Here is a 54,911-nt window from a genome sequence, read left to right as displayed (position 1 = left end):
TGCCCGCGCCTGTGGCTGGCGGGCCATGCTCTATCGCGGCCCCGAAAGCCTCAAACAGGCTTTGGCGGGCTGGGGCTGATCATCGATTCCATGCTAGAGGCTTGGTCATGCTGATGTTCGACATACCCTTCGGCACGACCGAATGGGACGGTGTGGAGCGTACGGAACACCCCGGCGAAACCGGCAAGGCGTTCTGGCGCACGCGAAACTTCAACAACATCCGTGTGCGCATGGTCGAGTACACGCCCGGCTATCTCGCTGACCATTGGTGCCAGAAGGGCCATGTCCTGCTGGTGCTCGAGGGCGAACTGTCGACCGAACTGGCCGATGGCCGCACCGTCGTGCTGAAATCCGGCCAGAGCTACCAGGTGGCCGATGGCACGCTCGCCCACCGTTCGCGCACCGACAAGGGCGCCAAACTTTTCATAGTGGACTGACATGACGGACATGATCGGCTTTATCGGCGTCGGCACCATGGGAGAGCCGATGTGCCGCAACCTGGCACGCAAGAGCGGCATGACGGTCCTGGCGGCCGATCGCGACGAGGCGCCTCTGAAGCGGCTGGCTGCCGACGGCGTGAAGGCTGCGTCGGTCGACGAGATCGCCGAGAGCTGCCGCACGATCTTCCTGTCGCTGCCGGGCGGCAAGGAAGTGGAGGAGATTTGCCTCGGCCCGAACGGGCTCACCAGCAAGGCGAAGCTCGGCTGGACCGTTGTCGACCTCAGTACGGCGCCGCCGCGTTTGGCACGCCGGCTCTACGCCGAGTTCGAGGGCAGGGCTACGGCCTTCGCCGATGCGCCCGTGGCCCGCACGCGCCAGGCCGCGATCGATGGCACGTTGTCGATCATGGTGGGCGCAACGTCGCCGACCTTTGAACGCATCGAGCCGTTGCTGCGCCACATGGCGAGTGAGGTCACCCATTGCGGCGAGGCGGGGGCGGGCCAGACCGTCAAAATCCTGAACAACATGATCCTGTTCCAGACCGTCGTGGCACTGGGCGAAGCCCTGTCGATCGCGCGGGCCAACGATGTGGACGGCAAGATCCTGTTCGAGACCTTGACCAAGGGATCGGCTGATTCCTTCGCGCTGCGCAATCACGGCATGAAGGCGATGCTGCCGGGGGTGTTCCCCGAGCGCGCCTTCTCGACGAAGTACGCGCTCAAGGACCTGAGCTACGCCATCGAGATGGCGGATGAGACCGGCGTACCGGCGTTGGGTGCCGATGTGGCGCGCGAATTGATGGAGCGCGCCGTAGAACTGGGCCATGGCGAAGAATATTGGCCCGTGCTGCTGCGCTCCATCGAAGACGCTGCCAACAAAGACTAAGCGCCGAAGCCGCCGTCGATCGTCTGCATCGAGCCGGTGATCATCGCACTGTGCGGGCCGGCGAGATAGGCCGTCAGTTCTGCGACCTCATCGGCGCGGATGTGGCGCTTCACCGCCATGAAGCTGTGCATGAGACCTGCCATCGGTCCGTTTGCTGGGTTCATGTCGCTGTCGGTCGGGCCTGGCTGAACGCTGTTGACCGTGATGCCGCGTTCGCCGAAGTCGCGGGCGAGGCCGCGCACCATGCCCTGGACAGCCGACTTGGTGAGGGCATAGGCAGCACCACCTGCGAAAGGCATGCGATCGCCATTGACCGAGCCGATCACGATGATGCGGCCGTCGCGGTTCATCTTGCGCGCGGCTTCGACCGCGGCGTGATAGGGCGCCCGGACGTTGACGTCGATCATGCGGTCGACCGCGTCCGGCTCGATGGTGAGGGGATCACCCAAAATGCCTATGCCAGCATTGACGACCAGCACATCGAGGGCGCCGCGACCAGCGACGGTGGCGGTCAGCGCCTTACGGTCGCCGCTGTCGGTCTGGATGGCCTCTGCCCCTGTGGCCTTAGCCAGCGCCTCGGCGGCGTCTTTGGAACCGGCATAGGTAAAGGCGACCTTGCCGCCACCCGCCGCGAAACGGCGGACGATCGCTGCGCCAATGCCGCGGCTGCCGCCCAGGATCAGAATGTTCTTGCCAGAGAAATCGGCCATGTCGGCCTCCTTGATATTGTGTAGTGGTCGCTATATATGAAGGCTCAAGCGAAGCACAAGGACTATTTTTAGTGATCGCTATAAAAAACTCCGCCCCGCGCGGTCGACCCCGCTCTTTCGATGTGGAAGAGGCGGTCGACAAAGCCGTGAAGCTGTTCCACCAGCGCGGTTACGACGCGGTCGGTGTCGCCGAGCTGGGCAGTGAGCTCGGCATCAAACCACCGAGCTTCTATGCCGCGTTTGGGAACAAGGCCGGATTGTTCCAGCGTGCTCTCGAGCGCTACACCGCGAGCAAGGCCAGCGTTTTTGGCAACGCTCGCGCCAAGGGCGGATCCGTGACCGAAGTGATCGAACGGACGTTACTCGAGGCAGCCCGAATCTATCCTGAGCGGGACGGCGCGGCGGGCTGTCTGGTGATCGATGGCACGCGCAACAGCATCGATCCCGAGGCGCGTGCCCTGGCGGCGGCCCTGAAAGAGGCTGGTCGCGCCAGCATCCGCGACTTCATCGCGACGGAGTTTCCTGAGCGCGCCGACGAGCTTGCCAGCTTGGTGACGATTGCTCTGGCGGGCATGTCATCGGCCGCGCGCGACGGCGCCAAGGCCTCGACACTCAAAGCCTTCGCAGAGGCGGCCGGTCGGGCTTTTCGTCAGGAGGCGGTGCGCGCATAACCTTTCTCGCGCATGCAAGTGTCGGCGAGGCGGCTTTCTTCCTGCGACTTGAATGCCGCGAACCGCTGTTGCCATTCGAGGTAGCTCGGCTGGCGTCCGGCCCAACTCGGCGGATAAGGGAAGGGGAAGCTGAAGACGTAAAGCCGGTCCGCTTCCTCCTTGGCCGCTTGCTTGCACTGCGTCCAATCGGCAGCGGTCGCGGCACTTCCAGTGTCAGCTCTTTGCCATGAACCGGGCGGCCCGCACGCCGCGGCGCCCAGGATCATCACGAGGCACAATGTTGCTCGGGCGAGATGCAAATTTTGGCACGCTCCTTGGCTCGGTTGCTGATGCTATGGTCCGACTGGACGGAGTTCATGTGAAGAGGAGAAGAGCGCAATGGCGCGGATTGCAGTGGGTGGTTTTCAGCACGAGACCAATACGTTCGCGCCGCAGCAGGCCACCTGGGAGGAGTTCGTCAGGGCCGACGCCTGGCCGCCGCTGTTGCGCGGGCAGGAGATGATCGCAGGTGTCGAAGGCTACAACATCCCGATCGCCGGCGCGGTGAAGAAGCTCGCCGAGCTCGGCCACGAGATCGTGCCGCTCGCCTGGGCGGCCGCGGCGCCAGCCTCTTACGTGACCGAGGACGCCTACGAGCGGATGTGGAAGCTGTTCGACGAGGATCTGCGCAAATTTGGTCCGTTCGACGCGGTCTATCTCGACCTGCACGGCGCGATGGTCGCGGAGAACACGGAGGATGGCGAGGGCGAGTTGCTGCGGCGCATCCGTGGCATCGTCGGCAACGACCTGCCGATCGTGGCGAGCCTCGATTATCATGCCAACCTGACGCCGGAGATGGCGCAGCTCGCCACCGCTCTGGTCGGCTACCGCACCTATCCGCACATCGACATGGCCGTGACCGGTAAGCGCGCCATCGAGCTGCTCGACAAGCTCCTCAGGGAGAAGCGCCCAGTCTATCGTGCCTATCGCCAGCTTGATTTCCTGATCCCGCTGGTCTGGCAGTGCACGTTCATCGAGCCGGCCAAGGGCATCTTCGATCTCGTGGGCGAGCTTGAAGCCGGCGAGAAGAGCCACAACCAAGGCATCGTCAGTGTTACTCATACTCCCGGTTTCCCGCCCGCCGACATCGCGCAGTGCGGCCCGGCGCTCGTGGTCTACGGCCATGACAAGGAAGCGGTCGAAGCGGCGGCTGACAAGCTCGCGGCAACCGTGAAAGCACACGAGAAGGCCTTCGACGGCGAGCTGCTGGATCCGGACCAGGCCGCCTTGCGGGCGATCGAGCTGTCGAAGGGGGCGAAGAAACCCATCGTGCTGGCCGACGTGCAGGACAATCCTGGCGCTGGTGGAACGTCGGACACCGTTGGCTTGCTGGCGGCCCTGATGCGCCACAAGGCCAAGGGTGCCGTGATCGGCATGATCGTTGATGAGGAGGCCGCCAAGGCCGCCGCTGAAGTCGGCGAGGGCAACATCATGCGGCGCGGCATTGGCGCCGTCGTGGGTTATGGCGGCGAAACGCCGGTCGAGGCCGACTGGCGCGTGGTCAAGGTCGGCGACGGCAAGTTCACCGGCACGGGTCCGTTCTATGGTGGCGCCAAGTTCCAGATCGGGCCGATGGCCCTGGTCACGGATGAGGCGAGTGGTGTCTCAGCCGTGCTGGCAGCCAAGCGCGTGCAGGCGGCCGACCAGGAGATGTTCCGCCATGTCGGCGTCGAGCCCGCGGAGGCGCCGATCCTCGGCCTCAAGTCGACGGTCCATTTCCGGGCCGACTTCCAACCGATTGCCGAGACCATCCTGGTGGTGAGGTCGACCGGTGCGCACATCACCGATCCCGTCGACATGCCCTATAAGCACTTGCGCAAGGGCATCAAGCTCCGGCCGATGGGGCCGGTCTGGAACGGCGCCTAGCCATCGCGGAAGGCGGGCCGCAGGGCCCACACCATCGGCACGGTGGTGAGGGCCACGCAGGCGACGGCAACAAGGGCCGTTGCCAGGCCCACCACGTCGCCCAGCAGGCCGAACAGCAGTGGACCGGTGGCGCCCGCCACCGAACCGCCGGTGTAGAAGATCGCAAAGGCGCGCGTGCGTTTTTCGGGGCTCACGAATTCCGGGACGGTGCCGTACAGAACCGAAGACGTGCCGTTCAGCATCAGGCCAACGACGGGCAGCAGCACCAGCGCGAAATCCAGCGACAGCGGCAGGAGGGCGAGGACCAGAAGCGTGGTCGCCACTTCCGTGAGCACGACCGACGGCACGACGCCCAGCCGTTGCCCGACCCAGCCCATCACCAGCTTGCCGGCCGCGCCACCGGCGAAGAGCAGCGACAGGCCGAGGCCGATCGTCGGCAGGTCGGCGCCTTTGTCGCGTAACAGGAAGGGCAGGAAGATCAGGAAGCCTGTGCGCACCAGATCGTCGGCGATGTGGATCGAGAACAGGAGCCAGTAGGCCCACGGCCGATCCTGGCCAGCAATCACCCTGGAGGGCTCGGCCTTCCCGTGCAGGACGATCGGCTTCAGCGAGGCGATGATCACGCCGGCGCCAAGGACGGCCAGCGCTGCCATCACGACCATCGCCTGCTGCCAACCGAGCGACGCGGCAACCAGGGCGAACAGTGCCGGGAGCAGGACCTTGCCGACATCCCCGGTGAAATTGTAAGTGCCGAGCGCCGTGCGCGACTGCTGGCCGTGATACATGGCGGCAACCAGGCTCGACGCGATCGGATGCTGCGTGCTGCCGCCCAGGCCTGCCAGCAGCAACCCCGCGATCACGCCATAGAGCGAGCCGGAGAGGCCCGCGAAACCGTAACCGACAGCAACCAGCACTGTCCCGAGTGCCAGGACGCGCACGCCGCCGAAGCGTTCTGCCAGCATGCCCGAGGGGATTTGCCCGCTCGCCATGGCGCCGGAATAAACCGTCTTCAGCGCGCCGATGGCGGCATAGCTCAGGCCGAACTGGGCCTGTAGCAGCGGATAGAGGACGTTCAGAAGGTCGGTGAAACCGTCATGGAGAGCATGCGCTCCACCGCAGACGGTGAGCGTCCTGCGGGCGGTCGGCGAGGAAGAGACGGCGACTGTCATCTCGCCGTCACAATACTAGCGCCCCGGGATGCGGTCGAACCAAAAGGCGACTTGCTGTTGAAAGTCGTCTTCGGCGTAAGCGGTGTCAGTGATGATCGAAGGCTTGCCGTTGCGCGGATAGCGCACGCTCTGCAATCGAGCAAAGCGCGTATCGCTGAGGTGCAGGATCAGCACGTCGCCTTGGCGGCGGTGGAAGATGAATTCGTGGATCTTGCGGATGTTCACCAAGCTGACGACGTAGCGTCCGTCTCGGCCGTCGGCAGCAAGCTGGCGCACCGGAACGTCACGGCCTTCGTTGGTGATGCCCATCAGCGCCAGCGCCTCGGGTGCCATCATATTGTCGGTGCCGGTGTTCTGGATCATCCGCACCAGTCGGTCACCACGTGGCGACAGGGTGGTGGTCGTCTTGCGCTTGCCGAAGAGGTTCTGGTCGCAGGCGCCGAGCGGAAGGAGCAGGCCAGCACCGAGAAGAGCACGCCGCGAAAAACCAACGCTACAGGTCAAACTCAATCCTTCCCGATCTTGTCCATGTCGACGATGACGGGCGCGATCTCCTCGAGCGCACCGCCGCGGATCGCCCGGAAGAAGCAATTGTGCCGTCCGGTGTGGCAGGCGACGCCGGTCTGCTCGACCAGCACGAGAAGCGTGTCGCCATCGCAATCGACACGCAAGTCGACCAGCGTCTGGATATGCCCCGACGTATCGCCCTTGCGCCAGGGCGCGCGGCGCGAGCGCGACCAATAACAGGCACGGCCCGTGCGCATGGTTTCCGCCACGGCGTCACGGTCCATCCAGGCCATCATCAGCACTTCACCGGTATCGTGCTGCTGGGCGATGGCAGGCACGAGGCCCTGTGCATCGAATTTGATGGCGGCGAGCGCCGCGTCGATCTCGGATTGTTCGTAGGTGGTGGGCATGGCGAGCCTTGGCCTTCGAAGGGAACGGCGCGTATAATCGCGACGACCTCGCTTGGCAAATCGGGAACCTCGTGAAGAAACCGGCCAAAGCTGCCCCCGCAGGGCAGGCCCCTGCACATGCCCACGATCACAAGCACTGCGTCGAGGATGCGCTAGCCGCCGCAGAGAGGCTTTGCGCCGCCAAGGACCTGCGGTTCACGCCGCTGCGCCGGCGCGTGCTCGAACTTGTCTGGTCGAGCCACAAGCCGGTCGGTGCCTATGCACTGCTGGACAAGCTGCGTAACGAAGATCTCGGCTCGGCGCCGCCCACGATCTACCGCGCCCTCGACTTTCTGATCGAGAACGGCCTGATTCACCGCATCGAGCGCATGAATGCCTTTATCGGCTGCAGCCACCCGGGCGAGGCGCATCGCGGCTTCTTCCTGATCTGCGGCGACTGCGGCAATGCGGAAGAATTGGACGGCGACGGCCTCTCCGAGGCCATCACCGCCGACGCCCAGCGCCGCGGCTTCGCCGCGCGCGACATGACTTTGGAAGTAACCGGCCTCTGCGCCGACTGTCGGAAGACCCCAGCTTAGGCGTTGTGAGCCCGGTTCAGACGCTCGAAGCCCTCGGCGAGATCCGTCTTCAGGTCCTCGACATCCTCGAGACCAATATGGACGCGCAGGAGCTGCTTGCCCTGCGGCCACGGCACGGCGGTGCGGTACTGGTCGGGATGGGCCGGGATCATCAGGCTCTCGTAGCCGCCCCAGCTTGCGCCCATACCGAAGATGTCCATGCCGTCGAGCATCGCCGCCAGCGCGTTCTTGCTATAGCCGTCGCGCAGCGTGAACGAGAACAGGCCCGACGCGCCCTTGAACTGCTTCTTCCAGTTCTCGTGGCCCGGACAGTCGGGGAGGGCGGGATGCAGCACCTTGTCGACCTCGGGCCGTGCCTTCAGCCAATGGGCGATCTCGATGCCGCTCTTCTCGTGATGGCGCAGTCGCACGCCCATGGTGCGCAGGCCACGTAGCGCGAGATAGCAATCGTCCGGCGCCGCATGGAAACCTAAGGACTGGCATGCCGTCTTCGCGACCTCGAACAGCGGCCGCGTGGCGCAGGAGATGATGCCCATCATCGCATCGGAATGACCGACGATGTACTTGGTGCCGGCATGGATGGAGATGTCGCAGCCGTGCTCGAACGGCTTGAAGTAGAGCGGCGTCGCCCAGGTATTGTCGATCATCACCGTGGCGCCGGCCTTCTTGGCGACGGCGGCGATGGCATCGACGTCTTGCACTTCGAACGTCTGCGAGCCGGGGGCTTCGAGATAGACGACCTTGGTGTTGGGTCGCATCAACTTCTCGATGCCCGCGCCGATCATGGGATCGAAGTAGGTCGTCTCGACGCCGAAGTTCTTCAGTGTCGTGTTGGCGAAGCGCCGCGCCGGACCGTAGGCGTTGTCGGTCAGCAGCATGTGGTCGCCGGCCTTGAGGAAACCCACGATGGCGCCGGTGACCGCGCCGAGACCGGACTGTACGGCGATGGAGCGATGCGCGCCTTCGATGGCGGCAACGGCATCCTCGAGTGCCTTCTGCGTCGGCGTGCCGTTGCGGCCGTAGCCGAAGCCCTCGAAGGGAATGCGGTTCTCGAACTTCTCCATGGTCGGAGAGAGGATCGTCGAGGCGTGGTAGACGGGCGGATTAACGATGCCGAAGTTGCTATCGGGATCGCGGCCTGACACGGCCAAAACGGTGTCGGGGCGGGTATAAGTTTTCTTAGCGGTCATGAATCCGACTATGGCACAGGCCTCAAGCCGGCGGCCAGCGATAGACTTGGGGCCACAGCACGCGCGGGTCTTGCAGCTCTTTCGCCTCGGTTCGCACCGGACGAAAGCCCGCCTTGCGATATGTGGCGAGCGCACGCGGATGGTCGAGCGTGTTGGTGTTGAGCAGCAGCCGCGACCATCCGAGAGCGAACGCGCGCTCGATGGCACGATCGAGCAGCCAGGGGCCGATGCGCTGGCCGATGTAGTCGAGCGTCAGGCCGAAAAAGACGAGTTCTTCGTCACCCAGCTCGAAGAAGCCGACAAGCTCACCGTCATCGCGTGCGATGTGAAGTTCATGCCCCGGCCGGTTCAGCAGCGTCTGCAGCGCCTCGTCGGACAGCAGCCGGCGCTCGTACCAGAGCCATGGTCGGCCCACTCGATCATAGAGTTCGCGATAGAGTGCGGCTGTGGGATCCGTCACATGTTCGATCGTAACGGCAATCCCCGACGGCAGGCCCCGTCGCGTCCAGTCGGACGGCGCCATCTCGAGATGAGTGATCGTGACCGGCAGGCGACCGTCCGCACGCGGCGGCGGCTGATGGGCGAACAGGTCAGGCGCCGGTGACGATCGGTGTGTCGGCACGGCCACCCCATTCGGTCCACGAGCCGTCGTAGATCGCCGCTTCCGGCGAGCCTGTAAGGTAAAGGGCAAGACCGATCACGCAGGCGGTTACGCCCGAACCGCAGCTCGCCGTGACCTTCTTCGCCGGATCGATCCCCGAGGCCGCGATACGAGCGACCAGCTTGTCTGCGGGCAGCACGGTGCCGGTGTTGGGATCGAGCAGCTCGTTGTAGGGCAGGTTGAAGGCACCCGGCATATGACCACCACGCAAGCCTGCACGCGGCTCCGGCGTCTCGCCGCGGAAGCGGCCGGCGGCGCGGGCGTCTACGATCTGCTCACGCTTGCTCTCGATCAGGCCGCGTACATCGTCGATCGAGCGCACCAGCGTATTGTCGAGGCGCGCCGTGAAGTGCCGATCACGCGGCGGCGTCGGATCGTCTGTCACCGGGCGGCCTTCGGCCAGCCACTTCGGCAAACCGCCATTCAGGATCGACACATCCTTGTATCCCATGGCGCGAAACATCCACCAGACGCGGCAGGCACCGGTCATCGGCGTCGTATCGTAGATGACGATCTTGGAACCGTCGCCGAGGCCAAGCTTGCGGACGCGCGAAGAGAATTTCTCCGGCGAGGGCAGCATATGAGGAAGGGGATTCTCGGTATCGGCAATCTCGTCGATGTCAAAGAACACGGCGCCGGGAATGTGCTGCTCGGCGAACTCGGCCTTAGGATTGCGCTTCTGCGCCGGCAGGTAAAACGAGCCATCAACGATGCGCACGTCAGGCGCAGTGAGGCGGGCAGCCAGCCATTCGGTGCTGACAAGGGCATCGGGTCTTGCGTAATCCATAGTCCGTTTCCTCTAGGCCAGCGCGATGATGAAGCGCCGGTTCATCTTTCCCTTGTTCTCGATCTTGATGCATTCGATGCGGCCGATCTCGCCAGTCCGCGCGACGTGCGTGCCACCGCAGGCTTGCAGGTCGATCCCTTCGATCGACAGCAGTCGAACGCGGCCCGCGCCCATCGGTGGGCGCACGCTCATCGTCTTCACTAGCTCGGGCCGTGCTGTCAGTTCCTCGTCAGTAACCCACTGCGGTGTGACAGGGCGATCCAGGGCGATCAGCTTGTTGATCTCGTCGGTCACCCATTCCTTGGCGGGGACATCACCATCGAGATTGAAATCGAGCCGGCTCTTGTCGATGCCGACCTGACCACCGGTGACATTGCCCTTGATAACGGCCGACATGACATGCAGCGCCGTGTGCATGCGCATGTGCAAATGGCGGCGTTCCCAATCGAGTGCGGATTGCACCGAGGTACCGACGTCCGGCCGCGTTGCATCGGGCGCCAACACAAGGAGCACGTCACCACCTTCGGCCTTGAGGGCGTCCACGACCTTGGCCTCGCCACCATCCCAGCGCAGCACGCCGGTATCGCCGGGCTGTCCGCCACCGGTAGGATAGAAGATCGAACGGTCCAGCCGCACGCCGCGCTCCTCGACGGCGGTCACGGTGGCGTCTGCTTCCTTGAGATAGGCGTTCTGCCTGAAGAGTTCTTCGACCATGGACCGGATTTAGGCTTTCGCCAGCCGTGCCGCAACTTGGCGGGCGGTCGGCATCGACGGTGCGGCACCAAGCCACTCGACAGCACAGGATGCCGCAGCGCTGGCGTAACGAGCGGCCTCGGTCGGTGACGCGCCAGCCGCCATGCGAGCTGCCAATGCGCCGACGAAACAGTCGCCGGCGCCGGTCGTATCGACGACCTTGGACTTTATGGCGGGAACTGCCTCGACGCCGTTGGCGCTCACCACGAGTGCACCACGCGGGCCCAGGGTGGCAATCACGGCGCGAGCTCCACGTTTGCGCAAGGCTTCGCAGGCCGCGGCGAGGCTGCGTTGTGAACTGTTCGACGTGAGCTTCACTCCCGCAGCCTGGCCGAGTTCGATCTCGTTCAGCACTGCGACATCGACCGACTTCAGCAGCCGGGCAGGGTGGCGCGTGAAGGGCGCAAGGTTCAGCACCGTGCGTGCGCCTGCCTTATGCGCTCGAGCGAGAATTTCGCCCGTGGCCGCAAGGGGGGTCTCGAACTGAGCTACCCAGACTTCGTCGCGGCGCGGCGCGTGACGCAGCATTGCCGCCTTGAAGTGCATGTTGGCGCCGGACGCGACGGTGATCGAATTGTCTCCATCGGCGACCTGGATGAGCGCTACACCGGTTGCCGGCCCGTCGACTTCTTTGACTCCGGAACTGTCGACATCGTTGTCCGCCAGGAATCCGCGAAGGCTGTTGGCGAAGGAGTCGTTGCCGACGGCCCCCACCATGGCGGTGGGCACGCCGAGTCGGGCCGAGGCAATGGCCTGGTTCAATCCCTTGCCACCGGGCAGGAACGAGACTTCGGCACCGAGCAGTGTCTCGCCAGCCGCCGGCAGGCGCGTGCTCTGCACGACGACGTCCATGTTGAGGCTTCCGCAGACGACCACCCGGCTCATGCGGGTGCGCTCACTTCATCCAGGGTGGCAATGGCAGGTTCTTCTCGCGCAGGAAAACCGGATTGAAGAGCTTAGACTGATAGCGCTGACCGCCGTCGGCCAGGATGGTCACGATCGTCTTGCCCGGACCGAGGTCGCGCGCGAGCCGCATGGCGCCCACGATGTTGATAGCTGTCGAGCCGCCCAGAACGAGGCCTTCGTGCTCGATCAAGTCGAACAGGATGGGCAGCGCTTCCTCGTCGGTGATCTGGTAGGCGAGGTCGATCGGCGTGCCTTCGATGTTCGCCGTGACGCGGCCCTGGCCGATGCCCTCGGTGACTGAATTGCCCTCGGCTTTCAGTTCGCCTTTGGCATGCCAGTTGTAGAGCGCCGACCCCATGGGATCGCTGAGCGCGATCTTGATGTTGGGATTGCGCTCCTTCAGCGCCCGCGCCACGCCGCCCAGGGTGCCGCCGCTGCCGACGGAACAGGTGAAGCCGTCGACTTTGCCATCGGTCTGATCCCAGATCTCAGGACCCGTCGTGCGGTAGTGGCCGTCGCGGTTGGCCGTGTTGTCGAACTGATTGGCCCAGATCGCGCCGGCTGGTTCTTTGGCGGCGATCTCCTCGGCGAGCGTACCGGAGTAGCGGACGTAATTGTTTGGGTTGGCGTAGGGCACGGCGGGAACCAAGCGAAGATCGGCGCCACAGAGGCGCAGCATGTCTTTCTTCTCCTGGCTCTGCGTCTCGGGCATCACGATGACCGAGCGATAGCCGCAAGCGTTTGCCACCAGCGCGATGCCGATGCCGGTATTGCCGGCGGTGCCCTCAACGATCACGCCGCCCGGCCTGAGCTTACCGCTCTTCTCGGCATCCTCGATGATCGCCAAGGCTGCGCGATCCTTGATCGAGCCACCGGGATTGAGGAATTCGGCCTTGCCGTAGATGTCGCAGCCTGTCGCCGCGGAGGCCGCGCGCAGTTTGATCAACGGCGTGTTGCCGATGCTATCGATAAAACCCGTACGGACGTTCATGACCTGCTCGCTCTCATAACCCTGCGCTCGCTCCCGGGCGGACGGTAGACAGGGAGCGGGGGGACACGCAACCAGCTTGCGTCGGATCAACACCAGCAGTTCCGCACGTCGTCGCGATGAAGGGCGAGCCACTGCAGCGCCATGACCGCAACGGCATTGTCGCATTCGTTGCGGTCGAGCATGGCGCGTGCCTCGGCAAAGGGCACGACTTTCACGAGAATGTTCTCGTTCTCCGCTTCGAGGCCGAAAATCCCACCGACGCCCGTGGTGTCGGTCCGGCCGAGAAAGCTTGTGCAGGTTTCGGAGCAGGCGCCGGGGCTCAGCACGACGCTGCTCATGGGAAGCAGATCAGTGATCGTCACCGCCGCTTCTTCGACCGCCTCCCGGCGCGCCACATCTTCGGGTGTCTCGCCGTCTTCGATGATGCCCGCCACGGTCTCCCAGCCCCAGGGATGACGACCGGCGGCATAGGAGCCGGCGCGGAATTGGCGGATGAGCACCACCTCGTCGCGGACCGGATCGTAAGGCAGCACCGCCGCTGCCTGGCCGCGCTCGAAGACCTCGCGCTTCACCTCGCCGCTCAGGCCACCCTGGTACAGCGTGTGGCGAAAGAGGTAGCGGGCGACACGAAAATAGCCCTGGAACGCGACAGTGCGCTCGATGAGCTCGACCTTTTCGGTGGGCGGGGGGACAGCAGCCATGATGCACCCTGCAAGCGAAAAGGGCCGCTCCCTTAGAGAGAGCGGCCCTAAATTGGCTCCGGAGGCAGGGATCGAACCTGCGACCCGGCGATTAACAGTCGCCTGCTCTGCCGCTGAGCTACTCCGGAATAAACTTCGTCGCGGTGGCGGCAAGGTCCCGCGAAGGCGCGGTGTTTTGGCAGAGCATGTTTAACCACGCAAGGCCCTTCGACCGCAGAATTGTGGAGGCCTGGGCCGGAATCGAACCGGCATTGACGGATTTGCAGTCCGCTACATAGCCACTCTGCCACCAGGCCGCACGAGTTGCGGCCGGTGCTATACGCGTGCGGTGACAGAGCGGTCAAGCCAGCCGCGACTCGCCGCCCTTTGCGCTGCCACCGGCCCTTGCCTATATAGGACCGCTACATATAGAGGCAGCCCATGACGGATTTCGCGCTCGCGCGACGCAATATGGTCGATGGCCAGCTCCGGCCCAATCGGGTCACCAACGCTGCCCTCCTGGCGGCAATCGGGGAGCTGCCGCGAGAGCGCTTTCTGCCCGAGGGTCTAAAGTCGGTCGCTTACGCCGATGACGATGTGCCGCTGGGCAATGGTCGCTTCATGATGGAGCCGATGGTGCTCGCCCGGCTGATCCAGAACCTGCAGCCACAGCCCGACGACAAGGCCCTGGTTGCGGCCTCGGGGCGGGGTTACGGCGCGGCGATCCTGGCACGTCTGGTAAAATCAGTGGTCGCTGTCGAGAACGACGGCAGTCTGGCCGCCACTGGCCAGCAGACTTTGCGTGAGCTGGGGGTAACTAACGTTCAGCTAACGGCGGGCCAGCCTGATCAGGGCGCAGCCGCTTCGGGTCCGTATGACGTCATTCTGATCGAGGGCGCCGTGCAAGAAGTTTCACGCGCCATTATCGATCAATTGGCTGAAGGCGGCCGACTGGCGACCGTCGTGGCCGATCCGAGTGGGGCACTGGGCGTGGCCCATCTCTTTGTGAAGCAGGGTGGGGTCACCTCGGGGCGTCCACTCTTCGATGCCGGCACGCCGTCACTGCCGGGATTCACGCCGCCTCCCAAGTTCACCTTCTAGGCAATCCCGGCGGTTTTCCCGTGTCGAACGGGGCTATCAAAACTCTTCGGGCCGATGCTAGGGTGCGAGCCACATATGAGGGTAGAACGATGCGTATCCGGCCCAGGTTGAGGCACGTCCGCAGCGCGGTTGCGTGCGCCCTAGCCGTTGGGCTCGGTGGTGCATCCAATGCATGGTCGCAGAGCCTAATCGAGGCGCTGTCGACGACGTACAACAGCAACCCAGACCTGCTGGCCAGCCGGGCAATCCTGCGCCAGACCGACGAAACGCTGTCGCAGGCGGTCGCCAACTGGCGCCCACGCGTGACGCTGAACGTCGAATTCAACAGGACCCAGCAAGATTCCTACACAAACCGGCCGGGCGTGGCCCCGACGTTCTACGAACTGAACGGCAAGTTCACGACCCTCCAGGTCGTTCAGCCGATCTTTCGCGGTGGCAAGACAGTCGCGGAAACCAAGCAGGCTCAGGCCAACATCCAGGCGCAGCGGGCGGCCCTGGCCGATACCGAGCAGACGACGCTCCTGTCGGCCGTGACGTCCTATGCCGATCTCGTCCAGAACATCGGTATCGCCGATGCACGTCGCAACAACGTCCGCGTGTTGGTCCAGCAGCTCGACGCGACCCGCGAGCGTTTCCGAGTTGGCGAACTCACGATTACCGACGTGTCACAGTCCGAGGCACGCCTCGAGGCGGCCAAAGCCGATCTCGTCGCGGCGGAAACCAACGTCCGCATTTCAGAGGCATCTTTCCAGCGCACGGTTGGCAAGCGGCCGGGCAAGCTCGGCGAAATCCCTCTGATCGGTGGACTGCCTTCATCGGAAGAAGAAGCCGTCGGGCTCGCAATGGACGCCGGTCCGCGCGCCGTTTCGGCAGCGCACCGCATCACGTCCGCGAATTATGGCGTGAACAATGCGGTCGGCGACCTGCTGCCCCAGGTCAATCTCGTCGGCGCGCTACAACAGCAGTTCGATCTGCAGGTCCCGAACGACAGGTACTACACCTACGCCCTGCGCCTGCAGGCGACCATTCCGATCTTCCAGAACGGCAGCGAATGGTCGCGCATCCGTTCGGCGCGGGAACTTGTCGCCCAGCGCCGCAACGAACTCGACAGCGCCCGCCGCACGGTGGCGGAGAATGTCATCCGCGCCTGGCGTCAGCTCGACTCCGCACGTTCCCGCGTGACGTCCTACGAATCGCAGGTTCGTGCCAACGAAGTGGCATTGAACGGCGTGCGACAGGAAGCGCTGGTCGGCTCACGCACGACCCTTGACGTGTTGAACGCCGAACAGGAACTGCTGAACGCTCAGGTGAACCTGATCCAGGCTCGCCGAGACACGCAAGTGTCCTACTACGGCGTCCTCGCCGGTATTGGCCGCCTGACCGCCCGTACCCTGGCGCTGCCGGTCGAGTATTACGACGAGGAGCGCTACTACAAGGATGTTGGCTCGCGCTGGATCGGCTGGGGTAGCAGCGGCGAATCAGGCACAGGCAACATCCTGCCGTCGGCCAACCCGGCTGGCGTGGCTGGGAGCGCGCCGCCGGCGGGCTCAACGCCGGCCTCAAGTACGCCGCGATGAGCGCCGCCAAAGATCCCAACAACGACCCCTCGATGGACGATATCCTGGCGTCCATTCGCAAGATCATTTCCGACGACGAAGCCCGCGCTCAGATCACCGGCCAGAAGCCGGGAGCACCATTGAGCCATCCGCCCGGGATTTCGCCGTCACCGCGCCAATCACCGCCGAGCGACGACGTGTTGCTGCTGACGGATCTCGTCGAGGAACCCACCAAGGGGCCGGGAATGTCATCCAATACCCAGCCAGGCCAGCCGCGGATCGACCCGATCAAGGCCGCCGAGATGCCGCAGCCGTCTGTTGATGGACCTGCTGACGGCTCTCTTGTGGGACCGAGCGTTGTCGGCGTCGCGAGCACCGCTTTTGCCCGTCTGAACCAGGCGGTGCAGGATAGCGTTCCGCCGCCCGCAGCACCGGACCCTGGCCCGGCGATCGGCAATGGCGGCAAGACCATCGAGGATCTGGTCAAGGAAATGCTGCGGCCGATGCTGAAGGAATGGCTCGACAAGAACCTGCCGCCGATGGTCGAGCGCTATGTTGAACGCGAGATTTCCCGGCTGACACGCCGCTGACCCCCAGGCGCCCTCCGTCATTGAACGCCACGGCGCCGCAACCGTGGCGTTTTTCGTTATAAGGCAAAGAGATGCTCGACAAGACTTACGACCCCAAGGAGATCGAAGCCCGCCGTTACCCCGAATGGGAGAAGGCTGGGGCCTTCCGCGCCCATCCGGAGTCACCGAAGCAGCCCTATTGCATCGTCATCCCGCCACCGAACGTGACGGGCAGCCTGCATATGGGGCATGCGCTCGATAACACCTTGCAGGACGTGCTGATCCGCTGGCGCCGCATGAAGGGCGACGACGTGCTGTGGCAGCCCGGCACCGACCATGCCGGCATCGCAACCCAGATGGTCGTGGTCCGCAATCTCGAGCAAGAGGGTATCGGCCTTGCCGTCGAAGGCGCGGTGAAAGGCGATGCCAACAAGAAGCTGCTCAATCGCGAGGAATTCCTGGCCAAGGTCTGGGAGTGGAAGGCTTATTCCGGCGGCACGATCACGAGCCAGCTCCGGCGGCTCGGTGCGTCATGCGACTGGAGCCGTGAACGCTTCACCATGGACGAAGGCCTGTCGCGCTCCGTCCTCAAGGTGTTCGTCGATCTCTACAAGGCCGGCCTGATCTACAAGGACAACCGTCTGGTCAATTGGGATCCCAAGATGCTGACGGCGATCTCCGACCTCGAGGTCGAGTCGCGCGAGGTCAAAGGCCACCTCTGGTACTTCAAGTATCCGATCGACGGCAGCGACGAGCACATCATCGTGGCCACGACCCGGCCCGAGACGATGCTGGGCGATACCGGCATTGCCGTGCATCCCGACGATCCCAAGTGGAAGCACCTGATCGGCAAACACGCAATCCTGCCGCTGGTCGGACGGCGTATCGCCATCGTGGCCGATGAGTATTCCGACCCGGAGAAGGGCTCGGGTGCGGTGAAGATCACGCCTGCGCACGACTTCAACGATTTCGAGGTCGGCCGCCGCCATCAGCTCGATGCCATCAACATCTTCGATAAGTTCGCGCGCGTTAACGAGAACGCGCCGGAGAAATATCGCGGCCTCGACCGCTTCGACGCCCGCAAGAAGATCGTGGCGGAGATGGAGGAACTGGGGCTGGTCGAGAAGATCGAGCCGCACGCGCACGCCGTGCCTTATGGCGATCGTGGTGGCGTGCCGGTCGAACCCTATCTCACCGAGCAATGGTACGCCGATGCCAAGAAACTCGCTGAAGCGCCGATCGCAGCGGCGCGCGACGGCCGCGTGAAGTTCGTCCCCGAGCGCGGGCGTGACGACTTCTTTCGGTGGATGGAGAGTATCGAGCCGTGGTGTGTGTCTCGCCAGCTTTGGTGGGGACACCAGATCCCGGCCTGGTACGGCCCGGACAAGAAAGTGTTCGTGGCGCTGTCGGAGGAGGAGGCCAAGGCCGAGGCTCGTGCTCACTACGGCAAGGACGTCGCCCTGGAGCGCGATCCCGACGTGCTCGACACCTGGTTCAGTTCGGCGCTGTGGCCGTTCTCGACCCTGGGTTGGCCGGACAAGACGCCGGAACTCGCCAAATACTATCCGACCAGTGTGCTGGTGACCGCCCCGGACATCCTGTTCTTCTGGGTCGCCCGCATGATGATGATGGGTATGCAGTTCATGGGCGATGTTCCGTTCCGCACCGTCTACCTGCATGGCCTGGTGACGGACGAGAAGGGCCAGAAGATGTCGAAGTCCAAGGGGAACGTGATCGATCCCCTGGAGCTGATCGACAAATACGGCGCCGATGCGCTGCGCTTCACCATGACGTCGCTCGCCGCTCCACAGGCAGGTCGCCTGCGGCTGGCTACGTCCAAGGTCGAGGGCTCACGCAACTTCGCGACCAAGCTCTGGAACGCCACGCGCTTTGCCGAAATGAACGGCGCGGCATTGCCGGAGGGCTTCGATCCGGCGTCGGCAAAGCTCACCGTCAACAAGTGGATGCTGGGCGAATTGGCGCGCGCCAATCTAGCGATCGACAAGGCCCTGACGGAGTTCCGGCTGAACGAAGCGGCCAATACGCTCTACGAGTTCATCTGGGGCGTTGTCTGCGATTGGTACGTCGAGCTGACTAAGCCGATCCTGCAGGGCGCCGATGGGCCCGAGAAGGACGAGACCCGGGCGGTCACGGCCTTCGTGCTGCGCGAAACGGTGAAGCTGCTGCATCCCGTGATGCCCTTCATCACGGAAGAGCTGTGGGATAAGCTCGGCCATCGTGCCCATCACGGCGCACTAATCGGCCAGCCCTGGCCCGTGCCGACAGCCGTCGATGCGGCTGCCGATGCCGAGATGGGTTGGCTGGTGAAGCTGATCCAGGACATCCGTTCGGCGCGAGCCGAGCTCAATGTGCCGGCCGGCGCCAAGCTCAAGTTGCTGGTGATCGGCGGCAACGACACGACCAAGGGACGGCTGGAGACGCATCGCGCCGCCATTGAGCGCCTGGCGCGGATCGAAGGCGTCGAGGCCGCTACGTCGGCACCCAAGGCCTCGCTGCAGCTCGTCATCGGCGAGGCGACTTATGCCTTGCCGGTCGGGGAGGTGATCGACCTCAAGGCCGAAAGCGCCCGGCTTCAGAAGGAAATCAAGAAGCTGGCCGACGAGATCGGCAAGATCGACTCCAAACTCGGTAACGCAGCCTTCGTGTCGCGTGCGCCGGAGGAGGTCGTCGAGGAGCAGCGCGAGCGGCGCAGTCAGGCCGAGCAGACGAAGGTGCGCCTCAGCACCGCGCTTGAGCGGCTGGGCGGCTGAGGGAAGCCAGCGTTGCCATAGGGGAGGGCGGCTCAGGCTGCCGCCCACCGCCTGTCGCGACGCAATGGCGAGCCTTCTGGCAGAAACAGCAGATCGAGCTGAGCGGTTGCGCCGTCGAGTGGCCGTCGCGCCATGCCGACGACATCGGCCACTGCAAAGCCGTGGCCGTGCATGAAGTGCACGATGTCGTGGACTTCCGGTCCGCCCTTGAGGCTCGCGATGGTGCTGGTCTCGACAATGAGAGCATCGATGCTGTCGAGCCGCCCGGTCATCCCCTCGAGCACCATCAGCTCGGCCCCCTGGACGTCGATCTTGCACAGCGATGGCCGGTCGATCTCGTCGATCAATGAATCGAAGCGCCGCATCGGCACACGGTCGTAGCGCAGGACTTCGCGCTCGCTGACATCCTCCAGCAGGGTGGCTCCCTGGATGTCCGGCCGGATCTCGATGTCGACGTTGCCGTCGTGATGGCCCAGCGCCATGTGATGAACCTTGCACCGGAGCTGCTGTTCGAGCAGCCGCATATAGTGGAGCGACTCTCGCGTCGGATCGATCAGGTGATAGTAGGCGTCAGGAAAGGCGCGATAGAGATCGTATGTTCCGTAGGCGACGCCGATGTCGAACACTGTATTGGGACGAAACCCGTAATGCGCGAGAACGCGGAAGGACTGTTGCCACGACGGCACCGTGGCGCGCCCCGGAAGATAGACGTTGTAGGGGCGCAGGAAGTCCTTGAGCCGTGAGATCAGGCCGGCCTTCTTCGCGCGCATGAGGTTCGACGCGTCGGTCATTTCGCTGCTCGCTTCGTGGCTGGAATTGAAGGGGGGCTAATCCAGCCAACACACCACGAGTCCGTCGACGCTGTGAACCTTCACCGCGTGACCAATGGGTGGCCAGCAGACGAAGGTGCGACTCAACACCAAGCTGCCGATTGCCTTCAGTAGTGACGAGGAAAGAAGACGATCGGTTCGGTCAGCAACTTGGCCGCAATGTCGGACCAACAACTTGCTGATGTCCAATGCAGCCATTCGATAGGTTATGACGCTTTCCGGAGGTCCGGCACGTACGGTTTGCTGGTGAAGTGCTCCTGGCCGTCGCCACGGGCAAAGCGCAGGCCAGCGCGGCGAATGGCTTCGTCGTCAACCGCGTCGAGCGGTACGAAGTAGCGATCGTCGCTCTGGGTGATCGTGTCGTTGTCGACCCTGTTGTAGCAGATGAGCAGGGTCCAGCGCCGGTTAGCAGAGCGGTTGGCATCCGAACGATGGATCGCGTTGCAGTGGAAAATCAGCGCGTCGCCGGCTTCCAGCTCGCAATACTCGATCGGACACTTTTCGAGGATATGCGGCATGCGCTTGGGATCGACCTCGTTCTGGGTCGGCGAGAGGGGCGTATGGTCGATGCGGCCGAGCTTGTGTGAGCCGGTGGCGATCTGCAGGCAGCCGTTCTCACGGTTGGTCCGATCGAGCCCGATCATGATCGAGAGCATGTCGGGCCTGAGGCAGCCATTGTAGTACCAGTAGCCGTAATCCTGGTGCCATTCCCAGGCGCCGCCGACTTCCGGCTCCTTGGCCGTGAGCTTCGACTGGAAGTGATAAACGGGGCCGCCCAACAGGGCGGCCGACGTATCGACCATGCGGTGGACGCGGGCGGCGAGGCCATAGACGCTGTCGCCGGCCCGGTTCCACAACGCAATGCGTGTCGAACGACCCTCGCTGTCGCGGCGGTCGAGGATGCTGTCGCGCACGGCAGGATCTTCTTCCATCGCGCGCGTCAGCAGCTTCACCTCGTCCGGCGCGAACAGGCCGCGCGCATAGGTGAAGCCTTTCTCATTATACTCGGCGAGCTGCGCCGCGTTCAGGACGTTCGGCATGGTTTCCTCACAACGGGCGGAAGACGTTGCGACCGCCTGATTCACTGAGGGTGACTTTACGCCCAAGCTGCTCCTTCGTCAGCATGTCGGCAACGATGGCCGGCTCGTCCGGCGTCATGGCGACGAAGCGGTCTCCCGAAGCGTCAAGGCGCCCCAGAATGTAGCCGCGCTCCGGCGCTTCCTTGCCGTAGCTGACGCAGTAGGTCTCGATGGTGCCGGTGCCCGCCGGCTTGGTGTCGACCCTCCGCTTCGGGCCGGCGTCGAGCTCCGCCTGGAACTTCTTCGGATCCTGGCGCTGCCACGAACCCTTCGTCGGCTCGGTCGAATAGAGGCCCGCCGAATGCTTGGTCAGGTAGTTGCCGTTGGCCGTTACCATGCCAAAGGAACCGGGTTTGCGGCGCACGACGTTCATCATTTCGGCGATCGAGTGCGTGACGTAGTTGTTGCCGGGACCGCCGAAGAAGGGGAGGCCGCCGGTGACGCTGATCGGCCGCTTGTCGTCCTCGGGAATGCCGATCTCCTTCATCGCCACCTCGACGGCTGAGGGGAAGCAGCTATAGAGGTCGAACGCGTCGATATCGGCCACCTTCTTGCCGGCCATATCGAGGGCGATGCGGGCACAGCCGCGGATCGCGGGCGAGGCGTCGAGCTTGTCGCGTTCCGAGACCACCCAGGTATCGGTGCCGTCGGCGCAGCCATGCAGGAACACCCAGCGGTCCTGCGGGATGCCCCATTCGCGCACCTTTTCCACCGAGGTGACCAGCACGGCAGCTGCTTGATCGATGATGGCGTTGGCATTCATCAGACGTGGATAGGGGAAGCAAATCCAGCGATTGTCGTCGGAGATCGTCGACAGGGCTTCGGCGCTATAGCCCTCGCGACGTGTCGCCAGCGGATTGGCCTTGGCCACGGCAGCGAGCCGCTCGAACAGGCGGCCCATCGCTTTCATGTGGCTGTCGACATCGCGCTTCAGTCCGCCGCGGATGGCATTCTCCAGCAGCGGATAGAAGTGGATGGCAGCCCGAAGCTCATGGCGCGCTTCTTCCTCGCTGAAACCGAAGCGTGAATCGCCGACACGGGTAGGATCGCCACCGCCTGGATCTTCGTTCCAGTCGATTTTCATGCCGGCACGGCGGGCATTCTGGGTGCTGCGCAGCAGCTCGGCGCCGCAGATCAGAGCCAGCTCTGTTTCCCCGCGCGAGACTTCCTCGGCAAAGCGGTTGACGAGGTACTGGGGCATATTGCCCCCGGAATGGCTGTAGAGAAGCTGTCGCGGGTTGGCCCCCAGCCGGTTGGCGACGCTCTTCGGCGGATTGCTCGATCGGCCGTAGGGCGAGGCGAAGCGCGGGCTGATGTCAGAAAAGAACTCCATTACGGCCAGGGCATCGACCTTGCGGCCGAGCGCGTCGGCACCGATCGACGCGCCGGTGTCGGTGAGAGCTGCCTTGGCCGCTTCGGCAGAGAAAGCGACACGGGAACGCTCGCTCGACGGCTTGCCGGCAGTGTCAGTGAGCTGGCCGGCGCCGACCAGGATGGGGGTACGCGGATCAATCATTTCAACAGGACCTCGATTTCGGATGAGCTAAGACCGGCTTCCGCCAGGACCCTCTTGGTGTCGGCGCCCAGGCTCGCGACCTTGGGGCCGCTCTGCAGGGGAGAACCGGAAAAGCGGAACGGCGGGGCCGGGGACTTATAGGACCCGGCGCTGTCCTCGATGGTGCAGAGCGATCCGCGATGCTCGACCTGCGGATCTTGAAGCGCCTCGGTGACCGTGAGGTAGGGCGAGCAGGGCACGCCATGCTTCTCCAGCGCTGCCACGACCTCCTTGACGGTCATCTTCTTCGACCACTGCTCCAGCTCGTCGATCAGCAGGCCCCAGTTCATGCGCCGGTCGGCATACTTCTCGAAGCGCGGATCGGTCAACCAATCGCGCCGTCCAGCAGCCGTCGCCATGTCTTGGAAGGTGCGCTCGCTTGCCGTCGCCAGCATGACGTAACCATCGCCGGCTTCGATCGGGCCGTACATCGGCCGCGACGGCATCTCGAAATCGAACTGCGCACGATTGACCTCGCCCAACAGCATGCCGACCAGGGTCTCGAACATGGAAACGTCGACCATCTGGCCCTTGCCGGTCGTGTGGCGCTGATGCAGCGCCGCCAGGATGGCACCCATCGCATAGGCGCCACTGGCATAGTCGGCAACGAAGATGCCGCAATTGTCCGGCCGCTCGCGACCCTGCTGGTAGAAGAGATGGGCCATGTCGTAACCCGTGGCGGCGTGGATCACCGGCGCATAGGCAGGCCGGCCGGCGCCGGGGCCGGTCTGGCCATAGCCTGAGATCGCGCAATAGATGAGCTTGGGATTGAGGGCTGCGAGCACGGGATAATCGAGTCCCAGCCGCTTCATGACGCCCGGCCGATAGTTCTCCACCAGGATGTCGACCTTGGCGACCAGCTTCTTGACTGCCGCAATGGACTCTGGCCGCTTGAGATCGAGCACGATCGACTTCTTGCCGGCGTTGAGCTGGCCGAACATCGTGCTGGCACCGTCGCGCTGAACGGGGCGGCTGCGCATCAAATCGCCCTCCGGCGATTCGACCTTGATGACGTCGGCGCCCATGTCGGCCAGCAACCGACTGCAATGCGGACCGGCAATCGTCGTCGAGAAGTCGAGGATACGCAGGCCTTCGAGCGGCCGTGAACTCTCTTTCATTTGTGTCACCTGGCTACAAGGATGAGAACGACGCCTCCCACCACGAGGATGCTGCCGAACCATTCACCGATGGACGGACGCTCCTTGAGGACGAGATGCGAGGCGATGAAGGTGAAGACGAGCTCGATCTGGCCGACGGCCCGCACGAGAGCTGCGTTCTCCAAAGTCATGGCGAGTGCCCAGCCGGCTGAGCCGAGCACGCTGAAGACGCCGACCCAGATCGAGGACTTCCAGTTGACGCCGATCTTGCGGAACTGGCCGGGATCGCGGCGGCTGAGATAGACGGCCATCAGGATGATCTGGATGGTGTTCATGCAGGCCAGCACCGTGATGCCGCGAGTCATGAAGTCGCCGCTGGGCAGGGACTTCGAGGCTTCGCGGATGGTGCCGGCAGCGATGGCAAAGAACAGGCCGGACAGGATGCCGTAGAGCGCCCCCTTGTGGGTGAGGTCAGCAAGCACGTTGCGGATGTTCGTGAAGGAGCCACGCACACTCAGGATCGCCACGCCAGCGAGGCAGATCAGGATGCCGATCCACGACCAGAAATGCAGCGGCTCGGACGCGATGAAGGTCGCGAACAGCGCCACGAACACGGTCTCGGTCTTCGAATAGACCGTCCCGACCGCATAGTTGCGCAAGGAGAAAGCGTGGATCATCAGCGAGGTCGCGATGATCTGGGCGAGGCCCGCGATCGTGACCAGGCCCAGGAAGGCGAAGGACAGCGGCGGCATTTCCCGGCCCGTGCCCCAGACCAGAAAAGCGAGCATGCCGAGGGCAAGCGGGGCTCCGTAGAGATAGCGAATGAAGTTCGCACCATCGACGCTCAGCACACCACGAATCTTCTGCTGCATCGTCGTCCGGATATTCTGAAACAAAGCTGCAGCGATCGTGATCGGTATCCAGAGCGGCACGGCGTTCCCCCTTATCGGGCGAGTGTATGGTGTCGTTCACGCCGCGTCTGCGGCATAGTTTTCCGCGATGCGGCAAGCAGTGGCCGCCGGAGTTGGGAGAGACGAGGGAATGTTCGACGCAATCCTGACCAGCGCGATCAGAGCGTTGCCAGTTTTCGCGGCCCACCTCGCCGTGACCCTGCTTATCCTGGTTGCAGGCGTGCTGATTTACCAAGCCCTGACACCCCAGAAGGAAAGCCGCCTGATCCGCGAGAACAACGCCGCGGCCGGCGTCGCTTTCGGCGCAGCCATCCTGTCGCTCGCCTTGCCGCTCGGCATGTGCCTGGCGCGCAGCGTGAGCATTCCCGACATCATCGTCTGGGGGATCGTCGCGTTGATCGTCCAGCTCGGAACTTTCTTCGTGGCGCGCCTGATTTTCCACGAATTGGTAGCGCGTATCGAACGGGGAGAAATGGCTTCGGCTGCAGCATTGGGCGCGACGCATCTCTCGGTGGCCATCATCAATGCCGCGGCCATCGCCGGCTGACCAGACGCGATGAACGATACGCTAAAGCGGCTGCTGCTCTGGATCGCAATCGTTGCCGCGCTCTATACGATTGCGAAGGTCGCGGAGGTCGAGGACCTCGACGGTCCGCGGCGACCGTTGCCGCCGTCTCCAGCGCAACCGCCGGCCTGGTCGAACCCGACACCGGCAACACCACCGGCCGGGCGGACGCCGGAGCAACCCATTTTCGATATTAGTGTTCGCGAGTCGGCAGTACAGGGCGACTCGATCGGCACCGCCTTCCAGGTCGCACCGCGGACCTGGGTAACGGCCCGTCATGTCGTCGAGACTTGCAACCGCTCCTACATCCGAGTGCAGGGTAAATGGCAGGAGGTTCAGAGCGTTAAGATGCACGACGCGGCGGACGTGGCCATGATCGTGTCACCGCTGCCTGATGGTGCCTCGCGGATCGATCTGACCGACCGTCTGCCGGTGATGGATCAGGACGGCTTCCACTATGGCTTCCCTCAGGGCATCCCGTCGTCGCTCTACACTCGCTTCGTCGGTATGGCGCGCATCCGGCCGGGTCGTCCCGGTACACCGATCGTGCGTGGCTGGGTCTGGGCCGAGCAAGCTCGGTCCCCGTCTTCGACGGGATCGCTGGGGGGCATCTCGGGTGGTCCTCAGGTCGATCGTACTGGCGCGGTCCAGGGCATCACCGTCTTGCACTCGGAGCGTGCCGGCCGCGTGACGACGACCCCGACCCAAAGGGCGAAGGAACTCCTGCCGACCCAAGTCCCCTACGTCACGGCCGGTGGGACGACCATCACCTCCAGAGACTATGCCCAGCATGGGGCTCAGGTCCGTGAGTCAGGGGCGGTGGCGCTGGTGTTCTGCTCACTCAAGGGCAAGACACGGCCGCGGAGCTGAGCTAGGCATTGGCCGCCGTCGTCGCTAAAGTCCCGCCCGTTCAAAGATCAGGCGGAGACAAGGTAAAATGGCCAAGAAGAAGCAACCCAGGCTCCATCCGAACCCCACCCTCGACAAGGCGAAGATGCCGAGCCGGCACACGACGGTCGGCCCCGAGCGGGCGCCGCACCGGTCGTACCTCTATGCCATGGGCCTTACCGAGAAGCAGATCGCCCAGCCGATCGTCGGCGTCGCGACCTGCTGGAACGAGGCGGCGCCTTGCAACATTGCCCTGAACCGCCAAGCCCAGGCCGTGAAGATCGGCGTGGATCGTGGCGGTGGAACGCCTCGCGAGTTCACCACCATTACCGTGACCGACGGCATCGCCATGGGCCACCAAGGCATGAAGTCTTCGCTGGCCAGCCGAGACCTGATCGCCGACTCCGTCGAACTCACCATGCGTGGCCATTGCTACGACGCGATGGTGACGCTGGCGGGTTGCGACAAGTCGCTGCCCGGAATGATGATGGCCATGCTGCGACTCAACGTGCCGTCGGTGTTCATGTATGGCGGCTCGATCCTGCCGGGTAAGTTCCGCGGCAAGGACGTTACGGTCGTCGATGTGTTCGAAGGCGTCGGCATGCATGCGGCCGGTAAGTTCTCCGATGCCGACCTGCACGAGTTGGAGTGCGCCGCCTGTCCATCGGCCGGCTCGTGCGGCGGCCAGTTCACCGCCAACACCATGGCCTGCGTTTCCGAAGCGATCGGCCTTGCGCTGCCGGGCTCGGCCGGCGCGCCGGCGCCCTACGAGACGCGCGATCAGTACGCCGAAGCTTCGGGTGAGGCGGCGATGAATCTGCTTCGTCTCGGCATCCGTCCACGCGACATCTGCAGCCGGGAAGCCTTCGAAAACGCCGCGGTCGTCGTCGCCGCGACTGGTGGCTCGACGAATGCCGGCCTGCATCTGCCGGCGATGGCGCATGAATGTGGCATCAAGTTCGACCTGCACGACGTTGCGCGCATCTTCAAGAAGACGCCGTACATCGCCGACCTGAAGCCTGGCGGAAAGTACGTCGCCTTCGATCTCTATGGGATCGGCGGTATCCCGGTCGTCATCAAGGAGCTGCTCGATGCCGGCCTGTTGCACGGCGATACGCTAACGGCGACCGGCAAGACGCTGGCCGAGAACCATAAGGGCATCAAGTTCCCGGAGAACCAGGACGTCGTCTATCGCGTGAAGGATTGCATCACGCCGACCGGCGGTGTCGTCGGTCTCAAGGGCAACCTAGCGCCCGACGGTGCGATCGTGAAGGTTGCCGGCATGCAGCGTCTGGTCTTCACCGGTCCGGCGCGTTGTTTCGACAGCGAAGAGGCAGCCTTCAACGCCGTCGTGAAGGGCAAGTTCAAGGAAGGCGACGTGATCGTCATCCGCTACGAAGGCCCCAAAGGTGGCCCGGGCATGCGCGAAATGCTGTCGACGACGGCTGCGCTCTACGGACTCGGTGCCGGCGAGAAGGTTGCCCTGATCACCGACGGGCGCTTCTCCGGCGCCACGCGCGGCTTCTGCGTCGGCCATGTCGGCCCCGAGGCTCAGATCGGTGGCCCGATCGGCTTGCTCAAGAACGGCGATATGATCACCATCGATGCCGTGAAGGGCAGGCTTTCGGTCGATCTCTCGGAGAAGGAACTGAAGAAACGCGCCAAGACGTGGAAGCCCAAAAAGAATGGCTACACGGCGGGCGCGCTCTGGAAGTACGCACAGCTCGTCGGCCCGGCGGTCGACGGTGCTGTGACCCATCCGGGCGCGAAGAAGGAAAGCCACACCTTCGTCGACATCTAGGGAGGCGAGGATGCAGCGGAAAGCAGTCGGTCGGCGAGCCATCGTCGGAGCGGCGCTTTCCGCTCCCTTCCTGGGAACACCGGGCCGGGCGCAACCGACCTGGCCCACCAAGCCCATCCGGATCGTCGTTCCGTTCAATCCCGGTGGCGCCATCGATGCGCTGGTCCGGGTCATCGCCGACGGACTCTCCGCGAAGCTCGGGCAGCAGGTGCTGGTCGACCCGAAGCCCGGCGCCAACACCATCGTCGGTTCGGAGATCGTCGCGAAGGCCGCGCCCGATGGCTACACCTTCCTGATCACGACCAACTCCACACACACCAACAATCCGTCGCTCTACGCCAGGCTGCCGTTCGATCCGGCCAAGGATCTGGTGCCGGTATCGCTGGTGTCGCTCGGCACTATCCTTGTCCTGGTGAAGGCCGATGCACCGTTCGACGATCTGCGCAGCATGGGCGCCTGGGTGAAGGCGCTCGGCCGACCGGCGACCTACGGAAGCTGGGGCATCGGGTCGAGCGGGCATCTCTATGGCCTGATGTTCGAGCGTGCTTTGGGCGGCGCCTATAGCCACGTTCCGTATCGTGGCGATGTCCCAGCGCTCCAGGACGTGGCCAACGGTGGCCTCGATATCACCTGGGCGAGCCCGACCAGCGCCAAGCCACAGATAGCGGCGGGCCGCGTGAAACCGCTCGCGGTCGCCGGCGCCAAGCGCTCGGCGTCGGTTCCTGAAGTCAGCACCTTCGCCGAACAGCTCGTCGCGGGTTTCGATCTCAGCCTGTTCGTCGCGGCTTACGCACCGGCCGGCACCCCCATCGATATCGTCGACCGGATGCAGCAGGCGATTAAAGCCGTGATCGACGAACCTGCTGTCGCCCAGAAGATGATCGAGCAGGGGCAGACGCCCATCGGATCGACACCAGCCGAACTCACTGCGGTGCTGAAGCGCGAGACGCCGATCTGGGCGGAGCTGATCCAGCAGTCCGGCGCCAAGGTCGAATAGGAGAGGAAGCCGCATGAGTACGACCGCCGACATCCGCTCCGCCTACACGCTGAAGTCGCCGAGCCACAATGCTAGGCTCACCGAAGTCGGCCGCGGTACGCCGATGGGCGAATTGCTGCGGCGCTACTGGCATCCAGTGGGCTTGAGCAGCGATGCGGTCGATACGCCACGGCCCGTAAAGATCCTGGGCGAGGAACTGATCCTCTTCCGCGATGGGCAAGGTCGCGCCGGGTTGGTCTATCCGCGCTGTTGCCATCGCGGCACGACGCTCTATTACGGCAAAGTGGAGGAGCGCGGCATCCGCTGCTGCTACCATGGTTGGCTGTTCGACGTCGAAGGCCATTGCCTCGAAATGCCATGCGAGCCTAATCCGACCGGCCCGCAGTGCCAGCGGGTACGGCAACCCTGGTATCCGGTGGAGGAACGCTACGGTCTGGTCTTCGCCTATCTCGGACCGCCGGAAAGGAAGCCGGTACTGCCGCGCTACGAATGCCTCGAAGTCATGGAGCCGGGTGAGTTCGTCGAAGCCGACGATTCGAGCATCGGCAGCGGCGGCATCGTGATCGCTCCGTGCAATTGGTTGCAGCATTTCGAGAACGTCGTCGATCCCTACCATGTGCCAATCCTGCATGGGACCTTCAGCGGCCCGCAGTTCGTGGAGCAGATGGCGGCATTCCCCAAGGTGAAGTTCGAGTATGGCGGCCAGGGTGTTAAATCGACCTCGATCCGGCCAGGGCCGGACGGCAAGCGCTTTCGCCGAGTCACAGAGGCAGTCGTGCCGACCTTGCGCGTGGTGCCGAACCCGAGAGTGGCGCAATACGGCATGGTCGAGTCGATCGGCTGGACCCTGCCGATCGACGATACGCACTACCGCATCTATGTGGCTGGCCGAGTGCGCGAGAAGGGCGAACTCGCCAAGTTCAAGTCACGCTATAACGGCAAGGCTTGGGCCGAGCTGACGGCCGCCGAGCACCAGAAGTTTCCCGGCGATGTCGAAGCCCAGGTCGGGCAGGGGCCTATCACTTTTCATTCCGAGGAACATCTGATGTCGTCCGACCAGGGCGTCTCGATGCTGCGCATCTTGCTGCAGAAGCAGATCGACATCGTGGCGAGCGGCGGCGATCCACTGGGCGTCACCTTCGACGAGGCCGAGGCCTATGTCAGGTTCGATGCAGGCCAGTATCTCGATGAGGCGTCAGCGTAGATCGGCGCCTATGGCAGCATCGACGGATGAGAAGCCATCGCGCGCCAAAAGGGCAGCAAGCTCGTCCTTGATGCGTCGGATGATCGGTGGTCCTTCGAAGACCATAGCCGAGTAGAGCTGCACCAGGGTCGCACCGGCACGGATCTTCGCGTAGGCGTCGGCGCCCGAGCCGACACCGCCGCAGCCAATCAGGGGAAACTGCTTCTCGACTCGCCGCGCCGTCTTGCGCAGGACTTCGGTCGACAAGGCCGTGAGAGGGGCGCCGGAGAGACCACCCGTCTCGTCGCGCCGAGGCGACTGCAGGAAAGCCGGGCGTGACAGAGTCGTGTTGCCGACGATCATGCCGTCGAGACGAAGTTCGCGGCAAACCGCGACGATATCGTCGAGATCGTCATCGGTAGCATCGGGCGCGATCTTGACCACGAGCGGCACCGGCTTGGCCGCGATCGCGTCCTGGACGCGCTTCAGGAGTCCGGCCAGCTCGGTGCGGCCCTGCAAGTTACGCAGCCCCGGCGTGTTGGGCGAGGAGACGTTGCACACGAGATAGTCGGCATAGGGGGCCAGCGCTACGCAGCCGGTGACATAGTCGGCGGCGCGGTCGGTGCTGTCCTTATTGGCCCCGACATTGACCCCGACAAAGCCACGGCGTGGACGGGTGGCTAGCCGCGACCGCGCGGCGTCGAGCCCTTGGCCGGGAAATCCCATACGATTGATCACGCCACGATCCTCGGCCAGCCGGAAGAGGCGGGGCCGCGGATTTCCCGCCTGCGGCCGCGGTGTCACGCTTCCGATCTCGACCAGGCCGAAGCCCAGGTTCAGCATCGCATCGGCGACTTCGGCGTTCTTGTCGAAGCCGGCGGCGAGACCGATCGGGTTCGGCAGGTGGCGGCCCCAGACGCTGACGCTGAGCGACGGTGGATCGTCGCGGCTATCGCCGGGTGTCAGCCCGCTCTTCAGTGCCCGCAAGGCGAGCCCATGTGCGGCTTCCGCGTCGATGCGCGAAAGGACGAGATCGATCAGGGAGTACCAGACGGCCATTTCCGTCTGGGTAGCAGAGATGTCCTGTGGAGCGCTTGAAAGAGCGCGGCTCGCCTAGCGTCGGTCCGTCCCACCATACGGCCTGAGTGCCGGAGAGTCAGAGAACACGACCATGAACAGCTCGCGAAACGCCTCGGCAATCCGAGGATCTGTCGGGCCGGTCGCGGGTGTCCGGACGGACGCTTGGGACATGGTCATGTCATTGCGGCAGTAGACGGCAAAGACACTAAAGATGCCCGTCTGAGCCGGCTTGAAGCGGGTCGTGCCTCGACAAATGCTGTCGCCGCCGAGATCGTTCGCCGGGTTCGCGACCAGATAAAGCCTGTAATCGGGCCGGGGCGGCTCTGGCGGCTTGTCGTAAGTGAAGGTGAGGGCAGGCCTCGGCTTTGCGGCCTGCATCACAGGCAAAAGATCTCGCGCAACTGTTGTCGGGTCGACGCCGGGAAACAGGTCGCCAGCCAGGATGACCTGGAAGTTCTTGTGATCGGTCGCGGCGAAGAACTCGCTGTAATCGTACTGCACCGCGTACCAGGTGTCGTTGATCGCCGCGGCGTAGACCGCACCCGGGATGGCCGCGATCGCGAGCAAGGCGGCAGCGATCTTCTTCCTAAGGCGCATGACGGTCTCCTTGACGCACAACGTTGGCAGATACTACGCCCGCCGCGCGATCCTGCTCAGTCACATTATTGCGCGCAGAGGTCAGACGTCCAAGTCTCTGGCAAACTTGGCGTTTTCCTGGATGAAGGCGTAGCGCTTCTCGGGCTTCCGGCCCATCAGATCTTCGACCAGGGTGCGTGTGCGCATCTCCTCGCGGCGATCGTCGGAGCTGGCGGCTGTCGGCACGTCCACCTTCAGGAGAACGCGCTTGGTCGGGTCCATGGTCGTCTCGCGCAGGTGGACCGACTGCATCTCGCCTAGACCCTTGAAGCGCGTGATGTCGGCCTTGCCGCCGAACTGCGTGCGGACCAGCTCGTCCTTCTGCGTGTCGTCCTGGGCATACTCGGTCTTGCCGCCCTTGCTGATGCGGAAGAGCGGAGGTTGCGCCAGGAAGAGATGGCCGTTCTCGATCAGCTTCGGCATCTCGCGATAGAAGAACGTCATCAGCAGCGAGGCGATGTGCGCGCCGTCGACGTCGGCGTCGGTCATGATGATGACCCGCTCGTAGCGCAGGCGGTCGTCGTTGTAGTGGGCGCCGGTGCCACAGCCCAGCGCCTGGATCAAATCCTGCACTTCCTGGTTCTCGCGCAGCTTGTCGGCGCTGGCGCTGGCCACGTTCAGGATCTTGCCGCGCAGCGGCAGGATCGCCTGAGTCTCGCGGTTGCGCGCGGCCTTGGCCGAACCGCCGGCCGAATCGCCTTCGACCAGGAAAATTTCGGTGCCGACCGAGGCCGAGCTGCTGCAGTCCGCGAGCTTGCCGGGAAGCCGGAGCTTGCGCGTCGCGGTCTTGCGCTGCTGTTCGCGATCCTGCTTGCGACGCAGCCGCTCCTCGGCCTTGGCGACCACATGCTCGAGCAGGACGTTGCCGGCTTCCTTGTCGCCGGTCAGCCAATGCTCGAAATTGTCGCCGACGATGGTCTCGACCAGCTTGGTCGCTTCGACGCTGACCAGCTTTTCCTTGGTCTGGCCCTGGAACTGCGGCTGCTCGATGAACACCGAAACCAGACCGGCGGCACCATCCAGCACGTCGTCGGCCGTGATGACAGAGCCCTTGCGATTGCCGGTCAACTCTGCGTAACGCTTGAGGCCACGCACCAGGGCGCTGCGGAAGCCCGATTCATGCGTGCCGCCTTCGGCCGTCGGCACCGTGTTGCAGTAGGAGCGGACGAAGCCTTCTTCGTCGCTCGGCCACCACACGGCCCATTCGACCTTGCCGCCAGCCGTGCCGTTGTTCTCGCTCTTGGCTTCGCCAGCGAAGGGCTGCGGCACCACGGTAGCGCGCGCGCCAATCTCGGAGGTCACATAGTCTTTAAGGCCACCGGGAAAGTGGAAGGTTTCTTCCTCGGGAATCTCGCCGCTCTTGGGCAGCAGGGACTTGTCGCATTTCCAGCGGATCTCGACCCCACGGAACAGGTACGCCTTGGAGCGCACCATGCGGTAGAGCCGCTCCGGCACGAACGCTTGCTTGCCGAAGATCTCGGGATCGGGATGGAAGGTGACCGTCGTGCCGCGCCGGTTGGGGGCGGGGCCCGCCGACTTGAGCTTGGTCGTCGGCAGACCGCGCGAGAAAGTCTGCACCCACGCCTGCCGGTCGCGTGCGACCTCGACGATCAGCTCGTCGGACAGCGCGTTGACGACCGAGACGCCGACGCCATGCAGACCGCCCGAGGTGGCATAGACCTTGTTGTTGAACTTGCCGCCGGAGTGCAGCGTGGTGAGGATCACCTCGAGCGCCGACTTGTTCTTGAACTTCGGGTGCGGGTCGGTCGGAATGCCGCGGCCATTGTCGCGAACCAGGATGCGGTTGCCGGCAAGGACCTCCAGCCAGATCGTGTCGGCATGGCCCGCGACAGCTTCGTCCATCGAGTTGTCGAGCACCTCCGCGACGAGGTGGTGCATGGCCCGTTCATCGGTGCCGCCGATATACATGCCGGGGCGCTTGCGGACAGGTTCGAGCCCCTCCAGCACCTCGATATCGCGGGCGGTGTAGGAATTGTCCTTGGCCGCGGCGGCACGCTTGCCGCCCCCCGACCGATCGAACAGATCGCCGTTCTTTGCCATGCCTGCTTCTTTGTTTCGCGGCCGCGCGAGGGGATCGCTTGATGGCCGGTAGCGCATGGGTATGGTAGCAAAATCACCTGAAATCAACCATATCCGGTGGGGATTTGATGTCCGAAAGTCGCCGCGATCCGATTGTAAGGACCGTGCCACAGCCCGCCGATATGAACGGGAATGGCGATATTTTCGGCGGCTGGGTGCTGTCGCAGATGGATATTGCAGGCGGCGCGCTGGCAGCTCGCAGGGCCAAGGGCAGGGTGGCGACGGTGGCGATCACCGCCATGACCTTCGTCCAGCCCATCAAAGTGGGAGATATGGTGTCGATCTATGGGGATGTCGTGAAGGTCGGCCGGACCTCGATCACCATCACACTGGAAACGGTCGTGCATCGCCGCCACGACGAAACCGACCTGCGCGTCACCCACGGCACCTTCGTGTTCGTGGCGATCGACAACGACGGCAAGCCACGCCCGGTGCCGCAGGACGTGACGGCGTGAGGCGGCTGCTCGCCCTGATCCTTCCGCTTGTTGCCGTGCTGCTGCCGGCTGCCGCGATGGCGCATCCACACCTCTGGGTGCAGCAGCTCGTGCGCGTGGTCGCCAAGGACGGCAAGTATACGCACGTCGAGATCGAATGGCGGTTCGATCCCTTCTCGAGCGAGGTCGAAATCCCGCTGATCGACGAGGACAAGGATGGCAAGTTCTCCGCCCGCGAGATCAAGCTCCTGTCGGACGACATGATGCCGGAACTGAAGAAGGTCGGGTTCATGAGCTGGGTCAGTACCGGCGGCAAGGATTTCCGTCCGTCCAAGGTGTCGCAATTCTCAGCCCGCGTGGACGATCCGGCGAGCTTCACCTTGCCGGATTGGGACCGCTCGGCAGGGGACAATGCCGGCATGGCGATGCCGCCCAACAAACAGGCCAACAAGCCCGAGCCGCCACGCAAGCAGGGGGCACGTAATCTCGTCTACGTCATGCGGTTTGCTTTGCCCGAGCCCAGCAAGACCGTGTCGATTGCGACCTTCGATCCCGATGACTTTATCCGCATCGAGGTCGACAAGGCTTCGATCCCGGCCGGCTGCATGCTGGCCAAGCACCCGACCTACAAGGCCGAGTTCATAAGAGGCTATCCCGTGTTTGCCGATCTCGTGACATGCCAGCTCCCATGAAGACCGCCGCTTTGCGCTCGCCGTTCCTCTGGGTCGGCCTGCTGTTGCTCGCCGCCCTGATCGGCGCCCTGGTGTTCAGCGACAGTGTCGCGGACCTGGCGCGTTATTCGGCGGAGTATCAGCGTCGCATCCAGCAGGTGCTCTCTGGCTCGTTGCGCGACATCAAGTCGGGTAGCAGCTCCTTCGCCCTTTGGACCCTGGTGACGGTCTGCTTCGGCTACGGCGTGGTGCACACGCTGGGACCGGGCCATGGCAAGGCCGTCGTGGTGGCCTACTTCCTGGACAGCAGCAAGCCGCGTGCCTGGATCGAGGGCATTTTTGCCGGCGCCTGGATTGCCTTCACGCATACGCTGGCGGCATTGCTCCTGGCCGGCGCGCTCAAGCTCTCCTCGACCGTCGGACTTCTCAGTGCCCTGCGGGAAGTGCGCAACGTCGAGACCGTGTCTTATGTGCTGATCCTGCTGATCGGCATCTGGCGTCTATGGGCCGGCATCACCGGCCGGCTGCATGAACACGCACATGGAGATCACGACCATGGGCATGATCACGGGCACGGCCATGATCATGGACATCACCATCATCACGATCACGGCGGCCACGACCACCACCATAATCATGGTCACGAAGCGCCGCAGCGAACAATTGCCGGCTGGCTGCTGCTGACGGCGGCGGGCATCGCGCCCTGCGCCGGTGCGCTGGTGGTGATCCTGCTGTCGATCGCCCTCGACGTGATTTGGGCCGGCGTGGTCGGCGTGATTGCCATCGCGCTCGGCATGGCCATCACCCTGGCCGGCATCGGTATGGCGTCGATGGTCGCGCATCGGCTGATCATCGCCGACGGCCGTTCCCAGGAAATCGGCCGCTTCACGGCGATTGCGGCTTCCCTGATCGTGATCGCGACGGCGGGCACGTTGCTTCTGGGTTCTCTCGAACGCTTCCTGCGCTGAGGCCCAAGGTGGCCACCAGCGGGGCGCCCAGCCGATCGTCGCGGCCGCTACTCGGCGTGCTCTTCATGTGCACCGCCTGCGCCCTGTTTCCGATCATGAACGGGCTGGTGAAGCTGCTCGCCGCCACCTACGAGCCGCAGCAGATCGTCTGGTTCCGCATCGTCTCGCATCTCGTGCTCGTCGCGGCGGTCTTCATGCCGCGTATGGGGCTAGGACTGTTGCGCACACGGCGGATCGGCACACAGTTTGTGAGCTCGATCATGATGCTGCTCTCGACCCTGTTCTTCTTCTCGGCGGTGAAGTCGATTCCGGTTGCCGAGGCGATCTCCGTCACCTTCGTGGCGCCACTGGCCGTGGTCCTGCTGGCCTGGCCAATGCTGGGCGAGCGGATCACGCTGTTCCGACTGGCTGCCGTCATCGTGGGGTTCAGCGGCGTGCTGATCGTCATCCGGCCAGGAAGTGCCGTCTTTCAATGGGCCTCGTTGCTGCTGCTGTGCAGCGCCATTTGCTATGCGGTCTACCAGATCCTCATCCGGCGACTGGCCGGCACCGACCATCCTGCGACGTCGATCTTCTACAGCGTGCTGCTGGGCGCCATCATCATGTCGATCTGGCTGCCCTTCGTCTGGAAGATGCCGCTGTCGTGGAATGATTGGGCGCTGCTCTGCTCGCTAGGCGTCTTCGGCGCGCTGGGGCACTACTGCGTGGCCAAGGCCATGACCTACGCTTCGGCGAATTTCGTGGCGCCGTTCAACTACACACAGATGATCGGCTCGGTGATCGTCGGCTACCTCATGTTTTCCGAAGTTCCCGATTTCTACACCTGGCTGGGAACGGCTGTGATCATCGGGGCGGGCCTTATGGTCGGCTGGCAAAGTCGCAGGCCTCAGAGGTCCTGAACAATCCTGAAAAACACCCGAGGAGGAGACATGCCGTATCTCGTCGCCGCCGATCTTCCGAGCGAGCCTGCCGGCGTCCGTTTCCGCGCACTCCTGGACCGACCGCAGATCCTGCGCATGCCCGGCACGCACAACGGCATCGCGGCCCTCCAGGCGGCACGGGCCGGCTTCGAGGCGCTCTACCTCTCCGGTGCCGCCATGTCGTCGTCGATGGGCTTGCCCGATCTCGGCGTGATCACGATCGACGAAGTCTGCTTTTTCATCCGTCAGGTCGCGCGTGCCTCGGGCCTGCCTGTGCTGGTCGATGGCGATACCGGCTATGGCGAAGCGCTAACGTCATGCACATGGTGCGGTCTTTCGAGGAGGCGGGGGCGGGCGCCGTCCATATCGAGGATCAGATTCTTCCCAAGAAATGTGGCCACCTGAACAACAAGAAGCTGGCGGACGCGCATGACATGGCTGCCAAGATCGCAGCCGCCGCCAAGGCGCGACGCAACCTGGTGGTCATTGCCCGCACCGATGCAGCGGCCAGCGAAGGGATCGACGGCGCGGTGGCCCGGGCGCGGCTCTACCTGCAGGCCGGTGCCGATGCGATCTTTCCCGAGGCGTTGACCAACGCCGACATGTTCCGCGCCTTCGCCAAGGCCATGCCCGGCGTGAAGCTCCTGGCCAACATGACCGAGTTCGGGCGCACGCCGTTCTTTACGGCGAGTGAGTTCGAGGCGATGGGATATCGCATGGTGATCTGGCCGGTCTCGGCGTTGCGGGCCGCCAACAAGGCTCAGGAGCGGGTGTTCGCTGCACTCCAGAAGGATGGTGGCACGCAGAAGGTCGTGGACCAGATGCAGACCCGCCAGGAGCTTTACGACACGATCGGCTACCACGAGTACGAGGCACTGGATGCCTCGATCGTGAAGACGGTCGTGCCGCAAGGCATGCCACAGCGAGATTAGACAGCGTATCGCTGGGAGAACAAGAAAGGTCCGTAATACGGACTTCTACATCTCATTGCTGTTCCGATGAAGTTGCAGCCCATTAGCTGTCGTGGTCAGCCATGGCAGCCTTGGCTGGATAAAGAAGAATTCAGCAAGCAAGGGATGGAGACTGAAATGCCCCAGACTGCTGCCGTTGTGCAGGATGCCGTTTCGGAGATTCACACGCCGCAGGCTTGGTACGGTCCGGAGCAGGCGAAGCTTACTGACTGGCGCCATGAGCTGACCGACTCCGACCGTCAGGAGCTGCGGGCGGCACTCGACGTGGCGCGCAAGAGCGGGCTGCCGTTGCAGGAGCTGGGCCGAGAACAGTTTCCGCTCATCGGGTTGGCAGGCCGGCTCGCCCGCCTGCGCCGCGAAACTCTCGACGGGCGGGGGTTCTTTCTGCTGCGCGGCCTGCCGGTGGCCGAATACTCGCCCTGGGAAAGCGCCGCCGCCTTCTGGGGGATCGGGCTGTATCTCGGCGAAGCGGTCTCGCAGAACGGCAAGGGCCATGTTCTGGGCCACGTTGCCAATCTCGGTCTGGACTATGCCGATCCCGAGGTGCGCGGCTACCAGACCAGTGCCAGGCTGAACTTTCACACGGATTCTTCGGACCTGGTGGGATTGCTCTGCCTGCAGACGCCGCAGTCCGGAGGCCTGTCGAGCATCGCGAGTTCGACGACAGTGTGGAATGAGATGCTTCGCCGGCGCCCCGATCTCGCGCAGGCACTCCTCGATCCCGTCTACTACACGCGCTGGGGCGAGATCGGCAGCGGCTTGAAGCCGTACTACGGCGTTCCGGTCTTCTCGGCCTGCGACGGTCACATGGTCACCCGCTATGTGCGCAGCTCCATTCGCAAGGCACAGCTCATGCCGGAAGTGCCGCGACTGACTCCGCTCCAGGAGGAGGCGCTCGACTTCTTCGACGGCCTGACCAACGACCCGACGATCCATCTCTCGATGGAGTTCCGTCCCGGCGACATCCAGATGCTATGCAACCATTGGATTCTGCATTCGCGAACCTCCTACGTGGACTGGCCGGAGCCCGAGAGGCGGCGTCACCTGTTGCGGCTGTGGCTCGCCTGCGAGGATGGACCGGCTCTGCCTGACAGCTTCACGAGCAACGTGCGCGGCGCGACGCGCAGCGGCCGTCCGGGCGGAATCGAAGTACCGGGCGTACCGCTCTCCGCTCCACTCGAGCCCTGCTGAAGGACGCAATGAGGCTTCCTTCTCTTCTTCTCGCGACCCTGTGCGTCGCGCTTGCCGCTCTTGGAAATCCGGCTCTTGCCAAATGGCCCGAGCAGCCGATCCGCATCGTCGTGCCCTATCCGGCCGGCGGTGGCGTCGACGTCATGATGCGTGTGCTGGCGCCGATAATGAGCGAGCGGCTCGGGCAGCCGGTGATAATCGACAATCGCGCAGGCGCGAACGCCAACATCGGCACGGCAATTGTCGGCACTGCGAAGCCAGACGGCTACACGCTCCTGGCCAGCGCGACGTACCTCACGGTCAACCCGCTCATCGAGACGGGGCTGGCCTGGAAGCCGTCGGAGTTCACGCCGGTTGCAGGCCTAACTCGCACCTACAATCTTTTCATGGCGAATGGCACGTCGCCCTGGAAGAATCTCGGCGACTTCGTCACCGCGGCCCGTGCTCAGCCGGGGCTGGCTATCGCTCCCGGCGGCACGGGATCGCCTCAGTCGATGGCGCATCGGATGTTGCGAGTTCGTACCGGCCTGCAGTTCACCGAGATTCCCTATCGTGGCACACCGCCGCTCCTGGTGGATCTTGGCAATGGCACGCTTGCCATGGGTGTCGCGCCATTAGCCGCGGTGCTGGGTATGCTGGAAAGCGGAAAGTTGAAGGCGCTGGCCGTTGCCAGCGAGCAGCGCTCGCAGCTTCTTCCCGATGTCCAGACGACAGGCGAAGCGGGCTATCCTGACGTGATCGCGGAGAGCTGGTACGGGCTGCACGCCCCAGCCGGCACGCCACCTGCCATCGTTCAAGCTGTCGCGGAGGCTGCCCGGGTAGCGACAGCCGATCCGAAGGCACAGGCTATCGCGCTTAAGGCTGGCGGGGAGACTGCTTTCCTCGATACGCGCGACTTCGAGGCGTTTCTCGTGCGCGACCGGCAACGCTGGGAGCGGATCGTGGCCGAGGTGAGCAAGGGGCAATAGACGTCCGGGCTCTGGCGGCTAGAGCCCCAGAGCGGACAGGTCAGGCGCGCGGCGGTGGAAGTCCGTCGCGTCCTGGAAGGCTTTACCCAGGCGCAGCACGTCACGTTCTGCGAATGGCTTGCCGACGATCTGGATACCAACCGGCAGGCCGCCGGAAAGCCCCGACGGCATGGCGAGGCTGCACAGGCCGAGATAGTTGGCGGGCCGGGTCAGGAAGCCTGGGATTGGCGATGTCTCGTCGACCTCCGAGAGCGGAATTGCCGGGATCGCCATCGTCGGCAGCAGGATCGCATCGTGCGGGGCGAACCATTCGCCGAAAGCACGGCGGCGGCCCTCCAGGGCGCGCAGCTCCTCGGCATAGGCGCCGGGCGACAGGGTTTTGGCTGCCTGTGCCCGCGCCCGCACGCCGGGGCCGATTGCCTTCGACATGTCCTCGATATAGTCGCGATGCAGGGAGTAGGCCTCCGAGGCGATCAGCGTGCCGGCGGGCCGCGACAGGTCGAAAAACCAGTCGGGCAGACGCACGGCCTCGACTGTAGCGCCAAGGCTCTCGAAGGTGCGGGCAGCGGCCTGCCAGGCCTTGGCCACATCGACATGCATGAAATTCGGCAACTGCTTGGTGTCGGGCATGGCGATGCGCATGCCTTCGATCGAGCCGGGCCGTACCGCTTCGGTGAAATCTTCGAGCGGCTGACCAAGGGTCGTCGGGTCGCGTGGATCAGGCGCGGCAAGGGCGTTCAGCATCAGCGCGCAATCCTCGACCGAGCGGGCCATCGGGCCGATCGAGTCGAATGACCAGCTTAGCAGCATCGTGCCCGAGAGGCCGATACGACCGAAAGTGACCTTGAGGCCTACGAGACCGTTGAAGGCAGAAGGAATGCGCACCGAGCCGCCCGTGTCGCTACCGATACCGGCCGGCGTCAGACGAGCGGCGACCGCGACGCCAGTGCCACTCGATGAACCGCCGGGCACGCGATGGGTTCCAAGGTCCCACGGGTTCCACGGCGCGCCCATCAGCGGATTGGTACCCCAACCGCCGAAGGCGAACTCGACCATGTGCAGCTTGCCGAGCGGCACCATGCCGGCGGCCGTCAATCGCTCGACGGTGTTGGAGGTCATATTGGCGATGCGGTCCTCGAACATCTTGGAACCGCCGGTACCGACGCGCCCGGCGATATCGCAGAGATCCTTGTAGGCAATCGGCAGTCCGTGCAGCGGGCCAAGTGGAAAGCCGGATGTCCGCGCCGTATCGGCGGCATCGGCCAGAGCGCAGGCTTCTTTGGCGTAGATTTCTGTGAAGGCATGCAGCTTGCCATTGGCCTTGGCAATGCGAGCGAGAAGCGCGTCGACGATCTCGCGGGAGGAGAAGCGCTTCGCCGCGAGGCCCGCGGAGAGCTCGGTGAGGGTGAGGTCGTGAAGGTTGCTCATTAGTAAGTCGCCCGACCGCCGGAGAGATCGAAGGTCGAACCCGTCGCAAAGGTGCAGAGCGGGGACGCGAGCCAGGCCACCATCTCGGCCACTTCCTCGACTTCGCCGAAGCGGTTCATAGGAATCTTGGAAAGCATGTACTGGATATGCTGCTCGGTCATCTGGCTGAACAACTCCGTCTTCACGACCGCCGGCGCCACGCAGTTCACCAGCACGCCCGTCGTCGCAAGCTCCTTGCCAAGAGACTTGGTGAGGCCAATGACGCCGGCCTTGGACGCGGAGTAGGCGGAGGCGTTCGGGTTGCCTTCCTTGCCGGCGACCGAGGCGATGTTGACGATGCGACCCCAGCCACGCTTGGACATGCCGCTTGCGACGGCACGATTGCAGAGGAAGACGCCGGTGAGGTTGATGTCGATCACCTGTCTCCAGGCGTCGACAGGATAGTTCACGACCGTCGTGTTGGGCCCGGTGATGCCGGCGCTGGCGACCAGAATGTCGGGGGCGGCAAGGTCCTTCTCGGTGGCGGCGAGCGCTTTGGCGATCGACTCCTCGCTGGTGACGTCGACCGAGACGGCAATCGCTCCCTTGAGCGCAGCAACCGATTGCTTGGCGCGTTCGAGGTCGCGATCCCACAGCGCCACCCGGCCGCCACCGGCAGCAATTTTCGCAGCGCAAGCCAGCCCGATTCCCCGCGCACCGCCGGTGACGATCGCAGTGCGTCCCTTGAATAACTCAGGCCCCATGCGCTTCCTCCAAATGCTTGAATTATCTTGCTATTCCTACCATATCGGGGCACCGCTCCATCCGCTACACTGACGCTTCAGCATCCCTCCGAGTTTTCAGGAGTTTCATGCCTTCGCCCATTCCGGCGTCGATTGACGCCACCGTCGAGCTTCTGAAAGGCGGCGACTACATCGCCGATCGCAGCCTCGCCACTGTCCTCTATCTCGCGCTCAAGCTCGGCCGACCGCTGTTCTGCGAAGGTGAGGCGGGCGTCGGCAAGACGGAGATTGCCAAGGTCCTCGCCAAGACGCTGAACCGGCCGCTGATCCGACTACAGTGCTATGAAGGCCTCGACGTGGCCTCGGCCGTGTACGAGTGGAACTATGCGCGGCAGATGATCGAGATTCGCCTGGCGGAGGCGCAGGGCGTTCATGACCGCGGCGAGATTGCCGCCGACATCTTCAACGAGAAATTTCTGATCCGCCGTCCGCTCCTTGAGGCGCTGCAGCCACATGCCGAAGGCGCACCGATCCTGCTGATCGACGAACTCGACCGCACCGACGAGCCGTTCGAGGCGTACCTGCTCGAAGTCCTGTCTGACTTCCAGGTAACCATTCCCGAACTCGGCACGGTGAAGGCGGCGGAGACACCGATCGTGATCATCACGTCGAATCGGACGCGCGAAATCCACGACGCGCTGAAGCGCCGCTGCTTCTATCACTGGGTCGACTATCCCGATCTCAAGCGTGAGCTCGAGATTTTACAGGTCAAGGCGCCGGGCAGCTCGGAGCGGCTGTCGCGCCAGGTCGTGGGCTTCGTCCAGGAGTTGCGCAAGCTCGACCTGTTCAAGGCGCCGGGTGTTGCCGAATCGATCGACTGGGCCACGGCGCTGTCGGAGCTGAACGCCCTCGATCTCGATCCCAAGACGATCAACGACACACTGGGCGTACTGCTGAAATACCAGGACGACATCCAGCGCCTGCAGGGCTCGGAAGCGGCCGAAATCCTGCGCCAGGTGAAGTCGGACATCGCCGCTCAGCCACTGGGCTGAGTGCCGCGCGATGGACGCGCTGCCCGAACCGATGGCGTCGCCGCAACCGCGCGGCGGCAAGCTCGCCACCAATATCGTTCACTTCGCGCGGACCTTGCGCACGGCCGGGCTGCGGGTCGGGCCGGGACAGATACTGCGCGCCATCGAGGCGGTGGAAGCGGCGGGCCTGCAAAAGCGCGACGATTTCTACTGGACGCTCCATTCGGTTTTCGTGAACCGCCGCGACCAGCGCGAAATCTTCGACCAGGCGTTCCATGTCTACTGGCGCAATCCGCGTCTCCTCGAAAAGATGATGGAGATGCTCCTGCCACAGGTCGGTGTGCCGGCCGAGCAGGATCAGCGTAAGCAGCTCAGCCGACGTCTGCAGGACGCGTTGCAGGCCGGCAAGGGTGAGGCGCCGGAGCAGGCGGACGAACCGCCGGAAGTCGAAGTCGAGGCGACCTTCACGGTCTCGGACCGCGAAGTGCTGCAGCATCGCGACTTCGAGCAGATGTCGCAGGCCGAGATCGACGAGGCCTTGCGCGCCGTCGCGCGGATGCGTCTGCCGGTTCCGGAGCGCAAGACCCGGCGCTATCAGCCGGCCCGACGCGGGCCGCGGGTCGATTTCCGGGCCTCGCTGCGGCGCGCACTGCGGCCGGAGGGGCTGACCGAACTCCGTAAGCGCGAACCGCGCCGCCGCCCGCCACCGCTGGTCATTCTGTGCGACATCTCAGGGTCGATGGCCCGCTACACGCGCATGTTCCTGCATTTCATGCACGCCATCACCAACGACCGCGACCGTGTCTATTGCTTCACCTTCGGTACGCGGCTCTCGAACGTGACGCGTGCGCTGCGCAATCGCGATGTCGACATCGCCTTGCAGAAGGCATCGGCGCAGGTAGAGGACTGGTCGGGCGGTACCCGCATCGGTCTGGCCTTGCATGAGTTCAACAACAAATGGTCGCGCCGCGTCCTAGGGCAGGGCGCCGTGGTCCTGCTGATCACCGATGGGCTGGATCGCGAAGGTGCCGCAGGTTTAGGTGAGGAAATGGAACGTCTTCATAAATCCTGCTCACGTCTGATCTGGCTCAACCCGCTCTTGCGATACGGCGCCTACGAGCCCAAATCTCAAGGCAACAAGGCCATGTTGCCGCATGTCGACGAGTTCCGTCCGGTGCACAATCTGGAAAGCCTGGCGGGGTTGATTGCCGCTCTGGGTAAGCAGGTCACCGGGGCCGACAGACGTCTCGCGGGATGGCAGACCGAACTTCGCAAGGAGTAGATCATGAGCGACGCACTCGATGTCCTGGATCAGGTCGGCAAGTGGAAAGCAGGCGGCAAGGGTGTCGCCATCGCCACTGTGATCACCACCTGGGGCTCTTCGCCTCGACCGGTCGGCAGCCAGCTCGGCGTCGACGACACGGGCGCGATGGTGGGCTCCGTCTCGGGAGGCTGCATCGAAGGCGCCGTCGTAAAGGAAGCGTTGGCGGCCATCGCCGACGGCAAGCCACGGCTGCTGGATTTCGGCGTTTCCGACGAACAGGCCTGGGATGTCGGGCTGGCGTGCGGCGGTAAGGTGCAGGTCTTCGTCGAGAAGGTGAACTGAACCATGAAGGCCGAGACCCTGGCCGCGCTCCAGGAAGCGCGCAACAAACGGCACGCCCTGGCGCTGGCCACACGGCTCAGCGATGCCGCCGAAACCTTGATCTATCCGGACAAGGCACTGGGCGCGCAGGCGAGTGACGAGACGTTGCTGTCGGCGGCGCGGCGCGCACTCGAGATCGGTCGCAGTGAAACCGTCGATGTCGGCGGCCAGCGTATTTTCCTGAACGTCTACGTGCCGCCGCCGCGATTGATCATTGTCGGCGCCGTCCACATTGCGCAGTCGCTGGCGCCCATGGCGTCGCTGCTCGACTTCGATGTCACCGTCGTCGATCCACGCCGCGCCTTCGCGACCGACAGCCGCTTCCCTGGCGTAAAGGTGATGCAGGAATGGGCCGACGAGGCCTTCGAAAAGATGGGCCTCGACCGATCGACGGCCGTCGTCACTCTGACGCACGATCCCAAGCTTGACGATCCGGCGCTCGAATACGCGCTGAAGTCGGAGGTCTTCTATATCGGCGCACTCGGCAGCCGGAAGACCCACGCCAAGCGCAAGGAGCGGTTGGCCGAAGCGGGGATCACCGAGGAACAGTTCGCGCGCGTCCACGGTCCGGTCGGACTCAACATCGGCGCCAAGTCGCCGGCCGAGATCGCCATCTCCATCCTGGGCCAGATCATCGAAGTACGTGCACGCCGCCTCGAAGCCTTGTCCGCGCCGAAGGTCGCCGCAGCGTGAGATTCGGCGAAACCCCCATCGACGAGGCGACGGGCGCCATCCTGGCGCATAGCTGGCGTGCGAACGGCGTGAACTTCTCCAAGGGCCGTGTGCTCTCGGCCGACGATATCGCCAAGCTGAAGGCGGTTGGCGTCGCGACAGTCGTCGCGGCCAAGCTCGACGAAGAGGATATTCACGAAGACGAAGCGGCAGCCAACGTCGCCAAGGTTCTGGCGGGCGGGGGCATAGAGGTCACGGCGCCCTTTACCGGCCGCTGCAATCATTTCGCTCGCGAAGCCGGGCTCGCCGTCGTCGATCGTGAGCGCATCGACGAGCTGAACGAACTCGATGAATCGGTGACGGTGGCGACCCTGCCGCCGTTCGCCAGGGTCGAGCCGCGCCAGATGGTGGCAACCGTCAAGATCATTCCTTATGCCGCGCCGCGCACCGCCGTTGCCCGTGCCATCGGTGTTGCCAAGTCGGCCAATCGACCTTTGGTTTCGGTGGCGCCGTTCCAGTCGATGCGCGCCGGTCTGGTTCAGACGAGACTGCCGGGCACGCGTGACAAGGTTTTGGACAAGGCGGTCGTCACGACCACCAAGCGCCTGACATCGCTCGGTAGCACCCTGAACGGCGAGCGCCGAGTCGCGCACGACGCGAAGGAGATCGCCGGCGCCTTGGCCGAACTGAAGGCCGAAGGATGCGACCTGTTCCTGATTGCCGGCGCATCGGCGATCGTCGACCGTCACGATGTCGTGCCGTCAGGCATCGAAGTCGCGGGTGGGAAGGTCATTCACTTCGGCATGCCGGTCGATCCGGGCAACCTGCTGCTGACGGGTGAATTCGACGGCAAGCCGGTGCTGGGCCTGCCGGGCTGTGCGAAGTCGCCCAAGTATAACGGCTTCGACATGGTGCTAGAGCGTCTCGCCGCGCGGCTGCCGGTCGGGCGTGCCGAGATCGTGCGCATGGGATCGGGCGGCCTGCTGGCCGAAATCCCGAGCCGTCCGCAGCCGCGCGACGACAGCGATGCCGAAGGTGAGGGGCCGCAACAGGCGCCCCGAGTCGCCGCACTCGTCCTGGCCGCCGGCCGCTCGACGCGCATGGGTGGACCCAACAAGCTCTTGGCCGACGCCAAGGGCGAGCCTCTGGTCGTGCATGCGGTGAAAGCGGCGCTGGCGTCGCAAGCCGTCGAGGTCGTGGTCGTGCTGGGTCACATGGAAGACCAGGTGCGACCGGCGATCGAGAAGGCTGTGCCGCCGAAATCGCGGCTGCGTTTCGTCACCAATCCAGATTTCGCGGAAGGCCTCAGCACTTCCGTGAAAACCGGGATCGGTGCGCTCGGCGCGAACATCGACGCGGCCATCGTGCAGCTCGGCGACATGCCGGGTGTCGGTGCGCCGTTGCTCGACCGATTGACTGCCGCTTTCAGTCCGGTCGAGGGCCGCGCGATCTGCGTGCCGACTGTCGGCGGCAAACGCGGCAATCCCGTCCTGTGGGCACGCCGCTTCTTCCCGGAGATGACCAAGCTCTCAGGTGACAGCGGCGCCAAGCATCTGATCGGCGAGCACGCCGATCTGGTCTGTGAGGTCGAGATGACGGGCGAGGCCGCCATCACCGACATCGACACGCCGGAAGCGCTGGCAGCCTGGCGGGAACGGAGTACGGCATGAGTTTCGATGTCGCCGCTGTTCGCCGGCAGTTTCCTATTCTCTCCGAGATCATCGACGGCCGGCCGGTTCACTATCTCGACAATGGTGCCTCGGCGCAGACGCCGCTGGCTGTGATCGACGCGGTGCGGCACTACGAAACGACCAGCCGTGCCAATGTGCTGCGTGGTGTGCATCGCCTCGCCGAACGGGCGACCGAGGCCTACGAGAACGCACGCGCCGAGGTGGCGAAGTTCCTTGGTGTTCAGCCGCTGGAAGTGATCTTCACCGGTGGCTGCACGGCGGCGATCAATCTGGTGGCCTATTCCTACGGCTCTCTGCTGAAGCCCGGGGATCGCATTCTGCTCTCCGAGCTGGAGCATCATTCCAATATCGTGCCCTGGCAGCTCCTGCGCGCCCGTTCGGGCATCGAGATCGACATGATCCCGGTGACGGAAGATGGCCGCATCGATCTCAACGAATTGCCACGCCTGCTGACATCGAAGACCAAGCTGGTTTCGCTAGCCCACGTCTCGAATGTGACCGGTGCGCTGCTCGATATCCGCACTGTTGTCACGGCGGCAAAGGCCGTCGGCGCCAAGGTGATGCTCGATGGCGCACAACGTGCGCCGCACGGACCGCTCGACCTGCCGTCGCTTGGCATCGATTTCTATGCCTTCGCGGGCCACAAGGCCTACGGGCCGAACGGCATCGGCGTGCTGTGGGGCAAGCCTGAGCTGCTCGACGCGATGCCGCCGTTCATGGGCGGTGGTTCGATGATCGGACGAGTGACCTTCGCCGAGACGACATGGGCACCATCGCCGCGCCGCTTCGAGGCCGGCACGCCGGCGATCGGTCCCGCGATAGGCCTCGGCGCCGCCTGTACCTGGATGCAAGCACTAGACTGGACAGCGGCGCACGATCACGAGATGGGCTTGGTGCAGCGGCTGATGGACGGGCTGCAGAAGGTCGATGGCACCAGGCTGTTCGGCCCGGCAAGCCTGCAGAACCGTTATCCGGTCGTGTCGTTCACCCTGGACGGTGTGCATCCGCATGACGTCGCCCAGACCCTCGACTCCTTCGGCGTTGCGGTCCGTGCCGGTCACCACTGTGCTCAACCCTTGATGGACCGCTTCGATCTCGACGGTACGACGCGCGTTTCGATGGCACCCTATAACGACAACACCGACATCGACGCGCTGCTGGCCGGCGTGGCGCATGCCGCTCGTACCTTGAGATGAACGACCAGCTCTATCAGGACCGCATTGTCGCGCTCGCCAAGGCCAAGACCGGTGCCGGCAAGCTCGATGCGCCGACCAGGTCGGCCCGGCGCGACAATCCATTGTGCGGCGATCGCGTTACGATGGACATCAAGCTGGACGGGCAGGGACGTATCACCGAGATCGCGCATCAGGTGCGCGGCTGTCTCCTGTGCCAGGCCTCGGCCGCTGCACTGTCGGCGGTGGCGGTCGGCCGCGATGCGGCAGGTATCTCCGACATCCGGCATGATGCCGAGCGCGCAATAGGTCGCGAGGCCGGAGACCCGCGCGAACCGTTCACGGCCTTCGCGCCGGTCGCAGCACACAAGTCGCGACAGGAATGCGTGTTGCTTCCCTTCGAAGCCCTGAAGGACGCGCTCTCGTAGTTTCGTCGCGCGGTTGCCGCGGTTGTGTCACAGTCGCCCCTCACGGTGCGCGTGCATCGCCCGGGAGAGACTATGCGCCTCATTTTGAACGTCGTGGCCCTCGTGGGCCTGATTGCGTTCCCGACTTTCGCCTTCGCTCAAGAACTTGCCCTCAAGCGGGTCATGCTGTCCTCGGGTGGCCTTGGCTACTTCGAGTACGAAGCCACCGTGGAAGGGGATGCCACCCTGAAGCTCACGGTTTCGCTCGGCCAAGTCGACGATGTGCTGAAGAGCCTCGTCGTCTATGACGACAAAGGTGGCGTCGGCGGTCTCAGCCTGCCGGGACGTGAACCACTTACCCAGGCCTTCAAGGATCTGCCGTTCGACCAGAATTCACTGGGCTCTCCCGCCGAGCTGCTGGCCGCTCTGAAAGGGGCCGAGATTACGGTCGGTGGTGGCCGCACACTCTCGGGCCGCGTCGTCTCGGTCGAGGAGGAGACGGTCACCCTGCCGGGCGACAAGGGCACCGCCAAGCGCACGCGTGTGACACTCTTTACCGATCGCGGCCTGCAGCAGTTCATCCTGGAGGATGCAGAAAACCTGCAGTTCGCCGACGCTGGTTTGCGCGCCAAGATCGGCCAGGCGTTGCTCGCAATCCAGAGCAACCGCGCCAAGGATGCCCGTACTCTCGAACTGGCGACTCGTGGCGACGGCAAACGCACGGTACGCGTCGCCTACATCGTCGAAGCGCCCGTGTGGAAAGCCTCCTATCGCCTGACCTTGCCAGCCGATGCGGCCGCGCCGCGCTCGGCGCTACAGGGTTGGGCCGTCGTCGAGAACCTGAGCGGCCAGGACTGGAAGGACGTCGAGCTCACCCTGGTATCGGGTCGCCCCGTGGCTTTCCGGCAAGCGCTGTACAACGCCTACTACGTGACGCGCCCCGAAGTGCCGGTCGAAGTCGCTGGTCGCCTGATGCCAGGTGTCGATCGTGGTGGTGTGATGGCCGATCAGCGGGCGAAGTCGATGCCGATGCCCGCGTCGCCGCAGTATAATCCCAGGCAGGAACGCATGGTTGCCCCAACGGCCGCACCGCCGCCGCCACCGGTTGCGATCGCTGAGGCGGCCGAACAGGTCGAGGCAACCGACGCCGCCACGCAGGTCATCTTCAAATTCCCGCGCGCCGTCAGTGTCGAGAACGGCCGCACCTTGTCGATCCCCATCATCGACCGTCAGGTGCCAGCCCAGCGGCTCGCGCTCTATACGGCCGATACGGCGGCGCGTAATCCTTTGGCCGCGATCCGCCTCACCAACGACGGCGAATCAGGCCTGCCGCCGGGCATCATCACGATCTACGAGCGCGACAAGGCGAACGCGGTCGCCTATGTCGGCGATGCCCGACTCTCCGGTTTCCCGACGGGCGAGACACGATTGCTTGCCTATGCGCTCGACGAGAAGATCGTCGTTGAACGTGACGTGGCGCAGACCGACCAACTCGCCACTGGCACCATCTCCCAGGGTGCACTACGGCTATCGCGCATCGTCCGGCAGACGACCGTCTATCGTGTGCGTGGTCCAGCCAAGGAGCCGCGCCAGCTCATTGTGGTGCAGCGTCGCCTTCCGGGCTGGACACTGACCAAGCCCGACGCCAAGAGCGTCGAGTTGAGTGAGGGCAATTATCGCATTCCGTTCCAGCTTCCGGGCGGCGACAAGACACAGACCTTCGAAGTCGTGCAGGAGCAGACACAGCAGCAAGAGGTGCGGCTGGTCGAAAGCGCTGCCGACCAGATTCGGGTCTATGCCCAGGCACGCGAATTCGATGCGAAGACACGCGACGCGCTGACCCGAGTGTTGCAACTCCAGCAGGCCGCTGCCGAGGCGCAACGCAAGGTGACGCAGGTCGACGGCGAACGGCAGCAGATCGTGCAGGAGCAGGCGCGGCTGCGCGACAATCTCGCCCGTGTGCCGGCAAACAGCGACCTGCAACGGCGCTATCTGGCGACCCTCGACAAGCAGGAGACCGACCTCGAGGCGATCGCCAAGCGTCGTGGCGAGGCAGAGAAGGGCGTTGAAGTGGCACGCGAGGCACTCAGGACCTACGTGGCATCGCTGGGCTGATCAGCCGGCCCGCAACGTCCTCACGGCGTCGTCGCGGCGGAACATGTAAAGCAGGGCGCGCAGCGCCTTGCCGCGCTCCGATTGCAAGTCGGGGTCGCGATCGATCACCAGCCGCGCATCGTCACGAGCCGCCTGTAGCAGCTCGCCATGGGCGGCGAGATCGGCGAGCCGCATATCGGGCAGGCCGCTCTGTCGTGTCCCCAGCAATTCTCCGGCGCCGCGCAGCCGCAGATCTTCTTCGGCGATGCGAAAGCCATCCTCGGTCTCGCGCATGATGGCGAGGCGTGCCTTGGCCGTCTCACCGAGGGGCTGGGCATAGAGCAACAGGCAGGTCGACTTGGCGCTGCCACGGCCGACGCGCCCGCGGAGCTGATGGAGCTGCGCCAGGCCAAAGCGCTCGGCATGCTCGATCACCATCACGGTCGCGGCCGACACGTCGACGCCGACTTCGATCACCGTCGTTGCCACCAGAATCGAAAGCCGCCCGTCGGCGAAAGCGGCCATCGTCGCCTCACGCTCCGCACTCTTCAGGCGGCCGTGCAGCAGCCCGACCTTGCCGGGAAAACGCTCACTTAGTAGGCGGAAGCGCTCCTCGACGTTGGCAAGGTCGATCTCCTCCGATTCCTCGATCAGCGGACAGACCCAGTAGACGCGCGCGCCGGTCGCGATCTGACGGCCGACCCCCTGTGCCACTTCGCCGATCCGCTCCAGGGGAATGGTGCGCGTGTCGATCGGCTGGCGGCCGGCCGGCTTCTCGGTGAGTTTCGAGACATCGAGATCGCCGTAGGCGGCCAGCATCAGGGTGCGCGGGATCGGCGTCGCGGTCATGACCAGGAGATCGACGGCATAGCCTTTCGACGAAAGTGCCATGCGCTGATGCACGCCGAAGCGATGCTGCTCGTCGACCACGGCCAGGGCGAGGTCGGCGAATTCGACGTCCTCCTGCACCAGCGCATGCGTGCCGACGACGAGGTGGATCGTGCCGTCGCTGAGGCCCTGCAAGGTCTCCTTCTTCTGCTTCTGGCCATCGCGTCCCGTCAGGAGGGCCAGCCGCACGCCAGCCGCCGCCGCGAGCGGCGCGATCGTGGCGTGATGCTGCCGGGCCAGCAGTTCCGTCGGCGCCATGAGGGCGGCCTGCGCGCCGGCCTCGGCGCAGATCAGCATGGCGAGCAGCGCCACCAAGGTCTTGCCGCTGCCGACATCGCCCTGCAGCAAGCGGATCATGCGCTCGGCCTTGCTCATGTCGGTCGCGATCTCCTCGACGGCCGTCTTCTGGCTCGCCGTGAGATCGAAGGGCAGGGAGGCAAGGACGGCCTTGCGCAGACGGCCATCGCCCTCTGTGGCGTGGCCCGCCAGCGTACGGTTGTGATGGCGCACCAGGGCGATCGCGAGCTGGCTCGCCAGCAGTTCGTCGAAGGCAAGCCTCGCCCGCGCCGGATGAATCGGCGACAGATCGCTTTCCTCGGCCGGCGCATGAGCGCGGGCGAGGGCGCTGTGCCAGCTCTGCCAGCGCTGCCGGGCGAGATAGGCCGCGTCCTGCCATTCGGGCAGTTCGGGCGCGCGCTCGACGGCGGCGGCAATGGCCTTCTGCACGGGCCTCTGCGTCAGGCCGGCGGTCAGCCCATAGACCGGCTCGACACGCAGCACGGTCTCGCGCTGCTCCAAGGGAACGACATGGTCGGGGTGCGTCATCTGCACCTCGCCCTGGTAGATCTCGACCTTGCCGCTCACCACGCGCGTCTCGCCGGGCGGCAGCAGTTTCCGGAGATAATCCTCGCGGCCATTGAAGTAGGTGAGGCAGAGACGCCCGGTCTCGTCGCTGCACCAGACGCGGTAGGGTTGGCGTGGGCTGTGCGGCACCAGATGCTCGTCGACGACGACGGTGAGCGTGGCGACTTCGCCCGCCTTGGCGCCGGCGACGTCGGGGGCGTTGCGCCGGTCGATCACCGCAAACGGCAGATGCCAAAGCAGATCAACCACCAGAGGCCCTGCAAGTTTCTCCACGAGCTTGCCCAGGCGCGGACCGATGCCGGGCAGCGCGGTGACTTGGGCGAAGAGGGGGGTGAGGCTCTGCGGACGCATGGTTGATAAGCTCTGCGGCCGCGTGACTTCGTCATCGCCGCCGCCTATATGCTACGCCCCTTTTCGGGCCGGACCTGGGGAAAACATGTCGGCTGCAGCGGGCGACGATCTCGAGACGCGGCGTAAGCGTCTGCTCTACCGCAGTGTCTATCGCGGCAACAAGGAGAACGACATCCTCCTTGGCCAGTTCGCGCGCGCCCATATCGCCGCGTTCGATGCTTCGGAGCTGGATCAGTACGAGCGCCTGCTCGCGGTCGGCGACAACGAGATCTACGACTGGGTCAGCGGCAAGGTCGCCGTCCCGCCGGAGAGCGATACGCCCGTCGTGCGCAAGCTGCTCGCGTTTCGCGTGAGGTTCTAGTGTCGCCGCCGCTTGCCGAACTCCTGGCCGCGATTCCCCGTAAGGCCGGGCGCTGGACCGTTGCCGGGTTGCCCGAAGGCGCCGATGCCCTGGTGCTGGCAGAGCTTGCACGCACCACCGGGGGCCGCGATATCCTGCACGTGGCGCGCGACGGCCAGCGGCTGGAACGACTGCAGGACGGCCTGCGCTTCTTCTCGCTCGAGCGCGAGGTGCTGGTCTTCCCGGCCTGGGATTGCCTGCCCTACGACCGGCTGTCGCCGCACCCCGATATCGTGGCCGAGCGATTGGAGACGCTGTCGCGCCTGGCAGCGCTTCGCAAGCCGGGTTCGCCCGGACGGATCATCCTGGCTTCAGTGGGCGCAGCCCTGCAGCGCGTGCCGCCCCGCAGCCTCTACGCCGAGGCCGCGACGACCCTGCGCAAGGGCCAGGCTCTCGATGTCAGCTGGCTCATCAAGTTCCTGGGTGAGAACGGCTATGGCCGCGCCGAGACGGTCATGGAGCCCGGCGAGTTTGCGGTCCGTGGCGGTCTGTTCGATCTCTTCCCGCCGGGCACGACTGAGCCGCTGCGCCTCGATCTGTTCGGCGATACGCTGGAGACGATCCGCTCCTTCGATCCGATGAGCCAGCTCTCGACCGGCAACCGCGACGAGGTCGTCCTGCTGCCGGTGAGCGAAGTTCTTCTGACGCCCGACAGCATCGAACGTTTCCGCGGTGGTTATCGCGAACTGTTCGGCAGTGTGACCGGTGACGACATCCTCTACGAGGCAGTCTCTGCCGGCCAGCGTCATGTCGGCGTCGAGCATTGGCTGCCGCTGTTCCACGAGCGTCTGGAGACGCTGCTCGACTATTGCCCGGAGGCCGTGGTTACGGCCGACCATGAGGCGAAGGAAGCCTTCCAGGCCCGCCACGAGCTGATCGTCGACTACTACGACGCGCGCCAGAAGACCGGGGCCAAGGGCGGCATGAGCGGGGGCGCCGACTACAAGCCGGTGCCACCGGAACGGCTCTACCTCAAGCCGTCGGAGTGGGAGCGGCTGCTCGAGGGTCACGCCGCCGCGCAGTTCACCACCTTCGATGCGACGCTGGGTACCCCGAATGCCATCGATCTTGGCGGTCGCCGGCACGAGGGCTTCGCCCAGGCGCGCACGGCGCAGGGCGTCAATCTCTTCGACAAGGTCGCCGAGCATGTGAAGGCGGCGAACGCCGCCGGCCGCCGCGTCGTGATCGCGGGCTACACCGACGGCTCGAGCAGCCGCCTCCAGCATCTACTGCAGGAGCACGGCGCCACGACACCTGTGCCCGTCGCCGACTATGCGATGGTGCAGGGCCTGCCGCCCGGTGCATTGGGCCTCGCGGTCTGGTCGCTGGAGCACGGTTTCGTGCTCGACGGGCTGGAGGTGATCGGCGAGGAGGACATTCTCGGCGATCGGCTCTCGCGTCCGGCCAAGAAGCGCCGGCCGTCCGAGCGGTTCATCGCCGAGGCGGCCGCCCTCAGCGAC

At 64.5% G+C, this 54,911-nt stretch carries 54 protein-coding genes, 2 tRNA genes and 1 pseudogene (2 of these 57 only partly in view); 32 read left to right on the top strand and 25 right to left on the bottom strand.

Annotated features, from left to right (window positions below):
• The 3 genes in view from EPO50_RS05575 to EPO50_RS05565 are tightly spaced (at most 28 nt apart) and all read left to right on the top strand, a layout consistent with a single transcriptional unit that may run on beyond the window.
• Nucleotides 1–79: the end of an HAD-IA family hydrolase gene (locus tag EPO50_RS05575; RefSeq protein ID WP_296341795.1), read on the top strand. It extends 539 nt beyond the left edge of the window; 79 of the gene's 618 nt are visible here — the last part of the coding sequence; its start codon lies off the left edge, out of view; the stop codon is at nucleotides 77–79.
• A 28-nt stretch (nucleotides 80–107) separates the two neighbouring features.
• Nucleotides 108–437: a DHCW motif cupin fold protein gene (locus EPO50_RS05570; RefSeq protein ID WP_296341793.1), complete on the top strand. Its 330-nt coding sequence runs from the start codon at nucleotides 108–110 to the stop codon at nucleotides 435–437.
• 1 nt (nucleotide 438) lies between these two features.
• Nucleotides 439–1,326: an NAD(P)-dependent oxidoreductase gene (locus EPO50_RS05565; protein WP_296341791.1), complete on the top strand. Its 888-nt coding sequence runs from the start codon at nucleotides 439–441 to the stop codon at nucleotides 1,324–1,326.
• On the opposite strand, the gene bdcA is transcribed toward EPO50_RS05565, so the two are convergent.
• On the bottom strand, nucleotides 1,323–2,036 hold the full coding sequence (gene bdcA / locus EPO50_RS05560) for an SDR family oxidoreductase (protein WP_296341790.1): 714 nt from the start codon (nucleotides 2,034–2,036) through the stop codon (nucleotides 1,323–1,325). The two genes, EPO50_RS05565 and bdcA, sit on opposite strands and share 4 nt — an antisense overlap.
• 122 nt (nucleotides 2,037–2,158) lie before the next feature.
• Between bdcA and EPO50_RS05555 the strand changes: the two genes are divergently transcribed.
• A complete protein-coding gene (locus EPO50_RS05555) occupies nucleotides 2,159–2,707 on the top strand; it encodes a TetR/AcrR family transcriptional regulator (protein ID WP_296341789.1) in 549 nt (182 codons plus the stop codon).
• Here EPO50_RS05555 and EPO50_RS05550 read toward each other — a convergent pair.
• The gene (locus tag EPO50_RS05550; protein WP_296341787.1) at nucleotides 2,686–2,973 is read right to left on the bottom strand and encodes a hypothetical protein; all 288 of its coding nucleotides are present in this window, start codon (nucleotides 2,971–2,973) and stop codon (nucleotides 2,686–2,688) included. The two genes, EPO50_RS05555 and EPO50_RS05550, sit on opposite strands and share 22 nt — an antisense overlap.
• Nucleotides 2,974–3,085: 112 nt before the next feature.
• Between EPO50_RS05550 and EPO50_RS05545 the strand changes: the two genes are divergently transcribed.
• Complete coding sequence (locus EPO50_RS05545; protein WP_296341785.1) at nucleotides 3,086–4,612, top strand: M81 family metallopeptidase; 1,527 nt, start codon at nucleotides 3,086–3,088, stop codon at nucleotides 4,610–4,612.
• Here the strand turns inward: EPO50_RS05545 and EPO50_RS05540 are convergent.
• Genes EPO50_RS05540 through hisI form a run of 3 tightly spaced genes read right to left on the bottom strand, consistent with a single transcriptional unit; the run spans nucleotide 4,609 to nucleotide 6,698 of the window.
• Nucleotides 4,609–5,781 (bottom strand): MFS transporter, encoded by a 1,173-nt coding sequence (locus tag EPO50_RS05540; protein ID WP_296341783.1) that lies wholly within the window; start codon nucleotides 5,779–5,781, stop codon nucleotides 4,609–4,611. The two genes, EPO50_RS05545 and EPO50_RS05540, sit on opposite strands and share 4 nt — an antisense overlap.
• A gap of 15 nt (nucleotides 5,782–5,796) precedes the next feature.
• Nucleotides 5,797–6,285, bottom strand: a complete 489-nt coding sequence (locus EPO50_RS05535) for a hypothetical protein (protein WP_296341781.1) — start codon at nucleotides 6,283–6,285, stop codon at nucleotides 5,797–5,799.
• Between the two features lie 2 nt (nucleotides 6,286–6,287).
• On the bottom strand, nucleotides 6,288–6,698 hold the full coding sequence (hisI, locus tag EPO50_RS05530; protein ID WP_296341779.1) for a phosphoribosyl-AMP cyclohydrolase: 411 nt from the start codon (nucleotides 6,696–6,698) through the stop codon (nucleotides 6,288–6,290).
• 71 nt (nucleotides 6,699–6,769) lie between these two features.
• Between hisI and EPO50_RS05525 the strand changes: the two genes are divergently transcribed.
• Nucleotides 6,770–7,276 (top strand): Fur family transcriptional regulator, encoded by a 507-nt coding sequence (locus tag EPO50_RS05525; RefSeq protein WP_296341778.1) that lies wholly within the window; start codon nucleotides 6,770–6,772, stop codon nucleotides 7,274–7,276.
• Here EPO50_RS05525 and metC read toward each other — a convergent pair.
• The 9 genes from metC to EPO50_RS05480 form a co-directional block, all read right to left on the bottom strand.
• Nucleotides 7,273–8,466, bottom strand: coding sequence for a cystathionine beta-lyase (metC, locus tag EPO50_RS05520; protein ID WP_296341776.1), 1,194 nt, complete (start codon nucleotides 8,464–8,466; stop codon nucleotides 7,273–7,275). The genes EPO50_RS05525 and metC overlap by 4 nt on opposite strands.
• Before the next feature lie 22 nt (nucleotides 8,467–8,488).
• Nucleotides 8,489–9,088 carry a GNAT family N-acetyltransferase gene (locus EPO50_RS05515; RefSeq protein WP_296341774.1) on the bottom strand — a complete coding sequence of 200 codons (600 nt, stop codon included), beginning with the start codon at nucleotides 9,086–9,088 and terminating at the stop codon, nucleotides 8,489–8,491.
• The gene (sseA, locus tag EPO50_RS05510) at nucleotides 9,057–9,914 is read right to left on the bottom strand and encodes a 3-mercaptopyruvate sulfurtransferase (protein WP_296341772.1); all 858 of its coding nucleotides are present in this window, start codon (nucleotides 9,912–9,914) and stop codon (nucleotides 9,057–9,059) included. Before sseA ends, EPO50_RS05515 begins: the two co-directional genes overlap by 32 nt.
• Before the next feature lie 12 nt (nucleotides 9,915–9,926).
• Nucleotides 9,927–10,628: an alanyl-tRNA editing protein gene (locus EPO50_RS05505; protein ID WP_296341770.1), complete on the bottom strand. Its 702-nt coding sequence runs from the start codon at nucleotides 10,626–10,628 to the stop codon at nucleotides 9,927–9,929.
• A gap of 9 nt (nucleotides 10,629–10,637) precedes the next feature.
• Nucleotides 10,638–11,552 (bottom strand): ribokinase, encoded by a 915-nt coding sequence (locus EPO50_RS05500; RefSeq protein ID WP_296341768.1) that lies wholly within the window; start codon nucleotides 11,550–11,552, stop codon nucleotides 10,638–10,640.
• Nucleotides 11,553–11,562: 10 nt separating this feature from the next.
• On the bottom strand, nucleotides 11,563–12,564 hold the full coding sequence (locus tag EPO50_RS05495; protein WP_296341766.1) for a cysteine synthase A: 1,002 nt from the start codon (nucleotides 12,562–12,564) through the stop codon (nucleotides 11,563–11,565).
• A gap of 86 nt (nucleotides 12,565–12,650) precedes the next feature.
• Nucleotides 12,651–13,265, bottom strand: a complete 615-nt coding sequence (locus tag EPO50_RS05490) for an NUDIX domain-containing protein (RefSeq protein WP_296341764.1) — start codon at nucleotides 13,263–13,265, stop codon at nucleotides 12,651–12,653.
• A gap of 53 nt (nucleotides 13,266–13,318) precedes the next feature.
• A tRNA-Asn gene (locus EPO50_RS05485) sits at nucleotides 13,319–13,393 on the bottom strand.
• A gap of 94 nt (nucleotides 13,394–13,487) precedes the next feature.
• Nucleotides 13,488–13,561: transfer RNA gene (locus EPO50_RS05480), tRNA-Cys, on the bottom strand.
• 124 nt (nucleotides 13,562–13,685) lie between these two features.
• On the opposite strand from EPO50_RS05480, the gene EPO50_RS05475 reads away from it, so the two are divergent.
• The 4 genes from EPO50_RS05475 (at nucleotide 13,686) to EPO50_RS05460 (ending at nucleotide 19,241) form a co-directional block, all read left to right on the top strand.
• Complete coding sequence (locus tag EPO50_RS05475; RefSeq protein ID WP_296341762.1) at nucleotides 13,686–14,345, top strand: protein-L-isoaspartate O-methyltransferase; 660 nt, start codon at nucleotides 13,686–13,688, stop codon at nucleotides 14,343–14,345.
• Nucleotides 14,346–14,434: 89 nt separating this feature from the next.
• On the top strand, nucleotides 14,435–15,922 hold the full coding sequence (locus tag EPO50_RS05470; protein ID WP_296341760.1) for a TolC family outer membrane protein: 1,488 nt from the start codon (nucleotides 14,435–14,437) through the stop codon (nucleotides 15,920–15,922).
• Nucleotides 15,919–16,491, top strand: coding sequence for a DUF2497 domain-containing protein (locus tag EPO50_RS05465; RefSeq protein ID WP_296341759.1), 573 nt, complete (start codon nucleotides 15,919–15,921; stop codon nucleotides 16,489–16,491). The genes EPO50_RS05470 and EPO50_RS05465 overlap by 4 nt, the downstream gene beginning before the upstream one ends.
• Before the next feature lie 71 nt (nucleotides 16,492–16,562).
• Complete coding sequence (locus tag EPO50_RS05460; RefSeq protein WP_296341757.1) at nucleotides 16,563–19,241, top strand: valine--tRNA ligase; 2,679 nt, start codon at nucleotides 16,563–16,565, stop codon at nucleotides 19,239–19,241.
• Nucleotides 19,242–19,273: 32 nt separating this feature from the next.
• Here the strand turns inward: EPO50_RS05460 and EPO50_RS05455 are convergent, their stop codons facing one another.
• The 5 genes from EPO50_RS05455 to EPO50_RS05435 form a co-directional block, all read right to left on the bottom strand.
• Nucleotides 19,274–20,032, bottom strand: coding sequence for an FkbM family methyltransferase (locus tag EPO50_RS05455; RefSeq protein ID WP_296341756.1), 759 nt, complete (start codon nucleotides 20,030–20,032; stop codon nucleotides 19,274–19,276).
• Between the two features lie 245 nt (nucleotides 20,033–20,277).
• The gene (locus EPO50_RS05450; RefSeq protein ID WP_296341754.1) at nucleotides 20,278–21,111 is read right to left on the bottom strand and encodes a phytanoyl-CoA dioxygenase family protein; all 834 of its coding nucleotides are present in this window, start codon (nucleotides 21,109–21,111) and stop codon (nucleotides 20,278–20,280) included.
• A gap of 7 nt (nucleotides 21,112–21,118) precedes the next feature.
• A complete protein-coding gene (locus tag EPO50_RS05445) occupies nucleotides 21,119–22,666 on the bottom strand; it encodes an acetyl-CoA acetyltransferase (RefSeq protein ID WP_296341753.1) in 1,548 nt (515 codons plus the stop codon).
• Nucleotides 22,663–23,823, bottom strand: a complete 1,161-nt coding sequence (locus EPO50_RS05440; RefSeq protein ID WP_296341750.1) for a CaiB/BaiF CoA-transferase family protein — start codon at nucleotides 23,821–23,823, stop codon at nucleotides 22,663–22,665. Before EPO50_RS05440 ends, EPO50_RS05445 begins: the two co-directional genes overlap by 4 nt.
• 5 nt (nucleotides 23,824–23,828) lie before the next feature.
• On the bottom strand, nucleotides 23,829–24,734 hold the full coding sequence (locus EPO50_RS05435) for a DMT family transporter (protein ID WP_296341748.1): 906 nt from the start codon (nucleotides 24,732–24,734) through the stop codon (nucleotides 23,829–23,831).
• Between the two features lie 109 nt (nucleotides 24,735–24,843).
• Here EPO50_RS05435 and EPO50_RS05430 point away from each other — a divergent pair, with 109 nt between their 5' ends.
• The 5 genes from EPO50_RS05430 (at nucleotide 24,844) to EPO50_RS05410 (ending at nucleotide 30,168) form a co-directional block, all read left to right on the top strand.
• Nucleotides 24,844–25,260 (top strand): DUF350 domain-containing protein, encoded by a 417-nt coding sequence (locus tag EPO50_RS05430; RefSeq protein WP_296341746.1) that lies wholly within the window; start codon nucleotides 24,844–24,846, stop codon nucleotides 25,258–25,260.
• A 9-nt stretch (nucleotides 25,261–25,269) separates the two neighbouring features.
• The gene (locus EPO50_RS05425) at nucleotides 25,270–26,148 is read left to right on the top strand and encodes a serine protease (RefSeq protein ID WP_296341744.1); all 879 of its coding nucleotides are present in this window, start codon (nucleotides 25,270–25,272) and stop codon (nucleotides 26,146–26,148) included.
• Nucleotides 26,149–26,215: 67 nt separating this feature from the next.
• Complete coding sequence (ilvD, locus tag EPO50_RS05420; RefSeq protein WP_296341742.1) at nucleotides 26,216–27,967, top strand: dihydroxy-acid dehydratase; 1,752 nt, start codon at nucleotides 26,216–26,218, stop codon at nucleotides 27,965–27,967.
• Nucleotides 27,968–27,977: 10 nt separating this feature from the next.
• Entirely contained in the window at nucleotides 27,978–28,964 is a 987-nt protein-coding gene (locus EPO50_RS05415; RefSeq protein ID WP_296341741.1) for a tripartite tricarboxylate transporter substrate binding protein, read from the top strand.
• A 13-nt stretch (nucleotides 28,965–28,977) separates the two neighbouring features.
• The gene (locus EPO50_RS05410) at nucleotides 28,978–30,168 is read left to right on the top strand and encodes an aromatic ring-hydroxylating dioxygenase subunit alpha (protein WP_296341739.1); all 1,191 of its coding nucleotides are present in this window, start codon (nucleotides 28,978–28,980) and stop codon (nucleotides 30,166–30,168) included.
• Here the strand turns inward: EPO50_RS05410 and EPO50_RS05405 are convergent.
• The 3 genes from EPO50_RS05405 to parE all read right to left on the bottom strand — a co-directional run bounded on the left by EPO50_RS05405 (nucleotide 30,160) and on the right by parE (nucleotide 33,924).
• A complete protein-coding gene (locus EPO50_RS05405; protein WP_296341738.1) occupies nucleotides 30,160–31,206 on the bottom strand; it encodes a quinone-dependent dihydroorotate dehydrogenase in 1,047 nt (348 codons plus the stop codon). The two genes, EPO50_RS05410 and EPO50_RS05405, sit on opposite strands and share 9 nt — an antisense overlap.
• A 54-nt stretch (nucleotides 31,207–31,260) precedes the next feature.
• Entirely contained in the window at nucleotides 31,261–31,824 is a 564-nt protein-coding gene (locus tag EPO50_RS05400) for a hypothetical protein (RefSeq protein WP_296341736.1), read from the bottom strand.
• A gap of 81 nt (nucleotides 31,825–31,905) precedes the next feature.
• Nucleotides 31,906–33,924: a DNA topoisomerase IV subunit B gene (parE, locus tag EPO50_RS05395; protein WP_296341734.1), complete on the bottom strand. Its 2,019-nt coding sequence runs from the start codon at nucleotides 33,922–33,924 to the stop codon at nucleotides 31,906–31,908.
• 107 nt (nucleotides 33,925–34,031) lie between these two features.
• Between parE and EPO50_RS05390 the strand changes: the two genes are divergently transcribed.
• From EPO50_RS05390 to EPO50_RS05360, 7 genes and pseudogenes are all read left to right on the top strand, one after another.
• A complete protein-coding gene (locus EPO50_RS05390; RefSeq protein WP_296341732.1) occupies nucleotides 34,032–34,418 on the top strand; it encodes an acyl-CoA thioesterase in 387 nt (128 codons plus the stop codon).
• Nucleotides 34,415–35,089: a DUF1007 family protein gene (locus EPO50_RS05385; RefSeq protein WP_296341731.1), complete on the top strand. Its 675-nt coding sequence runs from the start codon at nucleotides 34,415–34,417 to the stop codon at nucleotides 35,087–35,089. The genes EPO50_RS05390 and EPO50_RS05385 overlap by 4 nt, the downstream gene beginning before the upstream one ends.
• Complete coding sequence (locus EPO50_RS05380) at nucleotides 35,086–36,036, top strand: hypothetical protein (RefSeq protein WP_296341729.1); 951 nt, start codon at nucleotides 35,086–35,088, stop codon at nucleotides 36,034–36,036. Before EPO50_RS05385 ends, EPO50_RS05380 begins: the two co-directional genes overlap by 4 nt.
• A gap of 8 nt (nucleotides 36,037–36,044) precedes the next feature.
• Nucleotides 36,045–36,935 (top strand): DMT family transporter, encoded by an 891-nt coding sequence (locus tag EPO50_RS05375; protein ID WP_296341727.1) that lies wholly within the window; start codon nucleotides 36,045–36,047, stop codon nucleotides 36,933–36,935.
• Nucleotides 36,936–36,965: 30 nt separating this feature from the next.
• A pseudogene (prpB, locus tag EPO50_RS05370) lies at nucleotides 36,966–37,888 on the top strand (methylisocitrate lyase).
• A gap of 156 nt (nucleotides 37,889–38,044) precedes the next feature.
• Nucleotides 38,045–39,118: a TauD/TfdA family dioxygenase gene (locus EPO50_RS05365; RefSeq protein ID WP_296341725.1), complete on the top strand. Its 1,074-nt coding sequence runs from the start codon at nucleotides 38,045–38,047 to the stop codon at nucleotides 39,116–39,118.
• Between the two features lie 8 nt (nucleotides 39,119–39,126).
• Nucleotides 39,127–40,086 carry a tripartite tricarboxylate transporter substrate binding protein gene (locus EPO50_RS05360; protein WP_296341723.1) on the top strand — a complete coding sequence of 320 codons (960 nt, stop codon included), beginning with the start codon at nucleotides 39,127–39,129 and terminating at the stop codon, nucleotides 40,084–40,086.
• An 18-nt stretch (nucleotides 40,087–40,104) separates the two neighbouring features.
• On the opposite strand, the gene EPO50_RS05355 is transcribed toward EPO50_RS05360, so the two are convergent.
• Nucleotides 40,105–41,514 carry an amidase gene (locus tag EPO50_RS05355; protein ID WP_296341721.1) on the bottom strand — a complete coding sequence of 470 codons (1,410 nt, stop codon included), beginning with the start codon at nucleotides 41,512–41,514 and terminating at the stop codon, nucleotides 40,105–40,107.
• Nucleotides 41,514–42,257, bottom strand: a complete 744-nt coding sequence (locus tag EPO50_RS05350; protein WP_296341719.1) for an SDR family NAD(P)-dependent oxidoreductase — start codon at nucleotides 42,255–42,257, stop codon at nucleotides 41,514–41,516. Before EPO50_RS05350 ends, EPO50_RS05355 begins: the two co-directional genes overlap by 1 nt.
• A gap of 107 nt (nucleotides 42,258–42,364) precedes the next feature.
• Here EPO50_RS05350 and EPO50_RS05345 point away from each other — a divergent pair, with 107 nt between their 5' ends.
• The 8 genes from EPO50_RS05345 (at nucleotide 42,365) to EPO50_RS05310 (ending at nucleotide 50,969) form a co-directional block, all read left to right on the top strand.
• Nucleotides 42,365–43,288 carry a MoxR family ATPase gene (locus EPO50_RS05345; RefSeq protein WP_296341718.1) on the top strand — a complete coding sequence of 308 codons (924 nt, stop codon included), beginning with the start codon at nucleotides 42,365–42,367 and terminating at the stop codon, nucleotides 43,286–43,288.
• Between the two features lie 10 nt (nucleotides 43,289–43,298).
• Nucleotides 43,299–44,549 carry a VWA domain-containing protein gene (locus tag EPO50_RS05340; RefSeq protein ID WP_296341716.1) on the top strand — a complete coding sequence of 417 codons (1,251 nt, stop codon included), beginning with the start codon at nucleotides 43,299–43,301 and terminating at the stop codon, nucleotides 44,547–44,549.
• A 3-nt stretch (nucleotides 44,550–44,552) separates the two neighbouring features.
• The gene (locus tag EPO50_RS05335) at nucleotides 44,553–44,873 is read left to right on the top strand and encodes an XdhC family protein (protein ID WP_296341715.1); all 321 of its coding nucleotides are present in this window, start codon (nucleotides 44,553–44,555) and stop codon (nucleotides 44,871–44,873) included.
• 3 nt (nucleotides 44,874–44,876) lie between these two features.
• Nucleotides 44,877–45,605: an XdhC family protein gene (locus EPO50_RS05330; protein ID WP_296341712.1), complete on the top strand. Its 729-nt coding sequence runs from the start codon at nucleotides 44,877–44,879 to the stop codon at nucleotides 45,603–45,605.
• The gene (locus EPO50_RS05325; protein ID WP_296341710.1) at nucleotides 45,602–47,254 is read left to right on the top strand and encodes a molybdopterin-binding/glycosyltransferase family 2 protein; all 1,653 of its coding nucleotides are present in this window, start codon (nucleotides 45,602–45,604) and stop codon (nucleotides 47,252–47,254) included. Before EPO50_RS05330 ends, EPO50_RS05325 begins: the two co-directional genes overlap by 4 nt.
• Nucleotides 47,251–48,471 carry a SufS family cysteine desulfurase gene (locus EPO50_RS05320; RefSeq protein WP_296341708.1) on the top strand — a complete coding sequence of 407 codons (1,221 nt, stop codon included), beginning with the start codon at nucleotides 47,251–47,253 and terminating at the stop codon, nucleotides 48,469–48,471. Before EPO50_RS05325 ends, EPO50_RS05320 begins: the two co-directional genes overlap by 4 nt.
• On the top strand, nucleotides 48,468–48,875 hold the full coding sequence (locus EPO50_RS05315) for an iron-sulfur cluster assembly scaffold protein (RefSeq protein ID WP_296341706.1): 408 nt from the start codon (nucleotides 48,468–48,470) through the stop codon (nucleotides 48,873–48,875). Before EPO50_RS05320 ends, EPO50_RS05315 begins: the two co-directional genes overlap by 4 nt.
• 72 nt (nucleotides 48,876–48,947) lie before the next feature.
• The gene (locus EPO50_RS05310; RefSeq protein WP_296341704.1) at nucleotides 48,948–50,969 is read left to right on the top strand and encodes a DUF4139 domain-containing protein; all 2,022 of its coding nucleotides are present in this window, start codon (nucleotides 48,948–48,950) and stop codon (nucleotides 50,967–50,969) included.
• Here EPO50_RS05310 and recG read toward each other — a convergent pair whose 3' ends face one another.
• Nucleotides 50,970–53,051 carry an ATP-dependent DNA helicase RecG gene (recG, locus tag EPO50_RS05305; RefSeq protein WP_296341702.1) on the bottom strand — a complete coding sequence of 694 codons (2,082 nt, stop codon included), beginning with the start codon at nucleotides 53,049–53,051 and terminating at the stop codon, nucleotides 50,970–50,972. It abuts the gene before it with no gap.
• An 85-nt stretch (nucleotides 53,052–53,136) separates the two neighbouring features.
• Between recG and EPO50_RS05300 the strand changes: the two genes are divergently transcribed.
• Together EPO50_RS05300 and mfd are read left to right on the top strand one after the other, a co-directional pair.
• Entirely contained in the window at nucleotides 53,137–53,412 is a 276-nt protein-coding gene (locus tag EPO50_RS05300; protein WP_296341698.1) for a succinate dehydrogenase assembly factor 2, read from the top strand.
• On the top strand, nucleotides 53,412–54,911 hold the beginning of the coding sequence (gene mfd / locus EPO50_RS05295) for a transcription-repair coupling factor (RefSeq protein ID WP_296341696.1). 1,998 nt of this gene lie beyond the right edge of the window; 1,500 of the gene's 3,498 nt are visible here — the first part of the coding sequence; the start codon lies at nucleotides 53,412–53,414; its stop codon lies off the right edge, out of view. Before EPO50_RS05300 ends, mfd begins: the two co-directional genes overlap by 1 nt.

Origin of the sequence: Reyranella sp. (assembly GCF_004297405.1) — a bacterium.
In the GTDB taxonomy this organism is placed as follows: domain Bacteria; phylum Pseudomonadota; class Alphaproteobacteria; order Reyranellales; family Reyranellaceae; genus Reyranella.
Note: the sequence above shows the minus strand (reverse complement) of the source record. Positions and strands in the feature narration are given on the sequence as shown.

What these genes read in the sequence shown, in the direction of transcription:
- EPO50_RS05495 (WP_296341766.1), bottom strand. Translation starts at nt 12,564, where the DNA reads ATGAACGTCCGTACGGGTTTTATCGATAGCATCGGCAACACGCCGTTG.
- EPO50_RS05355 (WP_296341721.1), bottom strand. Translation starts at nt 41,514, where the DNA reads ATGAGCAACCTTCACGACCTCACCCTCACCGAGCTCTCCGCGGGCCTC.
- EPO50_RS05475 (WP_296341762.1), top strand. Translation starts at nt 13,686, where the DNA reads ATGACGGATTTCGCGCTCGCGCGACGCAATATGGTCGATGGCCAGCTC.
- recG (WP_296341702.1), bottom strand. Translation starts at nt 53,051, where the DNA reads ATGCGTCCGCAGAGCCTCACCCCCCTCTTCGCCCAAGTCACCGCGCTG.
- EPO50_RS05350 (WP_296341719.1), bottom strand. Translation starts at nt 42,257, where the DNA reads ATGGGGCCTGAGTTATTCAAGGGACGCACTGCGATCGTCACCGGCGGT.
- EPO50_RS05425 (WP_296341744.1), top strand. Translation starts at nt 25,270, where the DNA reads ATGAACGATACGCTAAAGCGGCTGCTGCTCTGGATCGCAATCGTTGCC.
- EPO50_RS05320 (WP_296341708.1), top strand. Translation starts at nt 47,251, where the DNA reads ATGAGTTTCGATGTCGCCGCTGTTCGCCGGCAGTTTCCTATTCTCTCC.
- EPO50_RS05445 (WP_296341753.1), bottom strand. Translation starts at nt 22,666, where the DNA reads ATGATTGATCCGCGTACCCCCATCCTGGTCGGCGCCGGCCAGCTCACT.
- EPO50_RS05360 (WP_296341723.1), top strand. Translation starts at nt 39,127, where the DNA reads ATGAGGCTTCCTTCTCTTCTTCTCGCGACCCTGTGCGTCGCGCTTGCC.
- EPO50_RS05570 (WP_296341793.1), top strand. Translation starts at nt 108, where the DNA reads ATGCTGATGTTCGACATACCCTTCGGCACGACCGAATGGGACGGTGTG.
- ilvD (WP_296341742.1), top strand. Translation starts at nt 26,216, where the DNA reads ATGGCCAAGAAGAAGCAACCCAGGCTCCATCCGAACCCCACCCTCGAC.
- EPO50_RS05340 (WP_296341716.1), top strand. Translation starts at nt 43,299, where the DNA reads ATGGACGCGCTGCCCGAACCGATGGCGTCGCCGCAACCGCGCGGCGGC.
- EPO50_RS05405 (WP_296341738.1), bottom strand. Translation starts at nt 31,206, where the DNA reads ATGGCCGTCTGGTACTCCCTGATCGATCTCGTCCTTTCGCGCATCGAC.
- EPO50_RS05380 (WP_296341729.1), top strand. Translation starts at nt 35,086, where the DNA reads ATGAAGACCGCCGCTTTGCGCTCGCCGTTCCTCTGGGTCGGCCTGCTG.
- EPO50_RS05410 (WP_296341739.1), top strand. Translation starts at nt 28,978, where the DNA reads ATGAGTACGACCGCCGACATCCGCTCCGCCTACACGCTGAAGTCGCCG.
- EPO50_RS05440 (WP_296341750.1), bottom strand. Translation starts at nt 23,823, where the DNA reads ATGAAAGAGAGTTCACGGCCGCTCGAAGGCCTGCGTATCCTCGACTTC.
- EPO50_RS05565 (WP_296341791.1), top strand. Translation starts at nt 439, where the DNA reads ATGACGGACATGATCGGCTTTATCGGCGTCGGCACCATGGGAGAGCCG.
- EPO50_RS05545 (WP_296341785.1), top strand. Translation starts at nt 3,086, where the DNA reads ATGGCGCGGATTGCAGTGGGTGGTTTTCAGCACGAGACCAATACGTTC.
- EPO50_RS05465 (WP_296341759.1), top strand. Translation starts at nt 15,919, where the DNA reads ATGAGCGCCGCCAAAGATCCCAACAACGACCCCTCGATGGACGATATC.
- EPO50_RS05430 (WP_296341746.1), top strand. Translation starts at nt 24,844, where the DNA reads ATGTTCGACGCAATCCTGACCAGCGCGATCAGAGCGTTGCCAGTTTTC.
- EPO50_RS05450 (WP_296341754.1), bottom strand. Translation starts at nt 21,111, where the DNA reads ATGCCGAACGTCCTGAACGCGGCGCAGCTCGCCGAGTATAATGAGAAA.
- EPO50_RS05540 (WP_296341783.1), bottom strand. Translation starts at nt 5,781, where the DNA reads ATGACAGTCGCCGTCTCTTCCTCGCCGACCGCCCGCAGGACGCTCACC.
- EPO50_RS05330 (WP_296341712.1), top strand. Translation starts at nt 44,877, where the DNA reads ATGAAGGCCGAGACCCTGGCCGCGCTCCAGGAAGCGCGCAACAAACGG.
- EPO50_RS05500 (WP_296341768.1), bottom strand. Translation starts at nt 11,552, where the DNA reads ATGAGCCGGGTGGTCGTCTGCGGAAGCCTCAACATGGACGTCGTCGTG.
- EPO50_RS05390 (WP_296341732.1), top strand. Translation starts at nt 34,032, where the DNA reads ATGTCCGAAAGTCGCCGCGATCCGATTGTAAGGACCGTGCCACAGCCC.
- metC (WP_296341776.1), bottom strand. Translation starts at nt 8,466, where the DNA reads ATGACCGCTAAGAAAACTTATACCCGCCCCGACACCGTTTTGGCCGTG.
- hisI (WP_296341779.1), bottom strand. Translation starts at nt 6,698, where the DNA reads ATGCCCACCACCTACGAACAATCCGAGATCGACGCGGCGCTCGCCGCC.
- EPO50_RS05300 (WP_296341698.1), top strand. Translation starts at nt 53,137, where the DNA reads ATGTCGGCTGCAGCGGGCGACGATCTCGAGACGCGGCGTAAGCGTCTG.
- EPO50_RS05460 (WP_296341757.1), top strand. Translation starts at nt 16,563, where the DNA reads ATGCTCGACAAGACTTACGACCCCAAGGAGATCGAAGCCCGCCGTTAC.
- EPO50_RS05490 (WP_296341764.1), bottom strand. Translation starts at nt 13,265, where the DNA reads ATGGCTGCTGTCCCCCCGCCCACCGAAAAGGTCGAGCTCATCGAGCGC.
- EPO50_RS05470 (WP_296341760.1), top strand. Translation starts at nt 14,435, where the DNA reads ATGCGTATCCGGCCCAGGTTGAGGCACGTCCGCAGCGCGGTTGCGTGC.
- bdcA (WP_296341790.1), bottom strand. Translation starts at nt 2,036, where the DNA reads ATGGCCGATTTCTCTGGCAAGAACATTCTGATCCTGGGCGGCAGCCGC.
- EPO50_RS05310 (WP_296341704.1), top strand. Translation starts at nt 48,948, where the DNA reads ATGCGCCTCATTTTGAACGTCGTGGCCCTCGTGGGCCTGATTGCGTTC.
- EPO50_RS05455 (WP_296341756.1), bottom strand. Translation starts at nt 20,032, where the DNA reads ATGACCGACGCGTCGAACCTCATGCGCGCGAAGAAGGCCGGCCTGATC.
- EPO50_RS05365 (WP_296341725.1), top strand. Translation starts at nt 38,045, where the DNA reads ATGCCCCAGACTGCTGCCGTTGTGCAGGATGCCGTTTCGGAGATTCAC.
- EPO50_RS05415 (WP_296341741.1), top strand. Translation starts at nt 27,978, where the DNA reads ATGCAGCGGAAAGCAGTCGGTCGGCGAGCCATCGTCGGAGCGGCGCTT.
- EPO50_RS05505 (WP_296341770.1), bottom strand. Translation starts at nt 10,628, where the DNA reads ATGGTCGAAGAACTCTTCAGGCAGAACGCCTATCTCAAGGAAGCAGAC.
- sseA (WP_296341772.1), bottom strand. Translation starts at nt 9,914, where the DNA reads ATGGATTACGCAAGACCCGATGCCCTTGTCAGCACCGAATGGCTGGCT.
- EPO50_RS05345 (WP_296341718.1), top strand. Translation starts at nt 42,365, where the DNA reads ATGCCTTCGCCCATTCCGGCGTCGATTGACGCCACCGTCGAGCTTCTG.
- EPO50_RS05335 (WP_296341715.1), top strand. Translation starts at nt 44,553, where the DNA reads ATGAGCGACGCACTCGATGTCCTGGATCAGGTCGGCAAGTGGAAAGCA.
- EPO50_RS05400 (WP_296341736.1), bottom strand. Translation starts at nt 31,824, where the DNA reads ATGCGCCTTAGGAAGAAGATCGCTGCCGCCTTGCTCGCGATCGCGGCC.
- EPO50_RS05550 (WP_296341787.1), bottom strand. Translation starts at nt 2,973, where the DNA reads ATGATCCTGGGCGCCGCGGCGTGCGGGCCGCCCGGTTCATGGCAAAGA.
- parE (WP_296341734.1), bottom strand. Translation starts at nt 33,924, where the DNA reads ATGGCAAAGAACGGCGATCTGTTCGATCGGTCGGGGGGCGGCAAGCGT.
- EPO50_RS05315 (WP_296341706.1), top strand. Translation starts at nt 48,468, where the DNA reads ATGAACGACCAGCTCTATCAGGACCGCATTGTCGCGCTCGCCAAGGCC.